Annotated in this window: 60 protein-coding genes, 1 tRNA gene and 1 pseudogene (2 of these 62 cut by a window edge); 24 read left to right on the top strand and 38 right to left on the bottom strand. The window is 58.5% G+C overall.

Annotated features, from left to right (window positions below):
* The 5 genes from dnaN to mutM form a co-directional block, all read right to left on the bottom strand.
* Positions 1–81, bottom strand: the beginning of a protein-coding gene (gene dnaN, locus ACR0JF_RS12690) for a DNA polymerase III subunit beta (protein WP_170351930.1). Its footprint begins 1,041 nt before the window's first position; the window shows 81 of its 1,122 coding nt (coding positions 1–81); its start codon is at positions 79–81; the stop codon falls past the left edge of the window.
* 225 nt (positions 82–306) lie between these two features.
* Positions 307–1,683: a chromosomal replication initiator protein DnaA gene (gene dnaA / locus ACR0JF_RS12695; RefSeq protein ID WP_480669425.1), complete on the bottom strand. Its 1,377-nt coding sequence runs from the start codon at positions 1,681–1,683 to the stop codon at positions 307–309.
* Between the two features lie 530 nt (positions 1,684–2,213).
* Positions 2,214–2,477, bottom strand: coding sequence for a 30S ribosomal protein S20 (rpsT, locus tag ACR0JF_RS12700; protein WP_142638226.1), 264 nt, complete (start codon positions 2,475–2,477; stop codon positions 2,214–2,216).
* Between the two features lie 227 nt (positions 2,478–2,704).
* Positions 2,705–3,481, bottom strand: a complete 777-nt coding sequence (locus ACR0JF_RS12705) for an enoyl-CoA hydratase (protein WP_170660826.1) — start codon at positions 3,479–3,481, stop codon at positions 2,705–2,707.
* A 66-nt stretch (positions 3,482–3,547) separates the two neighbouring features.
* On the bottom strand, positions 3,548–4,399 hold the full coding sequence (gene mutM / locus ACR0JF_RS12710; protein WP_170660827.1) for a bifunctional DNA-formamidopyrimidine glycosylase/DNA-(apurinic or apyrimidinic site) lyase: 852 nt from the start codon (positions 4,397–4,399) through the stop codon (positions 3,548–3,550).
* 86 nt (positions 4,400–4,485) lie between these two features.
* On the opposite strand from mutM, the gene ubiE reads away from it, so the two are divergent.
* Both ubiE and ubiB read left to right on the top strand, forming a co-directional pair.
* Positions 4,486–5,238 (top strand): bifunctional demethylmenaquinone methyltransferase/2-methoxy-6-polyprenyl-1,4-benzoquinol methylase UbiE, encoded by a 753-nt coding sequence (gene ubiE / locus ACR0JF_RS12715; protein ID WP_170660828.1) that lies wholly within the window; start codon positions 4,486–4,488, stop codon positions 5,236–5,238.
* Positions 5,239–6,768, top strand: a complete 1,530-nt coding sequence (ubiB, locus tag ACR0JF_RS12720) for a 2-polyprenylphenol 6-hydroxylase (protein WP_170660829.1) — start codon at positions 5,239–5,241, stop codon at positions 6,766–6,768.
* A gap of 98 nt (positions 6,769–6,866) precedes the next feature.
* Here ubiB and ACR0JF_RS12725 read toward each other — a convergent pair whose 3' ends face one another.
* Positions 6,867–8,042: an acetyl-CoA C-acyltransferase family protein gene (locus tag ACR0JF_RS12725; protein WP_170660830.1), complete on the bottom strand. Its 1,176-nt coding sequence runs from the start codon at positions 8,040–8,042 to the stop codon at positions 6,867–6,869.
* A gap of 118 nt (positions 8,043–8,160) precedes the next feature.
* On the opposite strand from ACR0JF_RS12725, the gene ACR0JF_RS12730 reads away from it, so the two are divergent.
* The 6 genes from ACR0JF_RS12730 (at position 8,161) to ACR0JF_RS12755 (ending at position 13,786) form a co-directional block, all read left to right on the top strand.
* Complete coding sequence (locus ACR0JF_RS12730) at positions 8,161–8,724, top strand: XRE family transcriptional regulator (RefSeq protein ID WP_170379979.1); 564 nt, start codon at positions 8,161–8,163, stop codon at positions 8,722–8,724.
* Between the two features lie 100 nt (positions 8,725–8,824).
* Positions 8,825–10,012, top strand: coding sequence for a glycine C-acetyltransferase (locus ACR0JF_RS12735; RefSeq protein WP_170660831.1), 1,188 nt, complete (start codon positions 8,825–8,827; stop codon positions 10,010–10,012).
* A complete protein-coding gene (locus ACR0JF_RS12740; protein WP_170660832.1) occupies positions 10,009–10,959 on the top strand; it encodes a cysteine synthase family protein in 951 nt (316 codons plus the stop codon). Before ACR0JF_RS12735 ends, ACR0JF_RS12740 begins: the two co-directional genes overlap by 4 nt.
* A 19-nt stretch (positions 10,960–10,978) precedes the next feature.
* The gene (gene tdh / locus ACR0JF_RS12745; RefSeq protein ID WP_170661067.1) at positions 10,979–12,007 is read left to right on the top strand and encodes an L-threonine 3-dehydrogenase; all 1,029 of its coding nucleotides are present in this window, start codon (positions 10,979–10,981) and stop codon (positions 12,005–12,007) included.
* Between the two features lie 64 nt (positions 12,008–12,071).
* Entirely contained in the window at positions 12,072–12,947 is an 876-nt protein-coding gene (locus ACR0JF_RS12750) for a tryptophan 2,3-dioxygenase (protein WP_170660833.1), read from the top strand.
* Positions 12,944–13,786 carry an alpha/beta hydrolase gene (locus tag ACR0JF_RS12755; RefSeq protein ID WP_480669430.1) on the top strand — a complete coding sequence of 281 codons (843 nt, stop codon included), beginning with the start codon at positions 12,944–12,946 and terminating at the stop codon, positions 13,784–13,786. The genes ACR0JF_RS12750 and ACR0JF_RS12755 overlap by 4 nt, the downstream gene beginning before the upstream one ends.
* A 28-nt stretch (positions 13,787–13,814) precedes the next feature.
* Here ACR0JF_RS12755 and ACR0JF_RS12760 read toward each other — a convergent pair whose 3' ends face one another.
* The 7 genes from ACR0JF_RS12760 to pip form a co-directional block, all read right to left on the bottom strand.
* Positions 13,815–14,579, bottom strand: coding sequence for a caspase family protein (locus ACR0JF_RS12760; RefSeq protein WP_170660834.1), 765 nt, complete (start codon positions 14,577–14,579; stop codon positions 13,815–13,817).
* Positions 14,580–14,839: 260 nt separating this feature from the next.
* Positions 14,840–17,314: a translation initiation factor IF-2 gene (gene infB, locus ACR0JF_RS12765; RefSeq protein ID WP_170470980.1), complete on the bottom strand. Its 2,475-nt coding sequence runs from the start codon at positions 17,312–17,314 to the stop codon at positions 14,840–14,842.
* Positions 17,315–17,322: 8 nt separating this feature from the next.
* Complete coding sequence (locus tag ACR0JF_RS12770) at positions 17,323–17,946, bottom strand: RNA-binding protein (RefSeq protein ID WP_170660835.1); 624 nt, start codon at positions 17,944–17,946, stop codon at positions 17,323–17,325.
* A gap of 23 nt (positions 17,947–17,969) precedes the next feature.
* Positions 17,970–19,580, bottom strand: a complete 1,611-nt coding sequence (gene nusA, locus ACR0JF_RS12775) for a transcription termination factor NusA (protein WP_170660836.1) — start codon at positions 19,578–19,580, stop codon at positions 17,970–17,972.
* Positions 19,580–20,170 (bottom strand): ribosome maturation factor RimP, encoded by a 591-nt coding sequence (gene rimP / locus ACR0JF_RS12780; protein ID WP_170379971.1) that lies wholly within the window; start codon positions 20,168–20,170, stop codon positions 19,580–19,582. The genes nusA and rimP overlap by 1 nt, the downstream gene beginning before the upstream one ends.
* A 160-nt stretch (positions 20,171–20,330) precedes the next feature.
* Entirely contained in the window at positions 20,331–21,149 is an 819-nt protein-coding gene (locus ACR0JF_RS12785) for an ABC transporter substrate-binding protein (protein WP_170660837.1), read from the bottom strand.
* Entirely contained in the window at positions 21,146–22,123 is a 978-nt protein-coding gene (pip, locus tag ACR0JF_RS12790; RefSeq protein WP_170660838.1) for a prolyl aminopeptidase, read from the bottom strand. Before pip ends, ACR0JF_RS12785 begins: the two co-directional genes overlap by 4 nt.
* A gap of 49 nt (positions 22,124–22,172) precedes the next feature.
* On the opposite strand from pip, the gene ubiG reads away from it, so the two are divergent.
* Positions 22,173–22,919: a bifunctional 2-polyprenyl-6-hydroxyphenol methylase/3-demethylubiquinol 3-O-methyltransferase UbiG gene (gene ubiG / locus ACR0JF_RS12795; protein WP_170660839.1), complete on the top strand. Its 747-nt coding sequence runs from the start codon at positions 22,173–22,175 to the stop codon at positions 22,917–22,919.
* Positions 22,920–23,316: 397 nt separating this feature from the next.
* On the opposite strand, the gene ACR0JF_RS12800 is transcribed toward ubiG, so the two are convergent.
* From ACR0JF_RS12800 to ACR0JF_RS12815, 4 genes are read right to left on the bottom strand one after another with little or no spacing between them, the layout of a single operon-like run.
* Complete coding sequence (locus ACR0JF_RS12800; RefSeq protein ID WP_170379967.1) at positions 23,317–23,757, bottom strand: MarR family winged helix-turn-helix transcriptional regulator; 441 nt, start codon at positions 23,755–23,757, stop codon at positions 23,317–23,319.
* A 14-nt stretch (positions 23,758–23,771) separates the two neighbouring features.
* Positions 23,772–24,602 carry a carbon-nitrogen hydrolase family protein gene (locus ACR0JF_RS12805; RefSeq protein WP_170660840.1) on the bottom strand — a complete coding sequence of 277 codons (831 nt, stop codon included), beginning with the start codon at positions 24,600–24,602 and terminating at the stop codon, positions 23,772–23,774.
* On the bottom strand, positions 24,602–24,859 hold the full coding sequence (gene grxC / locus ACR0JF_RS12810) for a glutaredoxin 3 (RefSeq protein ID WP_170379965.1): 258 nt from the start codon (positions 24,857–24,859) through the stop codon (positions 24,602–24,604). Before grxC ends, ACR0JF_RS12805 begins: the two co-directional genes overlap by 1 nt.
* A 38-nt stretch (positions 24,860–24,897) precedes the next feature.
* Positions 24,898–25,662, bottom strand: coding sequence for a double zinc ribbon domain-containing protein (locus ACR0JF_RS12815; RefSeq protein WP_480524070.1), 765 nt, complete (start codon positions 25,660–25,662; stop codon positions 24,898–24,900).
* Between ACR0JF_RS12815 and ACR0JF_RS12820 the strand changes: the two genes are divergently transcribed.
* Positions 25,643–26,473 carry a methyltransferase domain-containing protein gene (locus ACR0JF_RS12820; RefSeq protein WP_170641876.1) on the top strand — a complete coding sequence of 277 codons (831 nt, stop codon included), beginning with the start codon at positions 25,643–25,645 and terminating at the stop codon, positions 26,471–26,473. The genes ACR0JF_RS12815 and ACR0JF_RS12820 overlap by 20 nt on opposite strands.
* Positions 26,474–26,529: 56 nt before the next feature.
* The gene (gene hemH, locus ACR0JF_RS12825) at positions 26,530–27,579 is read left to right on the top strand and encodes a ferrochelatase (protein WP_170660842.1); all 1,050 of its coding nucleotides are present in this window, start codon (positions 26,530–26,532) and stop codon (positions 27,577–27,579) included.
* A 75-nt stretch (positions 27,580–27,654) separates the two neighbouring features.
* Here the strand turns inward: hemH and ACR0JF_RS12830 are convergent, their stop codons facing one another.
* Both ACR0JF_RS12830 and ACR0JF_RS12835 read right to left on the bottom strand, forming a co-directional pair.
* A complete protein-coding gene (locus ACR0JF_RS12830) occupies positions 27,655–27,837 on the bottom strand; it encodes a hypothetical protein (RefSeq protein ID WP_170379961.1) in 183 nt (60 codons plus the stop codon).
* A gap of 140 nt (positions 27,838–27,977) precedes the next feature.
* Positions 27,978–28,577, bottom strand: coding sequence for a L,D-transpeptidase (locus ACR0JF_RS12835; protein ID WP_170470964.1), 600 nt, complete (start codon positions 28,575–28,577; stop codon positions 27,978–27,980).
* 169 nt (positions 28,578–28,746) lie between these two features.
* Between ACR0JF_RS12835 and dalA the strand changes: the two genes are divergently transcribed.
* Complete coding sequence (dalA, locus tag ACR0JF_RS12840; RefSeq protein WP_170660843.1) at positions 28,747–29,262, top strand: divisome-associated lipoprotein DalA; 516 nt, start codon at positions 28,747–28,749, stop codon at positions 29,260–29,262.
* 63 nt (positions 29,263–29,325) lie between these two features.
* Here the strand turns inward: dalA and ACR0JF_RS12845 are convergent, their stop codons facing one another.
* The 7 genes from ACR0JF_RS12845 to ACR0JF_RS12875 all read right to left on the bottom strand — a co-directional run bounded on the left by ACR0JF_RS12845 (position 29,326) and on the right by ACR0JF_RS12875 (position 34,104).
* Positions 29,326–29,790: a PTS sugar transporter subunit IIA gene (locus tag ACR0JF_RS12845; RefSeq protein ID WP_170379958.1), complete on the bottom strand. Its 465-nt coding sequence runs from the start codon at positions 29,788–29,790 to the stop codon at positions 29,326–29,328.
* A gap of 57 nt (positions 29,791–29,847) precedes the next feature.
* Positions 29,848–30,411, bottom strand: coding sequence for a ribosome hibernation-promoting factor, HPF/YfiA family (hpf, locus tag ACR0JF_RS12850; protein ID WP_170660844.1), 564 nt, complete (start codon positions 30,409–30,411; stop codon positions 29,848–29,850).
* A gap of 252 nt (positions 30,412–30,663) precedes the next feature.
* Positions 30,664–31,422 (bottom strand): LPS export ABC transporter ATP-binding protein, encoded by a 759-nt coding sequence (gene lptB, locus ACR0JF_RS12855; RefSeq protein ID WP_170660845.1) that lies wholly within the window; start codon positions 31,420–31,422, stop codon positions 30,664–30,666.
* Positions 31,422–31,874, bottom strand: a complete 453-nt coding sequence (locus ACR0JF_RS12860) for an LptA/OstA family protein (RefSeq protein ID WP_480669437.1) — start codon at positions 31,872–31,874, stop codon at positions 31,422–31,424. Before ACR0JF_RS12860 ends, lptB begins: the two co-directional genes overlap by 1 nt.
* A 45-nt stretch (positions 31,875–31,919) precedes the next feature.
* Positions 31,920–32,519 carry an LPS export ABC transporter periplasmic protein LptC gene (locus ACR0JF_RS12865; protein WP_170379954.1) on the bottom strand — a complete coding sequence of 200 codons (600 nt, stop codon included), beginning with the start codon at positions 32,517–32,519 and terminating at the stop codon, positions 31,920–31,922.
* Between the two features lie 11 nt (positions 32,520–32,530).
* A complete protein-coding gene (locus ACR0JF_RS12870; RefSeq protein ID WP_170660847.1) occupies positions 32,531–33,493 on the bottom strand; it encodes a KpsF/GutQ family sugar-phosphate isomerase in 963 nt (320 codons plus the stop codon).
* A complete protein-coding gene (locus ACR0JF_RS12875; protein WP_170641863.1) occupies positions 33,490–34,104 on the bottom strand; it encodes a ribonuclease D in 615 nt (204 codons plus the stop codon). Before ACR0JF_RS12875 ends, ACR0JF_RS12870 begins: the two co-directional genes overlap by 4 nt.
* Positions 34,105–34,237: 133 nt before the next feature.
* Here ACR0JF_RS12875 and ACR0JF_RS12880 point away from each other — a divergent pair, with 133 nt between their 5' ends.
* The 7 genes and pseudogenes from ACR0JF_RS12880 to ACR0JF_RS12910 all read left to right on the top strand — a co-directional run.
* On the top strand, positions 34,238–34,492 hold the full coding sequence (locus tag ACR0JF_RS12880) for a metal-sensing transcriptional repressor (protein ID WP_170379951.1): 255 nt from the start codon (positions 34,238–34,240) through the stop codon (positions 34,490–34,492).
* Between the two features lie 3 nt (positions 34,493–34,495).
* On the top strand, positions 34,496–35,710 hold the full coding sequence (locus ACR0JF_RS12885; protein WP_170660848.1) for an MFS transporter: 1,215 nt from the start codon (positions 34,496–34,498) through the stop codon (positions 35,708–35,710).
* A gap of 49 nt (positions 35,711–35,759) precedes the next feature.
* Entirely contained in the window at positions 35,760–36,188 is a 429-nt protein-coding gene (locus tag ACR0JF_RS12890; RefSeq protein WP_170641848.1) for an Lrp/AsnC family transcriptional regulator, read from the top strand.
* A 73-nt stretch (positions 36,189–36,261) separates the two neighbouring features.
* On the top strand, positions 36,262–36,960 hold the full coding sequence (locus ACR0JF_RS12895) for a lytic transglycosylase domain-containing protein (protein WP_480669440.1): 699 nt from the start codon (positions 36,262–36,264) through the stop codon (positions 36,958–36,960).
* A 69-nt stretch (positions 36,961–37,029) separates the two neighbouring features.
* A complete protein-coding gene (gene flhA, locus ACR0JF_RS12900) occupies positions 37,030–39,057 on the top strand; it encodes a flagellar biosynthesis protein FlhA (RefSeq protein WP_480669510.1) in 2,028 nt (675 codons plus the stop codon).
* The gene (locus ACR0JF_RS12905; RefSeq protein ID WP_170660850.1) at positions 39,054–39,413 is read left to right on the top strand and encodes a flagellar biosynthetic protein FliR; all 360 of its coding nucleotides are present in this window, start codon (positions 39,054–39,056) and stop codon (positions 39,411–39,413) included. The genes flhA and ACR0JF_RS12905 overlap by 4 nt, the downstream gene beginning before the upstream one ends.
* Positions 39,400–39,891, top strand: a pseudogene (locus ACR0JF_RS12910) (flagellar basal body P-ring protein FlgI); the annotation flags it as partial. The gene ACR0JF_RS12905 and the pseudogene ACR0JF_RS12910, both read left to right, overlap by 14 nt.
* Before the next feature lie 24 nt (positions 39,892–39,915).
* Here the strand turns inward: ACR0JF_RS12910 and ACR0JF_RS12915 are convergent.
* The 9 genes from ACR0JF_RS12915 to ACR0JF_RS12955 are packed head-to-tail and all read right to left on the bottom strand — an operon-like array spanning position 39,916 to position 47,445.
* The gene (locus ACR0JF_RS12915; RefSeq protein ID WP_170470914.1) at positions 39,916–40,560 is read right to left on the bottom strand and encodes a DUF1523 family protein; all 645 of its coding nucleotides are present in this window, start codon (positions 40,558–40,560) and stop codon (positions 39,916–39,918) included.
* A gap of 10 nt (positions 40,561–40,570) precedes the next feature.
* Entirely contained in the window at positions 40,571–40,837 is a 267-nt protein-coding gene (locus ACR0JF_RS12920) for a hypothetical protein (protein WP_170379920.1), read from the bottom strand.
* Position 40,838: 1 nt separating this feature from the next.
* A complete protein-coding gene (locus tag ACR0JF_RS12925) occupies positions 40,839–42,176 on the bottom strand; it encodes a DUF6638 family protein (RefSeq protein ID WP_170660851.1) in 1,338 nt (445 codons plus the stop codon).
* Positions 42,173–42,508: a hypothetical protein gene (locus ACR0JF_RS12930; RefSeq protein WP_170660852.1), complete on the bottom strand. Its 336-nt coding sequence runs from the start codon at positions 42,506–42,508 to the stop codon at positions 42,173–42,175. The genes ACR0JF_RS12925 and ACR0JF_RS12930 overlap by 4 nt, the downstream gene beginning before the upstream one ends.
* A 39-nt stretch (positions 42,509–42,547) precedes the next feature.
* Complete coding sequence (locus tag ACR0JF_RS12935; RefSeq protein WP_170660853.1) at positions 42,548–42,841, bottom strand: hypothetical protein; 294 nt, start codon at positions 42,839–42,841, stop codon at positions 42,548–42,550.
* A complete protein-coding gene (locus ACR0JF_RS12940; RefSeq protein ID WP_170660854.1) occupies positions 42,841–44,772 on the bottom strand; it encodes an ATP-binding protein in 1,932 nt (643 codons plus the stop codon). The genes ACR0JF_RS12935 and ACR0JF_RS12940 overlap by 1 nt, the downstream gene beginning before the upstream one ends.
* A 57-nt stretch (positions 44,773–44,829) precedes the next feature.
* Positions 44,830–45,948, bottom strand: a complete 1,119-nt coding sequence (locus ACR0JF_RS12945; RefSeq protein ID WP_170660855.1) for a hypothetical protein — start codon at positions 45,946–45,948, stop codon at positions 44,830–44,832.
* A complete protein-coding gene (locus ACR0JF_RS12950) occupies positions 45,941–46,360 on the bottom strand; it encodes a hypothetical protein (RefSeq protein ID WP_170660856.1) in 420 nt (139 codons plus the stop codon). The genes ACR0JF_RS12945 and ACR0JF_RS12950 overlap by 8 nt, the downstream gene beginning before the upstream one ends.
* Before the next feature lie 5 nt (positions 46,361–46,365).
* Positions 46,366–47,445: a coiled-coil domain-containing protein gene (locus ACR0JF_RS12955; RefSeq protein WP_170660857.1), complete on the bottom strand. Its 1,080-nt coding sequence runs from the start codon at positions 47,443–47,445 to the stop codon at positions 46,366–46,368.
* Between the two features lie 261 nt (positions 47,446–47,706).
* Between ACR0JF_RS12955 and ACR0JF_RS12960 the strand changes: the two genes are divergently transcribed.
* Positions 47,707–49,182 (top strand): NAD-dependent succinate-semialdehyde dehydrogenase, encoded by a 1,476-nt coding sequence (locus ACR0JF_RS12960; RefSeq protein ID WP_170660858.1) that lies wholly within the window; start codon positions 47,707–47,709, stop codon positions 49,180–49,182.
* A gap of 413 nt (positions 49,183–49,595) precedes the next feature.
* Here the strand turns inward: ACR0JF_RS12960 and ACR0JF_RS12965 are convergent, their stop codons facing one another.
* Positions 49,596–49,889 (bottom strand): CAP domain-containing protein, encoded by a 294-nt coding sequence (locus tag ACR0JF_RS12965; protein ID WP_480669445.1) that lies wholly within the window; start codon positions 49,887–49,889, stop codon positions 49,596–49,598.
* Positions 49,890–51,173: 1,284 nt separating this feature from the next.
* Between ACR0JF_RS12965 and ACR0JF_RS12970 the strand changes: the two genes are divergently transcribed.
* Positions 51,174–51,641: an SH3 domain-containing protein gene (locus tag ACR0JF_RS12970; RefSeq protein WP_480669512.1), complete on the top strand. Its 468-nt coding sequence runs from the start codon at positions 51,174–51,176 to the stop codon at positions 51,639–51,641.
* Positions 51,642–51,848: 207 nt separating this feature from the next.
* Here ACR0JF_RS12970 and ACR0JF_RS12975 read toward each other — a convergent pair whose 3' ends face one another.
* Positions 51,849–52,091, bottom strand: coding sequence for a glycine zipper 2TM domain-containing protein (locus ACR0JF_RS12975; protein WP_170660860.1), 243 nt, complete (start codon positions 52,089–52,091; stop codon positions 51,849–51,851).
* A 412-nt stretch (positions 52,092–52,503) separates the two neighbouring features.
* A tRNA-Thr gene (locus tag ACR0JF_RS12980) sits at positions 52,504–52,579 on the bottom strand.
* A gap of 165 nt (positions 52,580–52,744) precedes the next feature.
* Between ACR0JF_RS12980 and ACR0JF_RS12985 the strand changes: the two genes are divergently transcribed.
* The 3 genes in view from ACR0JF_RS12985 to arsJ are tightly spaced (at most 1 nt apart) and all read left to right on the top strand, a layout consistent with a single transcriptional unit that may run on beyond the window.
* The gene (locus ACR0JF_RS12985) at positions 52,745–53,572 is read left to right on the top strand and encodes an arsenate reductase/protein-tyrosine-phosphatase family protein (RefSeq protein ID WP_170660861.1); all 828 of its coding nucleotides are present in this window, start codon (positions 52,745–52,747) and stop codon (positions 53,570–53,572) included.
* Position 53,573: 1 nt separating this feature from the next.
* The gene (locus tag ACR0JF_RS12990) at positions 53,574–54,572 is read left to right on the top strand and encodes an ArsJ-associated glyceraldehyde-3-phosphate dehydrogenase (protein WP_170660862.1); all 999 of its coding nucleotides are present in this window, start codon (positions 53,574–53,576) and stop codon (positions 54,570–54,572) included.
* A protein-coding gene (gene arsJ, locus ACR0JF_RS12995) for an organoarsenical effux MFS transporter ArsJ (protein WP_170660863.1) crosses the window boundary here: on the top strand, positions 54,569–55,311 show its 5' portion. 523 nt of this gene lie beyond the right edge of the window; only the first 743 of its 1,266 coding nucleotides appear in the window; the start codon lies at positions 54,569–54,571; its stop codon lies off the right edge, out of view. The genes ACR0JF_RS12990 and arsJ overlap by 4 nt, the downstream gene beginning before the upstream one ends.

Consider the following 55,311-nt stretch of genomic DNA (forward strand, 5'->3'; position numbering starts at 1 on the left):
GATCGTGTTGCGACGTTCCACAACGGATTGGGCCTGGGAAACGGCCTTGAGAAGGGTGCCGCGTTCGATGCTGATCTTCATACCCTCTGTTCCTCTGACTTGCGTGCCGAAAATGGGCGGGACTGGCACGTTAGCGTCTCAGCCCTGAGGCACAAGGATTTTTTACCGATTTCTGGGTGGGAATACCCCGGTGGTCAAGAGGCACGCGTGCGAAACGCGTCCATTCCTCCGCAACCGTGGAGATTAGCGCACAAGAAAACGCCCCGGACGCACTGGCGCGGGGCATTTACTGACAATGGGTGCGGCTCAGGCCTCTAGCGAGCGGCGCAGCATTTCCACGTCTTCTGCGATCTGACCATCAGTTGTCTTCAGCTCTTCGATGCGCTTGACCCCATGCATGACGGTTGTATGGTCGCGCCCTCCGAAACGGCGACCGATCTCAGGCAGAGAGCGGCTGGTCAGTTGCTTGCACAGATACATGGCCACCTGTCGCGGACGGGCATAAGACCGCAGGCGCTTGGGGCCGATAATGTCGGACAGTCGAATGTTGTAGTAATCCGACACTTTGCGCTGGATTTCCTCGACGGTGATCTTGCGCTCGGATGCGCGCAGCACGTCCGCGAGACAGTCCTGCGTCAGCTCCATGTCGATCTCACGCCCCACCAGTGATGCAAAGGCGAACAGACGGGTCAGAGCGCCTTCGAGAACGCGCACATTGGTCGAGATGCGATGCGCCAGGAACTCCAGCACGCCATCGGCGATAACAAGATCGGGATAGGTGGCGATGTGCTGCTGGACCTTGTTCTGCAAAATGCCCAGACGCAATTCGTAGTCGGTGGGATGCAGATCGACGACCAGACCGCATTGCAGGCGCGATTTCACGCGGTCTTCCAGATCCTTGATCTCACCCGGTGCGCGGTCGGCCGAGATGATGATCTGTTTGTTCTGGTCCACAAGCGCATTGAAGGTGTGAAAGAACTCTTCCTGGGTCGAGTCCTTGCCCGCAATGAATTGCACATCATCGACCATCAGCACATCGACCGAGCGGAACAGATGTTTGAAATCCATCATCCGGCGTTCGCGCAGAGCCTGAACAAAGCGGTACATGAACTGTTCCGCCGACAGATAGAGCACGTTCAGCTCAGGGCTTTTGGTCTTCAGCTCCCATGCGATCGCATGCATCAGGTGGGTTTTACCCAGCCCAACACCGCCATAGAGAACCAGCGGATTGAACGTGACCGGGCCACCTTCGGCTACGCGGCGCGCGGCAGCATGGGCCAGTTCGTTGGGTTTGCCGACAACAAAGCTGTCGAAGGTAAAACGCGTATCCAAGGGTGCGGCCTGCAGATCCTCAAGCGCCGCATTGGCAGATTCCGCAACAGGTGCCGCAGCTGCGGCCAACTTAGACTCACCCGTGACAGAGGCCGGGCGAGTGGTTGAATTGGCAGCTGCCTTAAACGCAAGACGTTGCACCGTCTCACCGGCGGTATTCAGTTCATACAGAATCAAATCTGCGAAATTCTGGCTGACGTAATTCCCCATGAAGTTGGTCGGCACCGAGAACACGGCGACACCATCCTGCAGCTCCTGAAATTCCAGAGGCTCAATCCAGGTGGTGAAGTTGTTCTTGCCAACGGCCTTCAGTAGTTTGCTACGCAGTTGTCCCCATTTCTCTTGTGTCATCAAGCGCCTCACGCATCCCATTTTTTTTGACCTGTCGGTCTTATCAATCGTCGCCGGTTTCCCGGTCATTGACGTTCACACACAAGGGTACCCTGCGCCGGACTGTCCCATCCGGCGGGTAAATGAACACTCAGCATGCACAAATCGTATCCCGCAGCAGGATCCCGGAAAACCGGGGCACGCGTCGTAACCCAATTGTTTGACAGGGCTGAGATCTTCGGAAAACCCGAGACCCAGAGCAGATCGTTTCACCGGCCAAGGCCGGTTTTCGAACGCTGGTTCCTGATGTCTGACTGATGCCCGTCAGTCAGATGTCTGGAACAGCCTGTCCCCCCAAGCGAGTGAATCGCTGAATCAGTGGTAGCAAGATGTTGCCTGTCGCAGCAACGAAACTCTGATATTGACTCGGGGTTCAGGGCGAAAGAATCTCTCGACTTCGTGAGGTCGCGACTTTCTGGCAACAAAGAAGAAAGGCGCCGCAATGCGCGACGCCTTTACGTAGGAAAACGCTTGACGCGTCCTAGCGGGAATCAACCCAGCGCTTTTACGCGTGCCGACAGGCGCGACATTTTACGCGATGCGGTGTTCTTGTGGAAAACGCCTTTGGTGACGCCGCGCATCAGTTCAGGCTGAGCTGCCCGCAGAGCTGCGGTTGCAGCGTCTTTGTCGCCGGAAGCGATCGCTTCTTCAACTTTGCGCAGGTAGGTGCGGATGCGCGAACGGCGTGCTTTGTTTACGGCGAAACGCTTTTCGTTCTGACGGGCGCGTTTCTTTGCCTGGGGCGAATTTGCCATGTGTCTCTGACCTTTGTTCGGTACGGTTATCTAGGGTTGCGCGCCACGGAGTTATCCGCACCGGATCAGAAATCACGAGTGTGAGTCGGGCCAAGCGGGCCGCACGCGCATGTATGACGGCGGTCTTTACCCAAGTTTTACGGGTTTGCCAAGCCGATTCTTTCCTCGTACGCCCAACAAAAAAAGGCAGGCCATAGCCTGCCCTTCCGGAATTCTTTGTCGCGAACCTACTTGTCGCGGAATTGAGCAGCGCGTTTTTCCAGAAACGCCGCCATGCCCTCTTTCTGGTCTTCGGTCGCGAACATCGAATGAAAGACGCGACGCTCGAACAGAAGACCTTCGCTAAGCGGTAGTTCATAGCTGCGATTCACCGCTTCTTTCGCGGCTGCGGCCGTCAGCAAAGATTTCTCAGCAATCTTATGGGCTGCACCCACAGCTTCCTCGATCAGTTTCTTCGCAGGAACCACGCGGCTGACAAGACCCGCGCGCTCGGCTTCTTCTGCGTCCATGAAGCGACCGGTCAGGTTCATATCCATCGCCTTCGACTTGCCAACAAAGCGCGTCAGGCGCTGGGTGCCGCCGATACCCGCGATAACGCCCAGATTGATCTCGGGCTGGCCGAACTTGGCCGTGTCTGCCGCAATGATGAAATCGCACATCATGGCGACTTCGCAGCCGCCGCCCAGCGCGTAACCCGCGACCGCCGCGATGATCGGCTTGCGAATGGCCGAGACACGCTCGTTGACCGACGCAAACAGGTCGGTGCTGAAAACGTCGACAAAGCTCATCTCGGACATTTCCTTGATGTCCGCACCTGCGGCAAACGCCTTTTCCGAGCCGGTCAGCACGATGCAGCGCACCTTGTCGTTCTGATCCGCCTCTTCCAACGCATCGCAAAGCTCACCCACCAATTGGGTGTTCAGCGCATTCATCGCATCTGGTCTGTCGAGTTTGATAAGGGCGACGTGGTCTTCGATTTCGACGATGATCGTCTCAAAAGCCATGAGGTATAAGCTTCCGGTTGTTCCGTTCAGGTACGATTCCTTAACACGCGATTTCGCTGGATCAAGCTATCTTTGACATTGCGCACAATAGAAGGATGAGCGACCGGACTGGGTGATTCTCTTGATTTCGGCACCGCAGCCCTGGGTTCGGCAGGGTTTTCCTTCGCGGCCATAGACATCAAAGCTGTGCTGAAAATATCCAAGTTCTCCATCGACTTGACGGAAATCTTTCAGTGACGATCCCCCTGCCTCGATCGCGTCCTGCAACACCTGCCGGATGATCGGTACAAGGGCTGCGACACGCGCCGCAGAAATCTGTCCGGCCTTGCGACGTGGCGACACCTTGCCGCGATAAAGCGCCTCGCAAACGTAAATATTCCCCAACCCGGCAACGATTCCCTGATCCAGAAGCGCCGATTTGACCGGCGTGTTCTTGCCCTTGAACGCGTCAATCAAGTGCTGTTCGTGAAAATCATTGCCCAATGGCTCCGGCCCCAGAACGGACAGTAGTTTGTGGTCTTCTGCGGTTGCGGTTGGCAGCAAATCCATGGCGCCGAACCGGCGCGGATCATTGAACGTCACGCGGGCACCATTGGTCATGTGGAACACGACATGGTCATGCTTTTCGGGCATTGGATGGTCATGGACGAACTGCCCCAACGGGTCACCTGATACCGTCATACGCCCCGACATACCCAAGTGAATCAACAGTGTCTCGCCACTGCTGAGATCTGCCAGAATGTATTTTGAGCGCCGTCTTAGCCGATCCACCCGCTGACCCGTCAACCGCTCAGCCATACGCTCCGGAAAAGGCCAGCGCAAATCTTGGCGGTTCACATCTGCACGCTCGATCACCACCCCCTCCATCGCAGGGGTTAGGCCGCGTCTTGCTGTCTCGACCTCGGGCAATTCGGGCATTAGATGGCTCCTATTCCAAAGGGCCGCATTGTGCCCGCCTCTGATGGCCCTATAACAGAGGCGAAATTCGACAAACGGCAAGGCAAATGTCCGACAACAGCGACAAGACCACTCATTTCGGGTTCGAAACCGTCCGCGAGGCTGACAAGGCCGGGCGCGTACAGGGCGTTTTCAACTCGGTGGCCTCGAAATACGACGTGATGAATGATGTCATGTCGATGGGCATCCATCGGGTCTGGAAAGACGCGATGATGGACTGGCTTGCCCCGCGCCCCGGTCAGCGTCTGTTGGACGTCGCCGGCGGCACCGGAGACATCTCGTTCCGCTTTCTCAAACGCGCGGGCTATGGTCACGCCACCGTCCTGGACCTGACCGAGCCGATGCTGGTCGAGGGCCGCCAACGGGCTGAGGCCGACCAAATGTCAGAGAGCCTGAACTGGGTCGTCGGCGATGCGATGTCTCTACCGTTCGAGGACAACACCTTCGACGTCTACACGATCTCCTTCGGCATTCGGAACGTCACTCGCCCGCAAGAGGCGCTGAACGAGGCCTACCGCGTGTTGAAACCCGGCGGCCGCCTGATGGTGCTGGAGTTCAGCCAGTTGCCCAATGACGGTCTGCAAAAGCTCTATGATCTCTATAGCTTCAACGTCATCCCACGCATGGGCAAACTAATCGCCAATGACTACGACAGCTATCAGTACCTCGTGGAATCGATCCGCAAGTTCCCTGATCAAGAGACGTTTCTGGGCATGGTTCGCGCCGCCGGTTTTGAGAACGCCAAGTACCGCAACCTGAGTATGGGAATCGCCGCGCTGCATTCCGGCTGGAAGATCTAAATGCGTGGCCCTCACAACATCATACGCCTGATCCGAACAGGCGCCACGCTAGAGCGCACGGGCGCGATGAATGTCGTGCTGGACGCGTTCGAAGCCCCCCGCGCGGTCCGTATCTTGGCCCATACGCTCGGCAAACCGTTTCAATGGCTTGGGTACAATGGCGACCCTGAGATGCCCCCTGCCACACGCGCCCTGACCGCACTGGGTCCGGCGTACATCAAATTCGGACAGGTCCTTTCGACCCGCCCAGACGTGGTCGGCAACGAGCTGGCCGAACAACTGCGCGTATTGCAGGACAAGCTACCCCCGTTCCCGAAGGCCGAGGCCATGGCTGAGGTCGAGAAGGAGCTGGGCCAGCCAATCTCGGAAATGTTCAGCGAGTTCAGCGAACCGATCGCTGCGGCCTCGATCGCTCAGGTTCACAAGGCCAAGCTGACCAGCACAGGCGAGGACGTCGCTGTAAAAGTCCTGCGCCCAGGCATCGAGCGCGCCTTCCGCAAGGATGTCGACGCGTTCTATTTCGCCGCCCGCATGGTACAGCTCTGTGCCCCAGGCGCGCGCCGCCTCCGTCCTATGGAAGTAATCGAACACTTCGACGGCGTGGTGCGCGGCGAGCTGGATCTGCGTCTGGAAAGCTCAGCAGCCTCGGAATACGCCGCCAACACCAAGGATGATGCCGGGTTCTGGTTGCCTCCGGTCGTGTGGTCCCTGTCCGCGCGCCGGGTGATGACGCTCAGCTGGGCGGATGGCATCCCGCTTGGCGACAACGACGCTCTAGACGCCGCGGGCCATAACCGCCGCGATCTGGGTGAGCGTGTCCTACGCCTGTTCCTGCTGCACGCCCTGCGCGATGGCTACTTCCACGCTGACATGCACCAGGGCAACCTCAAGGTCGCCGCCAACAGCGATATCATCGCCTATGACTACGGCATCATGGGCCATATCGACGAATACACCCGCCGGGTCTATGCTGAGATTCTGTTCGGCTTCATCCGTCGCGACTATAAACGCGTGGCCGAGGTGCATTTCGAAGCCGGATATGTCCCCGCCAATCAAGACGTCGACGAATTCGCCCGCGCCCTGCGCGCTGTGGGCGAGCCCATCTTCGGCATGGACGCCACCCATATCTCTATGGGTCGCTTGCTGAATTACCTGTTCGAAGTCACCGAACGCTTCGGCATGGAAACCCGGACCGAACTGATCCTGCTGCAGCGCACCATGGTTGTGGTTGAAGGCGTCGCCCGCTCACTCGATCCGCATATCAATATATGGGAGGTCGCTCGTCCGGTCGTCGAGGATTACATCAAGAAATCCATCGGTCCCCGCGCGGCGCTCCGCGACTTTGGCAAAACCGCTTTGGTTCTGGCTCGGTTCGGCCCACGCCTACCCGCGCTGGTGGAAGACGCCCTGATCGCGCAAACGCAAAAAGACGATCAGACCAACTCCCGCCTGTGGTCCAAAGCCCTTCCCGCCACGCTCGGAGCCGTGGCAGGCGCTGCTTTGGTCCTGTTGCTAACAGCGCTCAGCTAGGCGCAATCCGCCTGCTTCATCTGGCTGAAAATATCCTAGGGGGGAATCGCGCCCAACGGCGCGATGGGGGGCAGACAGCCCCCCGCCAACATCTGCAATCAGAGAAGCTCAAAGGCAATGGCGATTCCCTGGCCGCCACCGATACACATGGTCACCAGACCTTTAGAGCCGCCGGTGCGTTCAAGCTCATACAAAGCCTTCAACGTGATGATCGCTCCGGTTGCACCAACAGGGTGGCCCAGCGCGATGGCACCGCCATTCGGGTTCACCTTGGCCGCGTCCAGACCCAGCTCCTTGTTCACGGCCAGCGCCTGCGAGGCAAACGCCTCGTTGCTTTCAATCACGTCGAAATCTTCAACCGACAGACCAGTGCGCGCCAGCAGGTTCTGGACCGCCGGAACCGGACCAATACCCATCACCTCGGGGCGGACACCGGCGTGGCCGTAACCCAGAATACGCGCTTTCGGCTTCAGACCAGCCTTCTCGGCCGCGTCTGCCGTGGCCAGAACAATCGCCGCCGCACCATCATTGATGCCAGAGGCGTTGCCCGCCGTCACCCGGCCGTCCTTCTTGAACGCCGGACGCAGACCCGCCAGCGCCTCAATCGAGGTCGCCTTGGGATGCTCATCGACCATGAAATCAACCATGTCGCGCTTGACCTTGACCTGAACCGGCGTGATCTGGCTTTGGAAATATCCGGCCTCAATGGCCGCAGCGGCGCGGGTCTGGCTGGTAAGAGCGAACTCATCCATCTGCTCGCGCGTGACCTGATGCTCATCGGCGACATTTTCAGCCGTCACACCCATATGGCCAGTACCAAAGGGGCAGTTCAACGCGCCCAGCATCATGTCGAGCGACTTGATATCGCCCATCTTGGCACCCCAGCGCGCCTGCTGCAGGATGTAGGGGCTGCGCGACATGCTCTCAGCCCCACCAGCCACAGCAAATTCGGCATCACCCAGCATCAGAGATTGTACCGCGGACACAATCGCCTGCGCCCCCGATCCACACAGGCGGTTCACGTTCATAGCGGGAGTTTCGACCGGGATACCTGCCTGTTTGGCCGCCGCACGCGACAGATACATGTCGCGCGGTTCGGTGTTGATCACATGGCCAAACACAACATTGCCAATCTGGCCGCCTTCGACGCCCGATTTCTCCATCGCGGCTTCGGTTACAACGGTCGCCAGATCAATCGGTGCGGTCGAGGCCAGAGCGCCCCCAAACGTTCCAACAGCCGTACGGGCCCCATCCAGAATGACGATATCTTTCATGTCTCTACTCCTCTTGGATTTGGCGGCACTATTACGCCCAGTTGGCGCGTTGTCCTATACGACGTACCGTCACAAGCAGAATTGACAACCCACCGTGAAAAGCGCACTAGATTCCGTCATGACGGAAAACACAGACGATATCCTGACCCTTTTGCCCGCCCGCCTGAAAGAGGCGCGTCGCGCCAAGGGCCTGTCGCTGGAAGCTGTTGCCAATCTTAGCGGCGTATCTCGTTCCATGGTCAGTCAGATAGAACGGGGCGAAAGCAGCCCGACCATCTCGACCCTGTGGAACCTGACGCGGGCCTTACAGGTGGATTTCGCAGGGCTGCTGGAAGAGACCAAGACCTCGGACCAGATCGAGGTTCTGCGTCAGGCCGAAGTGCCCAGCATCGACAACATGGGCACGAACTGCCGCATCCGTATCCTGTCGCCCCCGGAAGAGGCCGGAGGGCATGAGGTCTACGACATCCGCTTTGACCACGACGGCACACTGAACAGTCAGCCGCATGCCCGCGGCACACGCGAACAGTTGACGGTTTTGGAAGGTGCGGTGCGCGTCACCTCGGGCACTGCGATGTCTGAGATGCAACAGGGCGACACCGCCCGATATGCAGCTGATGTGACCCATTCCATTGCTTCGAAAGGCCCCGCGCGGGTCTTTCTGATCGTCAAAAACGCCTAAATTCCGCCTTCACGGAAATTTTTCCCGTATAGTGTAATTCTCCTATTTGGGAATTGTATCCGCTATGTTAGACACTCGACTCAGATGAACGGAGGTCGCCATGGCAGATGCATTCCTGTCCCATATCACGGACACCCTCGCGCAGATCGAATCCGAAGGTCTGTATAAACGCGAACGCATGATTACATCGCCTCAGGGCGGCGAAATCACGGTGGGTGACAAACAGGTCATCAATCTGTGCGCCAACAACTACCTTGGTCTTGCCGATCATCCCGCGCTGATCGACGCAGCCACAACAGCGATGGGGCCCAAAGGGTTCGGGATGGCCTCGGTCCGATTTATCTGCGGCACGCAGGACATTCACCGCGAGCTGGAACAGAAGCTGGCCGAGTTCCTGAACAAGGATGACTCGATCCTGTTCGCCGCCTGTTTCGACGCGAACGGGGGGCTATTCGAACCCCTTCTCGGCCCCGAAGACGCCATTATCTCGGACAGTCTGAACCACGCCTCGATCATTGACGGGGTTCGGTTGTGCAAGGCCAAGCGCTATCGCTATCTGAACAACGACATGAACGACCTCGAAGCCTGGCTGAAGCAGGCGCGCGAGGATGGGGCGCGGCATATCATGATCGCGACCGATGGCGTGTTCTCGATGGATGGCTATCTGGCCAACCTGCCGAAGATCCGTGAGCTGGCCGATAAGTATGACGCCATCGTCATGGTCGATGATTGCCACGCTACCGGGTTTATGGGACCGAACGGCGCGGGCACGCCGGATCATTTCGGTGTCGATGTCGACATCCTGACGGGAACCTTGGGAAAAGCACTTGGGGGGGCAATCGGCGGTTATATCGCCGGGCCGCAGCCAGTGATCGACCTGCTGCGGCAGCGGGCGCGGCCCTATCTGTTCTCGAACTCGCTGCCGCCCTCCATCGTCGCCGCCGGGATTGAGGCCATCCGTCTGGTCCAACAAGGCGACATGCTGCGCGCGCAGCTGTTCGGCAATGCCAAATACTGGCGGGCGGGGCTGGAGAAGCTGGGTTTTGACCTTCTGCCCGGTGAGCACCCGATCATTCCGGTCATGCTGGGAGACGCAACTTTGGCGCAGGATATGGCGGCCCGGTTGTTTGATGAAGGTGTCTATGTATCGGGCTTCTTCTTCCCTGTGGTCCCGCGCGGGCAGGCCCGGATCAGAACCCAGATGAACGCCGCATTGACGCGGCAGGAGCTTGACCAGGCGCTTGCCGCTTTTGAGAAAGTCGGCAAAGAGCTTGGGGTCATCAAATGACCCTTGCCTCTGTCATCGACGCCATCGGCAATACCCCTTTGGTGGACCTGTCGCGAATCTGCCAGCAGCTTCAGCTGGACGGTCGCATTCTGGCCAAGCTTGACTATCTGTTGCCCGGATTCTCGAAAAAGGACCGCGCGGCAAAATCCATCATCGAAATGGCCCGCGCTGACGGAACGCTTGCGCCTGGGCAAACTGTGGTCGAACTGACCTCGGGCAATATGGGAACCGGTCTGGCGATTGTCTGCGGAATAATGGGCCATCCCTTTGTCGCAGTGATGAGCGCCGGGAACTCGGTCGAGCGTGCGCGCATGATGCGGGCGCTGGGGGCTGAGGTGATTATCGTGCCTCAGGCCCCGGGCAGCAAACCCGGTGAGGTTTCGGGCGCTGATCTGGCGCTGGTGGATGAGGCGGCGCAGAAAGTTACAGCAGAACGCGGCGCGTTTCGCGCAGATCAGTTTGGTCATTCTGGCAACCCCAAAGCGCATGTAACCGGGACCGGGCCGGAAATCTGGGAACAGTCTGGCGGCGCTGTCACGGCCTTCTGCGACTTCGCCGGATCAGGTGGCACCCTGGCCGGAGCAGCAGCATTCTTCGCCCCGCATGGCGTGCGGTGCTATGCCATCGAACCCGAAGGCGCACGGGCCTTGGCCGGTGAAGTCGTCGACACGCCCGATCACCCTATACAGGGCGGCGGCTATGCCATGGCTGACCTGACCCATATGAACGGCGTTCCCCTTGCTGGGCACCTTTCGGTGTCAGGTAGCGCGGCCCGAGACTGCGCCCGGCTGCTCGCGCGCAGCGAAGGGATCTTTGCCGGATACTCAGCCGGTGCGAACCTTGCTGGTGCGATCGATCTGCTGCGCGGCCCGGAGCGTGGCGGCTGCGTCGCGATCGTCATTTGCGACAGTGGCCTGAAATACCTGTCCACCGATTTATGGGAGTAGCGCAATGCGTCCCAATACAATGAGAGCGCTGGAAAAATCCGAACCCAAGGAAGGCCTGTGGATGATCCAAGCCCCGGTGCCCGAGATCGGCCCGGATGAAGTTCTGATCCGGGTCAACAAGACCGGCATCTGCGGGACCGACATTCATATTTGGAACTGGGATGATTGGGCCGCGGCAACCGTTCCCGTTCCGATGATCACCGGCCATGAATTCGCCGGTGAGATCGTTGAGGTCGGCCGAAACGTAACCGGGCTTGAGATCGGGCAGCGCTGCTCGGGCGAGGGGCACCTGATCGGAACAGACAGCCGTCAGAGCCGCGCGGGTAAGTTCCACCTCGACCCCGGCACGCGCGGCATAGGCGTCAACGAACAAGGCGCGTTTGCGCAATATCTGAAATTGCCTGCCTTTAACGTCATCCCCCTGCCCGACGACGTGCCGGACGAAATCGGAGCCATTCTCGACCCTCTGGGAAACGCCGTTCACACCGCCCTCAGCTTTGATCTGCTGGGGGAGGATGTGCTGATTACAGGCGCTGGGCCGATTGGCATCATGGCCGCCGCCGTCGCCCGCCACGCAGGTGCCCGCAATGTGGTCATCACTGACATTAACCCTGACCGCCTGAAACTGGCCGAACATGTGGTGCCAACGGTCCGCGCAGTCGATGTCTCCAAAGATGACCTACAGGATGTCATCGCCGAGCTGGGATTGAAGGAAGGTTTCGATGTGGGGCTGGAAATGTCTGGCTCGCAAATCGCGCTGGACCAGATGGTCGAGGCGCTGGTTATGGGCGGCAAGATCGCTCTGCTGGGTATTCCGCCAGGAAAATCCCCTGTCGATTGGTCCCGCATCGTGTTCAAGGCCATCACCATCAAGGGCGTCTACGGGCGTGAGATGTTCGAGACCTGGTACAAGATGATCGCCATGCTGCAAAACGGTCTCGATGTCAGCCGTGTGATCACCCATCAGATGAAAGTCGACGATTTTGCCGAAGGGTTTGCGGCCATGAAATCCGGCCAATCCGGCAAGGTGGTTCTCGACTGGACCTGACCCTCTGGCGCTGCGCGGGCTGACCCCTTACACATCGGGGAACCTCAGGCGTTTGGAGGAGCAAATGAGCGACACTGACAGGTATCTGGAACGCGGGATCGAAGACTCTCTGGTCACCGATTTCACCGAGACCCATCGCAAAAGCTATGGCGATTTTCTGCAACTCAAGACCCTGCTGAACCTGCAGAAGACCTTTCAGGACCCCGCCCAGCCCGATGAGATGTTGTTCATCATCATCCATCAGGTCAGCGAGCTGTGGCTGAAACTGATGCACCATCAACTGGTCGAGGTGCGCCGCTTCCTGCAGCAGGACGCGTTTGGTCCAGCGATGAAAAACCTCGACCGTATCAAAGCCATCCAACATCAGTTGATTGCGGCTTGGGAAACTCTGCTGACTATGACGCCCGCCGACTACATGACCTTCCGCAACGCTTTGGGCAGTTCCTCCGGGTTCCAAAGCTATGGCTACCGCCAGATCGAGTTCATTTTGGGCAACAAGGACCCCTCGACCCTGAAGGTTCACGCCCATGATCCTGAAGTGATGGAAATGCTGAACGCAGCACTTACCAAGCCGTCGCTCTATGACGAGGTGCTGCATATGCTGGCCCGTCAGGGCTTCGACGTGCCTCAGGACCTCCTGGAACGGGACTATGCGCAACCCTACTCCGGCGATCCTCGGGTGGTGAAAATCTGGGTTGAAGTCTTTCGCGACACCGAAAAACACTGGGAGCTTTACGCGCTGGCGGAGAAGCTGATGGATGTGGAATGCCTGTTCCAACGGTGGCGGTTCGATCACGCGACCGCCGTTGAACGTGTCATCGGGATGCAGCCGGGAACAGGAGGCTCCAGTGGCGTCGGCTTCTTACGCAAAGCATTGGAATTGCGCTTCTTCCACGATTTGTATGATATGCGCACAGAACTGATTTATGCGGGGGAATGATGCTGTATCGCGGGTTTTCACAGGCTGAACTGGAACAGGAATATTCGCCAAGATCAATGATCGGCGGTGATCTGACGCCTTACATTGCCAGCTATAGTGCCCTCAGCGCTCAGGCGCGGGGCAGTTTGACGGTTCAGGAAAATCTGACCTATGGTGCAGGCCCCACACAGGTTCTGGATTATTTCCCAGCGGCCGAGGCAGGCGCGCCGCTGCATGTGTTTATCCATGGCGGCTACTGGCAGGCCCTTAGCCAGCGCGAATCTGCTATGATGGCACCGGCGCTGATCAAGGCGGGCCAGGCTTTTGCGACACTGAACTATACGCTGGCCCCTGATGCCCGCATCGCGGACATTATCGAAGAGTGCCGCGATGCGTTGCTCTGGTTGGCGACGCAGGTTGAGTCCCTGGAGTTTGATCCGACCCGGATTACCTTGTCAGGGCACAGCGCCGGTGCGCAATTGGCCAGCATGGTTATGGCGCAATCTGCGAACGCTCTGGCCCGCGCCGGGTTGCGGGTGCGCGACGTGATCCTGATCAGCGGGGTTTACGATCTGGAACCGATCAGCCTGACCTCGGTCAACGATCCGCTGCAACTGACCCCGGTTGAGGTCAACGACCTTTCCCCTATCCGTCACGTGCCACTACCAGGACCGCGCTATCACGTGACCGTGGCCGAAAGGGACACACCCGAATTCATCCGCCAAAGCCGCGACTACGCCGAGCACCTGCGCAAGGCCGGACACTCTGTCAGCTTCGATCTGAAAAAGGGGATGCAGCATTTCGACATCATCATGCATCCCGGGACGTTCACAGCTTCAAAGCAGTCGGGAACGTCCTAGCCTTCGCGATGCGCAGGGCTGGCCTCTGTCAATTCAAACTCGGGTCCTTGATGCCAATCCGTATGTTCAGGGATGACCGGGCCCAAGGGGATTGCACTCCGTCCGTTTCGCCAATCACATCCGTGCGCACCTGATCAAACATCTGCTCAAGGGTGAGACCTCGGGTTCCGATCGCGCGCGCAATGGCTGCTGTGTAAGGGCTGTTGGTCCCAGTCCCATCCAGTGCGACGTCGCCGGGTCCGGTGGCATAGGCGATCAGGTTGTTGGTTCGAGCCGTCATACGCGCAAGCCCGTCGCCGACATCCAGTGCACCGTCCATTTCACTACCAAAAGGATTGTCGCGGCAAGCGTCCAGAATCATGACGCTGACTGCCTGAGGCGTGTGAATGCGATCCAGAACCCACTCGGCCGGGACAGCCTGGTCCGCAATATCGGCCTCGGACTGAATGTTCACACCCAGCGGAAGAAGGTAGTTGAACTCATCACTGCGCACGCCGTGCCCGGCAAAATAGAACACTGCAAGGGCCTCGGACCCCGCTGCACGCACGGTGCTGGCAAAAGCTTCAACCTCCTGCTCCATCTCAGCGCGGCTTGCATCCGTCAGAGTCGTGACCGTAAATCCCGCACCGCGCAGCTCTTCGCTCATCAAGCGCGCGTCGTTCACTGGGTTGTCGAGGGCCGGGACAGTTGTGTACCCAGCATTCCCGATCACGAGGGCAAACCGTTCATGTGCCAATGCGGGCCCGGCGATCAGGGTGATGACAAAGCAGAGTGCTGTAAAAATACGTGTCAAATCTATCTCCAAATCCTGTCGAACGAGAGAAGTAGGTCTCTTCCTTTGGCCCTTAAGTGCTGGAAGTCCGTTCAATCACGACCAATAGTAAATCAAGACCGGGCCTCGAAAGTCCATATACGAACTTGTTACAGCCCCCTGCAGAGCTTGAATGTAACGAGGAACACGTTGAACAAAAAAATAGACGTAGATCACGATGTGCCCAAAAAAACAGCGGCCCAAGTCGAGCCGCTGTTTTCAAACTTACTTGTGTAACCGGATCAGTCCAGCGTGCGGGTGACTTCTTCGCGCTCGAAGATTTCGATCACGTCGCCTGCGCGGATATCGTCGTAGTTCTCGAACGCCATACCGCATTCCTGACCCGACTGAACCTCGGCCACTTCGTCCTTGAAGCGCTTCAGCGTCTTCAGCGTGCCTTCGTGGATCACCACGTTGTCGCGCAGCAGGCGGACGCCTGCGGAGCGGCGGGCAACGCCTTCGGTGACCAGACAGCCAGCAACTTTGCCCACACCAGTGACCTTGAAGACTTCGCGGATCTCGGCGTAACCGATGAACTTCTCGCGGATTTCTGCGCTCAGCAGGCCGGAAGCGGCGGCTTTCACGTCATCCACGAGGTCATAAATCACCGAGTAATAGCGGATCTCGACACCTTTCTGGTTCGCAGTGTTCCGCGCCGATGCGTTGGCACGGACGTTGAACCCGAAGATCGGTGCACCAGAGGCTTCTGCCAGACCGACATCCGTCTCGGTGATCGCACCCACGCCCGAGTGTAGAACGCGCACGCGCACTTCGTCGTTGCCGATCTTTTCCATCGCCTGAACGATGGCTTCGGCCGAACCTTGTACGTCCGCTTTCATCAGAATCGGCAGCTCGGTGACGTTTTCGTCTTCCTTGGCCTTCTGCATCAGCTGCTCAAGGGTGGTCGCGGCACCGGCGGCGGCGCGTTTGTCCTTGGCGGCTTGCTCACGATAGGCAGCAATCTCACGCGCCTGCGCTTCGGTCTCGGTCACGTTCAGAACGTCGCCCGCTTCGGGCGTACCGTTGAGCCCCAGAACCTCGACCGGAACCGAGGGGCCGGCTTCCTTGACGCGGTCGCCCTTGTCGTTGATCAACGCACGGACCTTACCGTATTGCTCACCCACGACGAAGATATCGCCTTGGCGCAGCGTGCCGTTCTGAACCAGAACGGTGGCTACGGGACCACGGCCCACATCCAGCTGCGCCTCGATCACGGCGCCTTGGGCGGCGCGGTCGGGGTTGGCTTTCAGCTCCAGAATTTCGGCCTGCAGCGCGATGGCTTCCAGCAGTTCGTCCAGACCCTGACCGGTGATAGCAGAGACTTCAACGTCCTGAACATCACCCGACATTTTCTCGACGATCACTTCATGCTGCAGCAGATCGGTCCGCACCTTGTCCGGGTTTGCATCGGGCTTGTCGACCTTGTTGATCGCTACGATCATCGGCACTCCGGCCGCTTTGGCGTGGTTGATCGCCTCGATGGTCTGCGGCATCACGGCGTCGTCAGCCGCAACAACCAGAACCACGATATCCGTGACCTGAGCACCGCGCGAACGCATCGAAGTAAACGCCGCGTGGCCCGGGGTATCCAGGAAGGTCAGCGTGGTGCCGCCATCGGTTTTCACCTGATAGGCGCCGATGTGCTGGGTGATGCCACCGGCCTCACCTGCCACAACGCGCGCGTCGCGGATTGCATCCAGCAGCGAAGTCTTACCGTGGTCAACGTGACCCATGATGGTGATGACCGGCGGACGCGGCTGCAGATCGTCTTCGCTGTCTTCGACTTCTTTGATGACGTCTTCAACATCCGAATCGGAGACACGAGTGACCTTGTGGCCAAACTCTTCGATGATCAGTTCCGCAGTGTCAGCGTCGATGGTCTGGTTCTGAGTAACCATCATGCCCATCTGCATTAGCGATTTGACAACGTCGGCCACACGCTCGGCCATACGGTTGGCGAGCTCAGAGACCATGATGGCCTCGGGCAGCTGAACGTCACGGATGACCTTTTCGCGTTCGACCGAACCGCCCATGGCTTTCTGACGCGCACGCTCTTGCTTACGCTTCATCGCGGCCATCGAACGTTGGCGGTTGCCTTCGCCACCGGTGGCCTGACCCAGTGTCAGCTTGCCCGAACGGCGGTTGTCGTCACGGCCTTTGCCACGACCGCGCTGTTCACGCTCACGATCCTGTTTGCGCGGAGCAGCCGCAGGCGCAGGCTTGCTGGCCGGGCTACGGGCCGCTTTGGGCTCTTCCGGGGCCGGGGCGGCAGCAGCGCGTTTGGCAGCTTCTTCTGCCTCTTGGCGCTTGCGCTCTTCCTCTTCGGCCTTGGCCCGGGCTTTCTCTTCGGCCTCACGCTGTTCGCGTTCCTTGGCCTCTTGTTCCGCACGGCGACGGGCACGTTCTTCTTCACGCGCCTTTTCAGCTGCCTCACGGGCGGCGGCCTCTTCGACCTCGCGCGCTTTGGCGGCCTGCAATGCCTTCATCCGGCGGGCCATTTCCGCGTCGGAGATCCCGGCAGGACGGCGCGACGGATCACCCGAGGGCGTTGCTCCGCCACCCGGCTTTCCGGCACCCGGCTTGGGGACCACCACGCGTTTGCGTTTGGTTTCCACCACGACATTCTTGGTGCGTCCGTGGCTGAAACTCTGTTTCACATTTCCGGGGCGTGCCCCGCCACGAAGACCCAATGTCTTTTTGCCGTCATTATCGCTCATAAAGCTTCTTACCCTTCCGCGCGGCCCCTGCCGCCGTCATCCGTTTCGCGCAAGCCACGCAGGCGCTGCGCTTCCTCTACAACACGTTTGGCGAGTCCGCCAGAGGTCAGCGCCGCATGAATCACGGTTTGGCGCCCAAATGCCGCCCCTAACTCGTCCGCCGTGAGCCATCCGATGTATTTTCCGAAGTGCGGCGTGCTGAGTTTCGACTTGCCGCGCCCCGATCCATCGCTGGCCTGAATCAGTACCTGAGCCTCTTCCCGGTCCAGCCACGTCTTGACCTTTTCATATCCGGCGACCGCATCGCCAGACTTGCGCGCCAGGCTGAGAAGCTCAACCACACGACGCGCGACTTGTTTTTCGACCTCATCGGCCAGGTCCGCTTGGGCCGAGACCTGCGCCTTGAACCCGCGCGAGAACAGCTTTTTGCTGACCGCCTTGTCCAAGGCTGCGCGATCTGCCGCCACATAGACCCCGCGTCCCGGCAATTTCGCCGCGACATCGGGGTAGACCTGACCATCCGGCCCCGTCACAAAGCGGATCAGCCCGTATTTGGGCTGAACCTCGCCCGTGGCGATGCACTTGCGCTCAGGTCCCTCGGACCGATCCTTATGGACGCCACCGCGACCCATCTCAGCCACCCGAGGCCCTGAGATCAGGCCTCGGCCTCCTCTTCGGCATCAACGTTTTCTTCTGCCTGCTCCAGCTCGGCCGGATCAACCCAACCCAACATGATACGGGCAGTCATGACCATATCCTGCGCCTCTTCCAGCGTTACGCCGAACGGCTCAAGCACACCGTCATCCTTGATACGCTCACCATCGACAGTGGTCCAACCACCGGCCAGTTCCCAGTCAGCACAGGTTGCGAAGTCTTCGAGCGTCTTCACATCATCCTTGGCCAGCGCTTCTACCATCTGGGGTGTCAGGCCTTCGAATTCAATAAGGCTGTCCTCGGCACCCAATGCGCGTGCGGCATCCAGCGCGGCCTTGGCCTGCGCCTCAAGGAAATCGCGGGCACGGGCCTGCAGTTCCTGCGCGGTGCCTTCGTCAACGCCGTCGATGACCAGCAGTTCGTCCAGCTCAACATAGGCAACCTCTTCGAGGTTGGTGAAGCCTTCTGAAACCAGCAGCTGCGCAAAGAACTCGTCCAAATCCAGGCTGTCCATGAACAGCTGGGTGCGGGCTTCGAATTCTTTTTGACGACGCGCCGACTCCTCGGCTTCGGTCATGATGTCGATGTCCAGGTTGGTCAGCTGGCTGGCCAGACGCACGTTCTGACCTCGGCGACCGATGGCGAGCGACAGCTGTTCTTCAGGAACAACAACTTCGATCTTGCCTGCTTCTTCGTCCAGAACCACCTTGGAAACCTCGGCAGGCTGCAGCGCGTTCACCAGGAAAGTCGGCTGATCTTCGTTCCACGGAATGATGTCGATCTTTTCGCCCTGCAGCTCGTTCACAACGGCCTGCACGCGGCTACCGCGCATACCAACGCAGGCACCGACGGGGTCGATCGAGCCGTCATACGAGATCACAGCAATCTTGGCGCGCGAGCCGGGGTCACGGGCCACGGCCTTGACCTCAATGATGCCGTCATAGATTTCCGGCACTTCCATTTTGAATAGCTCGGCCATGAATTCCGGCGCGGTGCGCGACAGGAAAATCTGGTGGCCACGAACCTCGCGGCGAACTTCTTTGATGTAAGCACGCACACGGTCATTCGGGCGATAGCTTTCGCGGCCGATCTTGTCATTGCGGCGCAGAACGGCCTCGGCACCGCCCAGATCGACGATGACGTTGCCGAATTCTTCACGCTTGACCGCACCGTTGATGATAGTGCCCGCACGATCCTTGAATTCCTCGTACTGACGGTCACGCTCGGCTTCGCGGACCTTCTGCAGGATCACCTGCTTGGCGGACTGAGCCGCGATACGGCCCATTTCAACCGGCGGAACCTCTTCAACGAACACGTCGCCAACCTCAGGCGATTCCATGTACTGACGCGCCTGCTCGACGGTCATCTCCGCCTGGTAGTTTTCCAGTTCCTCTTCCTCGACCACGGTGCGGACGCGGGTAAAGGTCGCCTTGCCGGTCTTGCGGTCGATCGACACGCGGATGTCCATTTCGGCGCCGTAACGGCTCTTGGCGGCACGGGCGAGCGATTCTTCCATCGCTTCGACAACCAGACCGGGGTCGATCATCTTTTCGCGGGCCACGGCCTCGGCGGTCTGCAGCAGCTCCAGCTGGTTGGCTGAGGTGATTGCCATCAGTTCGTCTCCTCTTCGGACCCTTCGGTCTCAATCTCGTCGAAAGCGTTTTCGTTCAGGGCACCGGCGTCTTTGCGCTGGCGCAGCATTTCCTTGATCAGGTCATCGGTCAGGACCAGCTTGGCGTCGCTCAGCCAGTCGAATTGCAGACCGATAGTGATCGTCTCAGACCCCTCGGGGATGTTGATCAGAACCTCATCCCCTTCGATCCCGGCCAATTCACCCTTGAATCGGCGGCGACCGTCGATCAGCTCGGCAGTTTCGATCTTGGCCTCATACCCTTCGAAATTCTCAAAGTCCTTGAGACGGGTCAGAGGGCGGTCAATACCGGGGCTGGAGACCTCAAGCGTATAGGCGTCAAGGATCGGGTCCTCGACATCCAGCGTGGCGCTGACGGCGTTTGAAATCTCAGCGCAGTCATCCACTTCGATACCGCCATCGGGCTTGTCGGCCATGATCTGCAGCGTGGTTTGCTTGCCGCTCATCAAACGGACGCGGACGAGTTCATACCCCAGATCCTCAATCACGGGGGTGATGATCTCGGCAAGTCGCCGGTCAATGGCCGCTTTGGCTATCAGGTCGTTTGTCATCAGGTTCTCTACCCTATCGATCGGGCACAAAAAAACGGGCGCGCGGCCCGTCGAATTTTCCGGTGGAGCCTTGGACCAGAAGTCCAACGCGCCGCTGTTGCAACTGCATATACGCAGGAGTTCCCGAGTCTGCAACCCCCGGCGCAATTCGTGATCGGATTTACGCCAACCACCACCGTTCAGCGATGCGGCCATCATCCAGCGTCGCTTTGCCGATCTGCCTCGGCATTCCCACCTGAGCCGCCACCGCCAGCGCCATATTCGATTCGCTTGGGTAGTAGCGCAGCCCCCGCTGGGATTTCAGATCGCCCCTCTTGGGCAGGACGGCAATGTCCACATATCCGTCACGCAAGGCTTCGGCGCGGACGCGTGCGTCAGGGATCACGATGATTTCCACTGTATCGGCCCAACCGGCCTGACCGTCCTTGTAATGCCCGGCAACTTTGCGGCCCAGGAAATGACGCCCATCCTCGGCCCGCTCGACCCGGTAGCATCCGGTCCCGTTGGCCGCGTGCAGAGGTGTCACCGCCTGCCCATCGCGGGCTACGACAAACCGGCTGTCGGCCAGCAGGAAGGGAAGACCGGGATTGGCCTCGGCCAGTTCCAGCCGCACGTGATCAGCGGCCAGGGCCTCGGCCTGACCAAGTTCCGCCAGCACGGCCACAACATCATCGGCGTGCAACGCCGTTCCATCGTGGAACGAGACGTCTTGGCGCAGATCAAACCGCCAGATGCGCGCGTTGTCTTCCGTCTGCCATCCTGTCGCCACCTCCCCTCGCAATGTGCCATCCGGTGCGATCTCGGTCAGGGTATCGAACACGGCCCCACGGGCCAACTGCTCCAAACTGTCATCACGCGGAACTGCCAGCCGCAGCGCGCCACCTTTCTTCGGAGTATCGGCCAGAGACGCCCCGGTGGCCGCCAGCAACGCAGCGGCGGCACCCGATGCAAACAGAGCACGGCGGTCCATCCGGGTCATGCGACCCCCTCGGCCACGCGGTCCATAATGCGGACCAGCTCGGCACTTATTCCGGGTTCCGACAGGGCGTGGCCTGCATGGCGAACCATCTTTAGCTCGACATTGGGCCAACGCTCGGCCAAAGACCACGCCGCCTGAGGCGGGCAGATCATGTCATAGCGCCCCTGCACGATATGTCCGGGGATATGCGCGATGCGATCCATCTGATCCAGAATCTGCCCATCCTTCTGCAGAAAGGCGTTGTTGATGAAATAGTGATTCTCGAGCCGCGCGAAGGCCCGCGCGTATTCACCGGGGCTTTCGCCGGTCGATCCGTTCGAATGGATCGACGCCAAGGCGTTCTCCCACGCTGACCAAGCGCGCCCGTACAGGACCTCGGTTGCCCGGTCGCCCGAGAACAGGCGCTTGTTGTAGGCCGCAATCGTATCCGACAGCTCTTCCTCGGACAGCAAGGCGGTGAATTTTGCCCACTGCTCGGGCCAGAACTTGCCCGCGCCGCCGCCGTAGAACCAATCCAGCTCGGCCTGCGTGGCCAGAAACACCCCGCGCAGAACCAGACGGCTGACCCGATCGGGATGCGCCTGCGCATAGATCAACGCCAGAGTCGCCCCCCAGCTGCCGCCAAACACGATCCATTCGTCGATATCCAGCAGCGATCGAAGCCGCTCGATATCCTCAACCAGATGCCATGTCGTGTTGTCCTCGACCGAGGCATGGGGCCGCGATTTCCCGCACCCGCGCTGATCAAAGAGAATCACCCGGAAGACGCGCGGATCAAAGTAGCGCCGCATCGCGGGGCTGCAGCCACCGCCCGGACCACCATGCAGCACAACAACCGGCACCCCGTCGGGATTGCCGCTTTGCTCCATATAAATCTGGTGCCCATCGCCCACACTGACCAACCGCTGATCGAAAGGATCAACCGGCGGATAGAGATATTGCACTGCGCGCTTTTGGTCCGGGTACTTGTCCATTATGGCCCTATATAGTCCTTAAGACGTAAAAGAGCATACGGAGACAGGAATGCAAGCGCATCCGAACACGGTCGACCCATCCGAGATCGCTAAATTCGAGGCGATGGCAGCGGAATGGTGGGACCCGCATGGGAAATTCAAACCTCTGCACATGCTGAATCCGTGTCGTCTGGACTATATCACACAGCAAATCGCGGGTGAGTTTGACCGCGACCTGACCGCGCCGACACCGTTCGAGGGCCTGCGCCTTCTGGATATCGGATGCGGCGGAGGGCTGCTGAGCGAACCTATGGCCCGCCTTGGCGCCACAGTGGTCGGAGCCGACGCCGCTGCGGGCAACCTGCCCGTCGCCCGCATCCATGCCGAACAATCGGGGCTTGAGATCGACTACCGCCACACCACCGCCGAGGACATGGCCGCCGCGGGCGAGCAATTCGACGTCGTGCTGAACATGGAAGTGGTCGAACATGTCGCCGACCCGCTGAGCTACCTGACCGCCACGAGACAATTGCTGAAACCCGGCGGGTTGGAGATTTGCTCGACCATCAACCGCAACCCGAAATCCTATGCCATGGCCATCTTCGGGGCCGAGGTTGTCATGCGCTGGCTGCCACGCGGCACACATGAGTGGAACAAGTTCATCACCCCCGATGAGCTTTTCGACCTGCTGCGCCAAGCCGGGCTGGAGCCAGTTGACCGCAAGGGGTTCGTGTTCAATCCAATCCTGTGGAGCTGGTCGATCTCAGACCGCGACCTCAGTGTGAATTATGTGACGGCGAGTGTGAAACCAGGGTAGATTCAGCACAAATATGCGACCGATCAGCAACTGGACAATTGGGTGGTTCCTTCCGCTCTATGATCGAAATCCGCTTGTAGGAAGCGTGTTGGGCTTAGCGTGCATATTTTTTGCGCTCATTGCGATTGGTGTGTTCATGCTTGCGATCAAAGAGAACGCCGGAACTCCGATTCCGACAACCGGGCTGGTATAGGCGCCTATTGTCATCATGCTGTTGAAACCTTTGTCGATGGTCATATGCCTAGCGTGCGAATTCCTATGACGGAATTTTGGCGTAAATTCTCTTCTGAGAGTTAAAGGTTGCCCCATTCGCGGAAGATGTGAACCTGCAGACTTGAGCAAGGTCCTCTCGCGCCCTAAAGAATCCATCACTGGTGCAGAGTAGCATTTCTCACCGCTACTCCCCCTCCAACTGCAACCGCAAATCCCTCAATACGGGCAGCGTGCTGCGGACGCGCTCCAACCCCAGCTCTCCAACCACGCGGTTGATCAGCGGGGCAATCGAGGAAATCGCCTGATCGCGCGCGCGGCGGCCAGCGGGGCTGATCGCGACCATCTTGCGGCGGGCGTCGTCCCAGTCTGGGCGGATGTGGATGTACCCGGCCCATTCCAGCTTGGCCAAAGTGTTGGTCATCGCCCCTCGGGTCACATGGAAGGTGCTGGCGAGTTGGGCGGGCGTCCGTTCTCCTCCGGCATAGGCCAGATGGTTCAGCACCGAGAAGTGTGAGATTTCCATGCCCTTGGGCAGCACCCGGCTCAGCCGGTTGCGCAATAGCTGGTCGGCGGTCAGGATCTCGCTGAAAAGCGTGACCGCAAGGGCATTGGTGTCGTCTGTCATGGTCCGGTTCTGGTTCAGGGGCCGTCAAAAGCCCGCACATGGGTCAATGAGGGCACGCGACGGCGCGCCTCGGACACAGAACTATCATTCAATTCGAAAAAGTGAATGCCCGGATCGGTCCCTGCGTCGATCAGAACCTCTCCCCAAGGGGCGACGACCATGCTGTGACCGTGAGTGTGGCGGGTTTTGCCCCGCGTTTTGGAATGCGTGCCGGTTTGCGCGGGGGCCAGAACCCAGCAGCCGGTCTCAATCGCGCGGGCGCGCAATAGCGATTCCCAATGCGCGGCCCCTGTGACAGGCGAAAACGCCGCCGGAACCGTCAAAATCCGCGCCCCGGCTTGCGCCAGCGCAGCATGCAGATGCGGAAATCGGATATCATAGCAGATGGTCAGGCCGATCTTGCCGAACTCCGTCTCGGCGATGACGGCCTTGTCACCGGGGCGGTAATTGGCCGATTCGCGGAAAGTCTCGGTCTCGGTCACTTGCACATCGAACATGTGGATTTTGTCATAGCGCGCCACGATCTGACCTTTGGGGTCGATCATGAAGCACCGGTTGGCAAAGCGGCCATCCGCATCATGGGTCTTGATCCCCAACGAGCCGATCAGCAGCCACACACCCAGCCCGGCCGCCTGCGCCCGCAAACCGGCCAGCGTGGTGTCGTCTTCCTCATGCTGCAACACCTCGCGCTGCCGGGTGGTGCTGTTAGACACGCAATTCGTGACCTCGGGGGTCAGGATGAACTGCGCGCCCTGCTCGGCGGCCTCGGCCATCATGGCGCGCACCATTTGCAGATTCGCAGCCGGATCGTCCGACGAGGTGATTTGCAGCAGAGCAGTCTTCATCACGCCGCCAGAAGACGGTCCAGCTTGCCCTGACGATCGAGCTCATAGAGGTCATCACAGCCGCCCACGTGATCGGGGCCGATGAATATCTGAGGCACAGTGCGTTTGCCGCCGGCACGTTTTATCATCTCGGGCTTGCGCTTGGGGTGCATCAGCACATCGATTTCCTTGAACTCGACCCCCTTTTGCTTCAGCAGGCGCTTGGCCGCGTGGCAGAAGCCGCACAGAGGCGATGTGTAGATTTCAACAGGTTTCATAAATCCGTCCCTTCGGGTTTCACACAATCTTGTGCGAATTAGGCATCCTTGGCAACGCGCGCCAGCACCAACACGAAAATATGATTTGCCCCAACGGCAAGGCATGCCCGCGTACAGGCTGCCAGCGTGGCACCCGAAGTCATCACGTCATCCACCAACAGGATATCGCGCCCCGCGATACGCTTAGACCGTTTGGGATGAGGCGCAATGACCCCATCTAATGCCTCAACACGTTGGGCAGCCGTTTTCCCGTCCAGAACCGGCGTGCGCGCCGTTCGCACCAGCAGGTCCGGGCAGACCTCCAACCCGGTCTCGCGCCCGAGATGCTGGGCCAGAAGCGCCGATTGGTTATACCGCCGTTTCACCAGACGGGACCAGTGCAGCGGAACCGGCGCGATCAACATGTCGGGCCTCAGAACCTCTCGGCCCGCCTGCGCCATCCAGCGCGCGGCGGGTTTGGCCAGCTCGGGGCGGTCGCCATGTTTCAACGCCAGGATCAGGGATTTCGCCCGCCCCTTGTACAGCAACGCCGCGCGCCCGTCCTTCCAAGGGCGTGGCGTTTTTCTGCAATCGTCACAGTCGATCCGAAAGCCGTCCCGTTCTCCGGGGACGCGCATGCCGCAACTGTCGCAGACCGTGCCGCCGATGAACGGCGTGTCCCGCCAACATGTGGCACACAGGCCAAAGTCGGATTCGGTCAGCTCTCCGCAGCTCATACATCGCGGGGGATAGATCAGGTGCAACGCTGTTTGAACTCGGGGCCAAATGCGATACCTGCGGGGTATGAAAATGCCTGCGTCCAATGCACCCTCTCTGTTCGACCGAGCCACCCTGCGCCACCGCCGCGCGCGGGCTAAGGATGAGGCCCTGTTCCTGCACCGCGCCGCTGTCGACGAGGTGCAGGATCGGCTGAGCATGGTTAACAGAACCTTTACAGCGCCCGCGATTGTGACCCCGTTTGCGCATATCTGGCAGGATGCCCTGCCCAGCGCGACACTCGTGGCGGATGAGGAAACGCTGGCGCTTAAGCCCGGCACGCATGATCTGGTGGTTCATGCGATGGCCCTGCATTGGGCCAATGACCCTGTCGGCCAGCTGATCCAATGTCACCGCGCCTTACGCCCGGACGGGTTGCTTCTGACCGTCTGTCTGGGCGGAGAGACCCTGCATCAGCTGCGTGCGGCCCTCGGGCAGGCCGAGATTGAGGTGACTGGTGGCCTCAGCCCCCGAATCGCTCCAATGGGAGAGCTGCGGGATCTAGGCGCTCTGCTGCAACGCACGGGGTTGGCGCTGCCAGTGGCGGATGCGGTGCCTGTGACGGCGGAATATCGAGACTTGAGCCATCTGATGCAGGACCTGCGCGCGATGGCCGAGACCAACGTGCTGACCAACCGATTGAAATCCCCGACCCGCCGCAAGGTGTTCGAACGCGCGCAGAGCATCTACGCAGAACACTTCGCGACGCCTCAAGGCCGCCTGCCCGCCACGTTCGAGCTGATCTGCCTAACCGGCTGGTCGCCCGACGACAGCCAACCCAAACCGCTGCGCCCCGGATCCGCCCGGATGCGCCTTGCCGAAGCCCTTGGTACCGATGAAGGCAAACTGTCCGATTGACGACCGGACATTTCCCCTTATCTCAGGCCAGACCTAGAAAATGCAGGAAGACCCAAATGTTTGACGCGACACGCCCAGTGCATGCACCAGCCGACCACCCCAAGGTTAAAATGGGGCGCGTGGGCATCCTGCTGGCCAATTTGGGCACGCCCGATCACTACAGCTATTGGCCAATGCGCCGCTATTTGAACGAGTTCCTCTCGGACCGCCGTGTGATCGACTACCCGGCGTGGAAGTGGCAGCCGATTCTGCAGGCGATCATCCTGACAAAGCGCCCCTTTAGCTCGGGCGAGGCCTACAAGTCGATCTGGAATCACGACAAGGGTGAAAGCCCGCTGATGACGATCACCAAGGACCAGACCGCCAAGCTGCGCGATGCGATGCAGGCCCGCTATGGCGATCAGGTGATGGTCGATTTCTGCATGCGCTACGGCAATCCGTCTACCAAATCCAAGGTCCGGAATATGGTGGCGGAAGGCTGCGACCGTATCTTATTCTTCCCGCTCTACCCACACTATGCCGGTGCCACGACGGCAACCGCCAATGACCAGTTCTTCCGTTGCCTGATGGAGGAACCGTGGCAACCTGCCAGCCGTACGGTGCCCGCTTATTACGACGAACCCACCTATATCGAGGCTTTGGCCCAGTCCGTCGAACGCGCCTATGCCACGATGAAGACCAAGCCGGATGTGCTGGTCTGTTCCTACCACGGGATGCCTGAACGCTATCTGCAACAGGGCGATCCCTATCACTGCCAATGCGTCAAGACCTCACGATTGTTGAAAGAGCGGCTCGGCTGGTCGGATGATCAGCTGGTTTCAACCTTCCAGTCACGCTTTGGACCTGAGGAATGGTTGAAACCCTATACAGTCGACCACGTGGCCGATCTGGCGAAACAGGGCAAAAAGAACATCGCAGTAATTGCGCCTGCGTTCTCGGCCGATTGCATCGAGACGCTGGAAGAGATCAACGAAGAGATCAAGGAAAGCTTTGAAGAGGCCGGCGGTGAACACTTCACCTATATCCCCTGCCTCAATGACGATGATTCGCATATCGCCGCTTTGGGCAAGATCATCGAAGACAATCTGAACGGCTGGCTGGACTAACCAGCCCCGACAACTGGACATGAAAAAAGGCGGTGGAAAGCTCCACCGCCTTTTCTCTGGATATTGCTCGTCGAATTAGCTTGCTGCAACAGCTGCGGCAACTACAACCAGCAGGATCAGCGGCAGGATGATGCCCTGCGATGTGCCCTGGGTTTCTTCAACAACAACAGGTGCCTCAACAACCGGCTCTTCCAGGTTACCGGCATAAGCGGTCGAAGCAGCAGCGGTCAGTGCAGCGGCGAGAACGAGTTTTTTCATATTAACCTCCAGAATCTGCACGGCTCCAGTCCGCGGAACCGCACATCTAAGACTTACCTCGTGATATTTTTCTAATCAGCAAAGCGGTTGGAATGCAATTGCAACTTGCCGATTCATCGAGTCGGTGAGCGAAAATGTCGTCAAATTAGCAACACTTGCGTGCCGACCTTCGCCATTGAGAAAAGCTCGGCAATGTCTTCGTTGAACAGGCCGATGCAGCCATTCGAAGATTTCCGCCCGATCTTGCGCGTGTCATGTGTACCGTGGATGCGGTAATACTTCCATCCCAGGTACAAAGCGTGCGTTCCCAATGGGTTATCGGGGCCGGGCGGGATGTAATCGGGCCATTCGGGGTTTCGTCTCTTCATCGACGGCGTCGGAGACCAGCTTGGCCCCTCAACCTTGCGAATGACGCTGGTGCGCCCGCGACGGGTCATCTCCTCGGTCAACGGAACCGAAGAGGGGTAGAGTTTGTATACAGATTGATCATTTGACCAATAATGCAGCGCTCGCGACGTGGTATCGACCAGAATGGCCCCGTTTCTGGTGTTCGAGAAATAAGGCCGCCAGTCCTGAGCGCGGAATCCTGAGACATTGCGCCGGACCGGTGCTTCGGGTTCAGGTGCAGGTCGCAGCGGGTCGCCCGGGATGTACTGCGCGATCGCAGGCGCGGCCAGCAGAGACGAGGCTCCGGCCAGAAACCCCCGGCGGGTCGAAAGAGGGATGTGCTTTTTAACCATGACAAAAGGTCCTTCGTTATGGCGAAATGGAAAATCTGGCCCATTTTATTGCCAGAATGCTTCAGTCGCAAACCAAACCGGCAGAATCATGCAGGGTATGGTCATTGTGCGTTTGCTCAAGACAGCCTAGCGCGTTATGCCCGTTGGCGACACAATAATCAGGTCGATCATGACGCGTATCTTTTCTTTTCTGTTGATTTGCCTTGTCGCCTTGGCGGCATGTACCGACACGAGCACCACGGCGCTGGGTGCCGATGGACGCCCCTTGCCCTCAGTCTATAAAATCCGTGGCAACCCCGAGAAGCTGCAGTTCCGTATGCTCGATTCGGTGAATGCACTGCGGCAGGCGCAGGGCTTGCAGGCCGTGCAACTGAATTCTCAGTTGAACGCGGCGGCCGCGACGCATTCCAAGGATATGGCCCGACAGAATCGCCCCTGGCATTTCGGATCGGATGGCTCTTCCCCGATCGACCGCGCGGCGCGCGTTGGCTATTTCGGGACATTCCTGGGCGAGGCGATCTCGGAGACCTATGAAACGGAAACCGAGACACTGGCCGCCTGGATGCAGGAACCCGGACCCCGTTCTGTTATCCTGGACCCCCAGGCCACCCAGATGGGATTTGCTTGGCATCAGGAAAACGGCGGTAAGATCTGGTGGACGCTAGAAATGGGAACCGGAGGCTAACAACCCGCCCCTTCCCAAAAAAGCCCGCGATTTTCGCGGGCTTTTTTGTAATTTCACAAAGATTTAAGCAGCTTGCATAGACTGTGCTTCGGTCAAGATCGCGTATAGCTTGACCGGATCCGGGTTCGCCCGCAGCTTGGCGCAAACAGCGCTGTCACGCAGGGTACGCGACACCAGTGCCAAAGCCTTGAGGTGATCCACACCCGCCTCTTCAGGTGCAAACAGCGCAAAGGCGATATCCACCGGCTGGCGGTCAACCGCGCTAAAGTCGATCGGCTTTTCAAGCATTACAAAAACGCCCGAGACCGACTCGATCCCGCCCAGCCGCGCATGTGGCAATGCCACGCCATGACCCACACCCGTGGGGCCAAGGCTTTCGCGTTCCAGCAGACAATCCACGACGACCTGGGTATCCAGGTCCAAAGCACCGGCAGCGACGTCGCCGATTTCCTGAAACAGCCGCTTCTTGCTAGACGCGGCAGATAACACACGTACTGCTTCGGGCTTGAGAATGCTCGAAAGCTCCATGATCATGCTCCATAGCGACCCTAGCGTGCGAGGGCCAATCTCTCTCAACTTGCCTGTTTAAGGATCGATCCAGCCAATATTGCCGTCATCGCGGCGATACACGACATTCAACCCATCCTTGTTCTCATTCCTGAACACCAACACCGGCGCACCGGCAAGTTCCATTTGCATTACGGCCTCACCAACGCTGAGAGATGGAATCTTTGTTTCCATCTCAGCCACAATCATGGGCTGTAGCGATTCGGGTTCATCTGCCGTGTTCGATTCGTCAGAGGCGAGGATATAAGAGGACGCCCCAAAGAGTTCAACAGGCTCAGAACGATCCTTGTGATGGTCCTTCAGGCGGCGCTTGTAGCGGCGCAACTGTGTTTCCATCTTGTCACAGCATGCCTCGAACGCTGCATAGATCTCGGTTGCGTGGGCCTTGGCCTGAGCGGTCAGGCCGGTGGATAAATGTATTGTAGTTTCGCATACATATTCATGCGCCGAACGGGAAAAGACGACATTGGCGTCGGTCGGGCGCTGGGCATATTTGCCAACAACTTCGCCCAGTTCGGTCTGCACATGGGTCTGCAGGGCCGCACCGATGTCGATCTGTTTTCCGCTGATTTGGTAACGCATGTGATCTCCTTCACAATTCACACCCATTCTGACGTTGCGTCACGCAACATGCTTGTTTTTATCGGGTGGGGGATATCGACATTTTGATCGGTTGCTGCCGTCCCAGCCCTTCAGCGAAGGGGTATCGAGATCCAGACTGGAACCGAATGAATGCCATACCCCAATTGAGACAAGAGGCGGCGGAAGAGTCAATCAAAACAGAGGTGTATATACGCGATTTCCGCAAAGCGTTCGGCGAAAAATCGTCCAACCCTATGAAATACGGAAGTTTTCGCCCAGGTAAACCCGGCGCACGTTTTCGTTCTCGACCACCTCGTCGGGTGTACCTGACATCAGAACCTGCCCGTCATGCAGAATATAGGCGCGATCCACGATCTCGAGCGTTTCACGCACGTTGTGATCGGTGATCAACACGCCGATCCCGCGTTTCTTCAAATCTGCCACCAGATGGCGGATGTCACCCACGCTGATCGGGTCAACGCCCGCAAAGGGTTCATCAAGCAACAGATATTTCGGATCGGCGGCCAGACAGCGCGCGATCTCAACCCGACGCCGTTCACCGCCCGATAGGGCAAGCGCGGGCGCGCGGCGCAGGTGTTCGATCGAGAAATCGGACAGCAGCTCCTCCAACCGCTCTTTCCGTCGATGGGCATGCTTTACGGTGATATCCAGAACCGAGGCGATATTGTCCTCGACGCTCATGCCGCGGAAAATCGACATCTCCTGCGGCAGATAGCCGATCCCAAGACGCGCGCGCCGATACATCGGCAGCGTTGTGACGTTCTGTCCGTCTATCGTGACTTTTCCTGCTTCAGGAAAGACCAGCCCGGCGACCGAGTAAAAAGTCGTCGTCTTGCCCGACCCGTTTGGACCCAGCAGTGCAACAACCTCGGACCGGTCGAGCGTCATGGACACATCCCGGATCACGGTCTTTTTCCGATAGGATTTGCGCAGTTTCTCGATGCGCAGGCCAGCGTTACCTTCCGCGACAGACAAGGTTGGGGCAGCCATCAGTTTCCGCCACCCTGTTGCAGGATGGTTTTGACGCGCCCTGTCATCGTTGCAGTGCCCGAGGTTAGGTTCGCGACCATCTGGTCGCCGCTGATCGTGCTGGGACCTTGCGTCAGCAGCACGTTGCCTTTCATCACGATCACACCGGTGTCGATGGTGTATTCCGCCTGATCCCCTTCGGCGGCATCCGGAGGGCTGACCAGAACGACATTCTCGGTCGCTTCCATCCGTTCGATGGATGAGCGATCCTGACTGTAGATCACCAGAACCCGCTCAGCCGATAGTCGCATTTCCCCCTGAATCACGATCACATTGCCGAGAAACTCGGCCGATCCATCCTCTTGATTGACGTTCAGTGAGTCCGAGGTCACCTCGACCGGCAGGCTGGGGTCGGCCTTGACCGAACCGAATGCAACCTGCGCTTCCTGTGCGATGGCAGAAACCGGGCTCATCAACAGAGCCATGCAAACAAAGAGAAATCGAAAATAGATCACAGGTTATCTTTCTGCTTTTGTTGGCTCATATACCAACTTCACGCCGTCTGTAAAAAGAATATGGACCGGACCGTCCTTTTTTTCAGTGCCAAATTGCATACGACCGGCAGAGAATGTTCCGATGACGCCGGTGCCATCGACCTGACCGGGAGTGTCGCCACGTATTTCTTCCAGCGATGTATTCAGCAGATCGGTCGTGACCTGAATGCCGTCCGAGGTGGTAATCACCACATCACCAACAAAAGTCGCCGTCCCCTTGTCGGGCCGGATCAGGCCCGAGTTGGAATCCAACTTGATCTCACCGCCGTTCAGCATCCCGAAACGCCCACGAAACTGCGATGCCGTCGGCTCTTCGCCCTCGGACCCTTGGACCACCCTGGTCGACTCAATCTGGACCTCTTCGCCTTTTTTGGTAGTGCCGCGGTAGTTGGGTTGCGTAATAACCTGCCCAGCCAAGCGATCTTCGATATCCTCCTGCGAGAAGGGCACCGAGACATCAGTCTCGATGCTGCGCGACAGAAGGAAAACGGTGGACAGCAAGACAATCGCCGTCAGAGGCAACAGCACCTTGAGGAACTGAACCATGCGGGAATAGCGATCCACCGTTTCACTCCCTAACCCAGACCGACGCGCAGGCAATCGTGGATATGCAGCAGACCCTGCGCCTGCCCGTCCGCGTCAGGATCAACCACAAAAAGCGATGTGATCTTGCGGTCGTTCATGATGCCCACGGCCTCTTCCGCCATGGCGTTGGGTGCGATGGTCAGAGGATCGCGGGTCATGACCTCATCCGTGGTCTTGTTTAAAAGCCCGTCCATATTGCGGCGCAAATCGCCATCGGTGACGATGCCCAAAAGGCGATCCGCATCATCTGTCACACCCACCACGCCAAAGCTCTTCTGGCTCATGACCAGCAGCGCCTCGCTCATGGATGTGCCGGACCGTACCACGGGCAGATCGGCATGCATGAGGTCGCGCACGGTGGAAAGCTGCGCGCCCAGTTTGCCGCCTGGGTGGAAGGCGCGGAAGTCCTCGGGCTTGAAATCACGGTGCTTCATCAGCGCGATCGCCAGCGCATCGCCCATGGCCAACGTCAGCGTGGTCGAGATCGAGGGCACCATACCGAACCCGCAGGCCTCACCCATGGACGGGATCAGAAGATGCACGTCTGCCTGCTTCATCAGCGTGCTTTCCGGCTTGCTAGACAGACCAATCAGCGGAATGCCAAAGCGCCGCGTAAAGGCCAGAAGGTTGGCCAGCTCCGGCGCTTCTCCGGAGTTCGAGATCGCCAAAACCACATCATCCTTTGACACCATGCCCAGATCACCGTGGCTCGCCTCGGCAGGGTGGACGAAATACGCGGGCGTGCCGGTCGAGGCCAATGTGGCCGCGATCTTGTGGCCGATATGGCCCGACTTGCCGATGCCGCTGATGATAATGCGACCGGTGGCCTGCAGGATCAGTTGCACCGCTTCGGCAAAATCCTCGTTCAGGCTTTCGGCCAGCGAGTCCAGCGCGCGGGCCTCATCGGTAACAACCTGACGGGCGGTTTTCAGGAATGCTTCAGTATCGGTCATGAGTGCGCAAAAATATCAGTTTCGGGCCAGCCTGCGAGGTCGAGTTTCGCACGCATCGGCAGGAAGTCAAAACAGGCCTGCGCCATCTCGGTCCGGCCTTCGCGGGCCAGCCGTTTGTTCAGCTCATCCCGCAGACGGTGCAGGTACAACACGTCCGAAGCCGCGTATTCCAGCTGGGCTTCAGACAGAGTCTCGGCGCCCCAATCGCTCATCTGTTGTTGCTTCGAGATATCGACGCCGATCAGCTCCTGACACAGGTTCTTTAGCCCGTGGCGGTCGGTATAGGTGCGCACAAGGCGGCTCGCGATCTTGGTACAATAGACCGGTGCGGCCAGTGCCCCAAAGGCGTGGTACATCGCTGCGATATCGAAACGCCCGAAATGGAACAGTTTCAGCACGTCTGCATCTTCCAGCATCGCGCAAAGGTTCGGAGCCTCGGTCTGCCCCTTTTCAACCTGAACGATATGGCTGTTGCCGTCGCCGCCGGACATCTGGATCACGCACAAGCGATCCCGATGCGGATTCAGCCCCATGGTTTCACAGTCGATGGCCACGATCGGCCCAAGGTCCAGCCCGTCGGGCAGGTCGTTTTTATACAGGTGGTTTGCCACAGAGGTTTCCTTTGTGCGGTCTCGACCCCGAGATAGGCGGTTTATCCGGCAAACTCAACGCTGAGCCTGTCGCCGGGCATTCTGTCGCTGGATGGGCTTGATATTATCCCCATGGGGGGGATATGGATACATCATGACCAATCACACGCATGAATCGCACCCGCAAATCACCGCCCGCCTGAAACGGGCGCATGGGCATCTGGCGAAAGTCATTGCCATGCTCGAAGATCACGCGCCCTGCTCCGACGTTGCCCAGCAGCTTTTTGCGGTCGAGAAAGCAATCACCAATGCCAAGCGGGTTCTGATCCACGATCATATCGACCATTGCCTGACATCCGAGGACGGATCGGCCATCGAAGATTTCAAAACCATAACAAAGTACCTCTGACCAATGCTCGGCATCCTGCAAAACCGCACCTATCGCCACCTTTTGGCTGCTCAGGTCGTTGCGTTGACGGGGACCGGGCTGGCGACGATCGCGTTGGGCCTGCTGGCCTATGATCTCGCAGGCGAGGCTGCGGGGATGGTTTTGGGCACGGCTCTGACCATCAAGATGGTCGCCTATGTGGGGATCGCCCCACTGGCGGCGGCGTTTGCGGAACAGCTCGACCGGCGCAGGATGCTGGTGGTGCTGGATCTGATACGGGCTGCGGTCGCACTGTGTCTGCCCTTCGTATCCGAGGTCTGGCAGGTCTATGTACTGATTTTCGTCCTGCAATCGGCCTCGGCCGGGTTCACCCCCGCGTTTCAGGCTACGATTCCCGACGTCCTGACGGATGAGCAGGACTACACGCGCGCGCTGTCCTTGTCGCGCCTTGCCTATGATCTGGAAAGCCTGCTCAGCCCAATGCTGGCGGCTGCGTTGTTGGTCTTTGTCAGCTTTGACACGCTGTTTTGGGGGACCGGAGCTGGGTTTGTTGCCTCGGCGCTGCTGGTGGTGTCCGTTGTTCTGCCCTCGCCCAAACCCGCAGAGCGACGCGGAATATACGACCGGACAACGCGCGGCATTCGCATCTATTTGTCGACAACACGTTTGCGCGGCCTTCTGGCACTCAGCTGGTCTGCAGCCGCGCTCAGCTCCATGGTGATCGTTAATACGGTGGTCCTTGTGCGCGCGGACCTCGGCCTGTCCGAAAGCGCGGTGGCGATTGCTCTGGCTGGGTTCGGAGGCGGCTCGATGATCGCGGCCTTCGTACTTCCCTCTCTGCTGGATCGGTTCAAGGACCGCCGGGTCATGCTGACCGGGGCGACACTTGGCGCGCTGGCAATGGCCGGAGCAGCCATGACATCCGGAGCACTCTCCCTACCGCTGCTCACGGCCTTCTGGGCCTGCGTGGGCTTCGGCTACTCGATGACCCTGACCCCCTCGGGCCGCCTATTGACCCGCTCGGCCCGGCCCGAAGACCGACCCGCCGTATTTGCCGCCCAGTTCACCCTATCCCATGCCTGTTGGCTGGTCCTCTATCCGCTATCGGGATGGCTGATGACCCGTTTCGGCGCAACCGTGGTCATGACCACCACAACCTGCGTTTCTGCCTTAGGCATCGCTGCTGCACTGATCATCTGGCCGCGATCCGACAAAGCCCCCTCAGCGCAGAAGCCTTGAGCCTCCGGGCGCTTCTGCCGTAAACCAGAGCGACCCTGCCGGAGGCCCCATGGATCAGCTCGACCGCCACATCATCACCGCACTGCAGCACAATGCCCGTGAATCGACCACGAATATCGCGGCCAGGCTGGGCGTGGCCCGCACCACCGTGCATGAGCGGATCAAGCGCATGGAAGAGCGTGGCGTGATTGCGGGCTATTCCGTTCAATTGCACGCCACCGACGATACCCCGCGCGTGCAGGTGATCGTGATGCTTGAGGTCCAGCAAAAGGAAACCACCCGCATCATCAAACGGCTTGAGGCCTATCCCGAGGTCAAACGCTGCCTGTCGATCAATGGCGAGTTTGACCTGTTGCTGTCCGCAGAGGCCCCCCGGATCGAGGATCTGGATATTCTGGTCGATGAACTGGCCAAAATCCCCGGCGTTCTGCGCACCAATACCAGCGTCGTATTCGGGCGTAGGATCGACCGAAAATGATGGGGCGATAACCCTCTGTAAACCGATGACTGGCTAGCTTGGCCCGGAATGACCCGAATCCCGGACCGGCAGAATGCCCCATCGTTTCGTCTCGATTATCGTTGTGCTGACGCTTGCGCTGATTGCGCAGGCCGGGCGTGCCATGCCGGATGCCCGAGCGGGTGATATCTGCGATCAGGCCGCACGCCGCGCGGCACTGTCCGAAGGCGTACCACTGGACGTCCTGCGCGCCATATCGCGGGTCGAGACGGGGCGCACCCAAGACGGACTGCTACAACCCTGGCCCTGGACCATCAATGTCGAAGGGCAGGGCTATTGGTTCACCTCCGAGGTTGAGGCAAAAACCTATGTTTTCCGGATTTTCAAAGCCGGCAAGCGCAGCTTTGACATCGGGTGTTTTCAGATCAACTACCGCTGGCACGGCAAGGCCTTCCGGTCGATCGACGCGATGTTCGATCCGCAGGAGAACGCCACCTACGCCGCAAGGTTTCTCAAAGACCTCTATGCCGAGCTTGGATCCTGGCCCGCCGCCGCCGGGGCCTATCACTCGCGCACGCCCGCCTTGGCCGAGGCCTATCGCGGTCGGTTCCAGACCGTTCTGGCGCAGCTCGACGGGTCCGTTCTACCCCATACCCATGTGGCTTGGCGGGACCCTTTCACAGGGGCAGCCGCCCCGCTGATCCCGGTACAACCAGTTGAATCCAATGGTGGGTCTCTGGGGTCTCTGGTTCCGGCGGCGGATGCTGCCACCGCCTTCATCGCATTCAACTAGGAGGTCAGCGTGCCCACCATAAACGCCCGATCCCTGTTCTCGCCCACCGTCCTGTTGGCACTGGCGCTGATGACCGTCATCGTGATGATGATCCTGCCGATGCCCGCCTGGGTGTTGGATGTAGGGCTGGCCGCCTCCTTTGCGCTGGCTATTCTGATTTTCACCCTGACCCTGTTCATCGAACGCCCGCTGGATTTCTCATCCTTCCCAACGATCCTACTGGCCTCGCCGATGCTGAGGCTGTCGCTGAACGTCTCATCGACCAAACTGATCATCGGTCAGGGCCATACCGGGCCAAATGCGGCGGGCAACGTGATCGAAGGCTTCGCCAATTTCGTGATGGGCGGCAGCATCTTTCTGGGCCTCGTTGTGTTCTGCGTGTTGTTGATCGTGAATTTCATGGTGATCACCAAAGGCGCTGCACGAATGGCCGAGGTCGGCGCGCGCTTTGCTCTGGACGGGATGCCGGGTAAACAGCTGGCCATCGACAGCGACATGTCCGCCGGGGCCATCGATCACCAGCAAGCCAGGGAGCGGCGCGAACGCGAACAGCAGGAGACGACCTTCTTCGGCTCACTCGACGGTGCGTCTAAATTCGTCAAAGGCGATGCGGTTGCCGGACTGTTGATCACGCTGTTGAACCTTGTGATGGGGCTGGTCATGGGCGTGATCGTGCATGGCATGCCGGTCACATCCGCCTTTGAAACCTACGCTATTCTGACCGTGGGCGATGGTCTGGTCTCGCAAATCCCGGCGGTGATCATCTCTATCGCCTCGGCTCTTTTGCTGGCGCGCGGCGGTACGCAGGGCGCGACCGACAACGCCATCTTCTCGCAACTGGGCAAGCACCCGGCCGCGCTGGGCACGGTGGCTGTGTTGATGGTTCTTTTCGCGCTCGTCCCCGGCCTGCCCTTCCTGCCCTTCATTCTGGGCGCTGGCGTGTTGGGATACGCGGCCTACAGGGTCCATCAAAAGCAAAAGGCCGAGGCGCTTCAAGGCCGGACCCCAGCCCCCGAAGCGGAAACCCCTGTTTCGCAAGCAATCGGAGATATCCTGGATCTGGACGACGTACATTTGGAGTTCGCGCCCGACCTTGTCAGCATGGTGCTGAACCCCGGAACCGGGCTGGACGCGCGCATTGCGAATATGCGGACCTATGTGGCCTCGACCTTTGGCCTCATCCTGCCCGAGATTCGCCTGACCGACCGCGCTGATCTGCCCACCGGCACCTATGTCATCAAGGTGCAAGGCGTCGAACAGGCGCGCGGCGTTCTGAACCCTGATCTGGTGTTGGCGCTGGTGCAGGACGGGCATGAGTTTCTGCCCGACGGCAATGACGTGACCGAGCCTGTCTACGGCGCCCCTGCTCGTTGGATTCTGCCGAAAGATCAAGAGGATGCCGCCCTGAACGGGGCCACCATCGTCTCACCGCCCGAGATTCTGGCGACCCATCTTCTGGAGATCATCAAGCAGAACTTCTCACGCCTGCTGACATTGAAATCCCTGCGACGTCTGTTGTCCGAAATGACCCGCCTCAGCGACCCCGTCCGAGCCGAGGCGAACCGCAAGCTGCTGGATGAGCTGATCCCCGACAAGGTGCCGATCGACACGCTGCACGCGGTTCTGAGGTTGCTGCTGGATGAGCGTGTCTCGATCCGCAACATGGCCCTGATCCTTGAAAGCGTGGCCGAAGCGCGCCTGACCACCACCCAGCCCGAAGGCATTTGCGAACTGGTCCGCCAGCGGCTGGGCTTTCAGCTGGTGGCCGAGATGAAGCGTGAGGATGGCTCAATCCCGCTGATCCAACTGGCCCCCGAATGGGAAGATACGTTTGGCAGCTACCAGATCGACGGCCCCGCCGCCGGGCTGGACGTTGCGTTGCCCCCCAATCTGTTCAACAAGCTGGCCGACGGTGTGGTGGACAGCGTCGCACAATCCGCCGATCACGGGTTGTTTCCAGCCGTTGTGACCTCAACCCGCCGGCGTCGCCTGTTGCGCTCGATCATGCAGGCGCGCGGGGTGTCCAATCCGGTTCTCTCCTTCGAAGAAATCGGGCTCGAGGCACGCCCCGCCCTGGTCGGAACCGTACCCGCATGATCGCCCTGCCGCCCGAGCTGTTGGGGCAACTCAGCACGGGGCTGTGGCATGTTTTTGCCGTTTTTTTGAGGGTGTCCGCGTTGGTCACCCTCTTGCCCGCTTTTGGCGAACGCAGCATCCCGGTCCGGGTCAAGCTTGCGGTCGCTGTGGCCTTTACCTTGATCGTGCTGCCAGCAGTGCCCTCCCCGCAATCCAATCCGGGCCTGCTGCCGATGGCGCGCCTGGTCGGCACCGAGGTTCTGGTCGGCATGGTTCTGGGCATGGGGCTGCGCCTGTTCGTGCTGGCCCTGCAGACCGCCGGATCCATCGCGGCGCAATCGACATCGCCGTCTCAGCTTTTCGGCCATCAACCGTGAATTCAATCGCGCCGTGGCCATCATGCGCGATTCTGGAACCGTTGAGCTGAACATCGCGGCCACTCAGTCCGTATCGACAGCGCACGCTATCGGTCGGATCGAAAACATTCTGGTTGAGCCTGAAACCAAGGCCCGCGTTGTGGTCGATCAGCGCTCGGGTAAGATTGTCATGGGGCAAGAGGTTCGGATCTCTCGGGTCGCGGTGTCGTAAGGCAACCTGACTCTGACAGTAGAAGAGGCTCCGATAGCCGTACAACCCAACCCGTTCGCTGACGGAGAGACCGTCGTGGTGCCTAGAACCTTCGCCAGCATCGAAGAAGAGGAAGGCACCGGTCTGGCCGAAATCCCCGAAGCCACCACCCCGTCTGAGGTCGTGGCCGCGCTGAACGCCCTGGGGGTTTCGCCGCGCGACATGATCGACATTTTGAAAACGATCAAAGCCGCAGGGGCCCTGCATGCTGAATTCATCGTGCGATAGACGCACCCTTCACGGGCCGGGTCCCTATTTTGATTTCCAACTATCCAACCAACGGCGGAACCGACCGCGCCGTTCATCGATGGCGTCGCCCGCCGCATAGATTCCATCTTCCATCGACTCGAGCATCGGGTCGATCCGGGCCTGACGGAACCGGCGCCAGCGCACCCAAAGCGCCCAGACAATGGCAGCAAAGACAGTCAGGAAGACAATGTTGAACCACGGGATGATCCGCACGTCCGGCCCCTCGACCGGTTTGATAAAAACAGCGTTGGGGAAGATCGACATGAACTCATTGCGCCAGCCATAATGGGTTACAACCACCCAGTCTGGATTGTTCTTGTCCGAGATCGCGTCATTAGCCTCGGTATACAGGTTGGCAGTGTCGAACTTGAAATAGAACGGCCAGCCCCAGCCGGTATCCTCGTTCCGGTAGACGATAGGCTTCCCGTTGGCACGAACGGCCTGGATAAACTGCACGTCTCGGTTCGACAGGCTGGCGGATTGATCTTCAGGCTCGGACCAGAAAATACGTGTCCAGTCGTTCAGGTCTTGCCGCTCTTCATAGGTGTTGACGATGCGCACGACGTCATGCTGCGGCAACGAGTATTGCAGGATCACAGCGACGGTGCCCCAGAAGATGATAATGAATGCCCATTTCACATAGGCCATGCCGTAACCCTCACATATAATTCACGATGTAGATCAATGCGCCGATTGCCACCCAAGGGACAATATACACCGCCAGGATCAGTTTGCGTCGGAACGAATTGTCATAGACATGCAGCCCGCGTTCCACAAAGGCTTCTTTATTTCCCTGTTTGCCCTTCTCGTCCCACCACGTCTCAAGCTTGCGACGGCGGACGCCGCGCGAATAGAGCGACAGCGCGAAATAGGCAATTGTCTGCAGAACCAGCAGTACCAGAAACAGGCGCATCGCTCCGAACATATCAACTCCTCCCGACTGCGCCCCAGGGGCCGACCCGCGCGATGATTGTATCGCTGACACGATCTTCTCCGCTCATATCCGGTTCATGACCGAATAGTGCGGCACGCGCACCGGATTTATCCACTTGATACTCGCGGGCCAGAAACTCGGCAACATAGGCCTTCTTGGCCTCGGGCCATGTGGCATAGGTTTTGTAGAACAGCTCTTTGTGGCAGATAAACATCTGGCGCGGATCAAGCGGAGCCAGTTCGGACAGCAACATATTCACCAAGTCGCGGTACGGCGTACCCGTAGCGCGCAACGTGTAGAAATACGCCGGATGGTCCGAGGTGATCCGTGGCCAAGGTCCCCCATCCGTCGCCCAGCGCAACAATTTGGCGAGACCGTGATATGCGTCGGGCAGGCGATCCGAGTGGTTTCGCGCCAACCGCCTCATATCGCGGCGATCCAGCCCCATCAGATCAACATCAGCATCTGCGGCGGCGGCAACGGTCAGGAAGTCCATCTTTTGCTGAAGGATCGCCGCCGCATCCACGCCGCGCGCCTTCACGATGGGTTCGACCAAATCGTTATAGTCGAGGAATTTGGCAATCTGGTTCCGTTGCGACGGGTCAAACGTGTACTTGATTTTCAGATCGTCCGGCTTTTCGCCCATGCAAATCGCCGCCGGGTGATCCATGTCCGGGAACAGGTACAGCCCGCCGAAATGCGCCGTCCAGAAGTTGCGCTGCTCAAACGCCGTGTGGCGGAGGTGGACCGGGTTGCGGGTTACATCGCCGGTTTCTTTCGCCGTTTCGATCATCCTGGCGATCAGCACATCGTCGAACCATGCATCCTCGGCGGTTTTGAACTGTTCGACCATGCCCGCCAGCTGCTCGGCCTTACGCAGGGTGCCGCCTGCGGTATCGGCCTCAATCTCAATCTTGCGCAGGTTCAGCAGATCATTGGGCGTGGTGAGTTTGAAGACCGAGTTCACCAACTCTCCGGCCACCGCATCGGTGGCGGTCAGGGCAAACACCTGCGCCTCGTTCATCTCGATAAACTCGCGCAGAATATCGCGCGAGGTCGAGAATTTGACGTTCAGCAAAGGCGCGCGTTTCTGCTCCGTCGTCAGCAGGATGAACTGCCGGTTGACCCCGTTGGGGTTGAGGTAGAGCTCGTCCTCCAACTCACTCCCCACCTCCGGCGAATAGCCAGAGATATCGACATGGAAATCCGTCAACCCCGTGGTCTTGCCCGCCAGATGTTGCAGCGCGCGGTTATACCGCTCGACCAGAGCCGGGCTGGAGATGTGGACGAGGTTGCCGAACATCAGGCCTTTTTCGATGAGGCGGATCATTCCGAAAGCCTATGGGTAACTTGTATGCCTATCCCTTTGATCAAACCAACCCAATAGGGTGCAGACAAGATGAGACTTCCGATAAGCACAATAGAAGGGTCTAGCCTTTCACCCAGTTCCCAGACATCAAAAACCAAAATACCAGATGCGGTAACGAACCCAACAAAAACAAAGACAGCGGCAAACAAACTGGCAGTCCACCAAAAGAAGAACCTCAGCCACATGAACCCGCCTAAGGGAACAGGTAAACTGCGGCGGATCACCCAAAGGACAAATTTGGTACCCGCATAAGCCAATAGAGCGCAAGCTATCAGGAATAGTATATCAAGCACTCAGTCGGTCCTTCTCTTCGGTTCGAGATAGTGATCCATTCAGTTTATTCTCCCGCTAAATCGACCAACAACCACAACCGCCAACACCAACAACGGCAATGCAAACGCACGCCCTGTGATCTGCAAGTTGAACCCCAGGTAAGACACCACGCTGCCCTCAAACAGGATCAGGGACTCTCCCCATGAGGTGCCCTCGAAGCCGCTGCTCGCGTTCACGCCGAACTGGGTCAGGAACAGCAGCGCCACGGCGCCCAAAAATCCGATCACACCCCAGCGCAGAGGCAGGATCAGGCCCAATACAAGCGCAAAACCGGAAATCGCGTAGACGAGCACTATACCTTCCCCTCCAGATACCGCCGCTTGGCCTCTTCCATCCGACCCATCTCACGGACGGCGTTTTCGATGGCGACCTCGTCGCTCTTGTCGGCATAGCGGAACTCGCTGTCGGCATAGCGGTTGATTTCCTGCATCACCATCTCGACCGTGATCGGCTGGCGCAGATCCTCGATCATGGCCTTCTTGTTGTCGTAGTCGCGGAACAGGAACAGGTCGGGGTTTTCCATCCATTCGTCAGGCAGTTCGAAATCCATCGCGCGGACCTTGACCGCGTCGGTGATGTTCTTGATCGCGCGGCCGGTGAAACGCTCATCCGCCTGCTGGATCGCCTTGAGGTAGGTGCCCAGCTTGGCGATCGTGTCCATCTGGCCGATCTCGCCTGAGACCCGGTCATAGACCTGCATCAAAGCGTCCTCATGCGGGCGGGCGTGGCTTTCGAAACTGGCGGCAACGGCCTTTTTGATCTCCTGCGCGGCATAGGCATCGTGTTCACCCAGCGGGATTTCATGGTTGCGGCCCATCAGCAGGTGCAGGATGTCTATGTAATCCTCGCGTGTCTGCGGCCCGTCCACCAGGAACCGCGCACCGGCCCGCTGACGCAGGGCGTCGTCCACATTCTCGGGGTAGTTCGAGAACATGCCAAAGGTGCAGTTGCCGCGGACAACAGTGTTGGCGCCGGCAAAGCTTTCCATCAGCACGGCGGTGATTTCCAGCTGCCCGGCTGAAGACTGCCGGTCGCCGCGTTTGCCTGCCAGTTGGTCGATATCGTCGATGGTACCGAACCCGATGACCGAGGGGTCGATGATCGTGTTGATAAACGCCTTGGCGTTCTGGCCGGATTTACCCTGATAGCTGTCGATATTGTCGGTGCTGAGGTTCTGATAGCGGAACGGATAGCCCGCGTTCTGGCAATAATCGTTGATCAGCCCGGCCATCATCTGGATCAGGGTAGTCTTGCCGGTGCCCGGTTTGCCGTCGCCCATGAAGGTAAAGATAAACCCGCCAAGCTCCGCAAACGGGTTCAGGCAGCGGTCAAAGTCATAGGCCATCAGCATCTTGGCCAGCTTCATCGCCTGATACTTGGCGATATGATTGCCCACCACCTCGTTCGGTTTCTTGAACGTCATGGTCAGGGTGGTGGACTTGGCCTTGGATGCTGGCTCAAACCCCCGGATCGTCAGATCATCAGCTTCAACATGCCAGGCCACGTTCTGGAACGGGGCCAGATGGCCCGCCGATTGGGCGCGCAGGGCAGCCTTGTCCATCAGTTGCTCGGCATAGGCGCTGGTCGCTGCAATCAGATGCGCATCGTCGGGGGCATGTTTGGCGAGGGTCTGGTCCAGCTCCCACAGCGCGCCGTGCAGGGCGAGCTGGCCGTTGTCGGTCAGAACCTCATGGATCTCACCCAGATCAACCGTGGTTTCACTCAGATGGGACGACATCAGATACGCCAGCGCATTGCCCAGCACATGAGAGGTAATCAGCGCCTCAGCCGTCAGCAATTCCGAAAATTCGGTCTTTCGCGCGAGAGGCAAATCCCCCGCCAGATTGGCCCGCTTCAAATCCGCCAACGGAGTCTGCTCCGCATAAGCCTCGGCCACGGCCAGAGCGATGGCAATTGCGCGCCGAATGGCCTGCTGCGCGGTGGCCTGAGGGGGCGAGACCAGCGTATCACCATCATCCGACGCCTCGATCCGCTCAACCAGATGCACCCCATCCGCCCGCACAGTGCGCCGCGTCACCAATCCCGGCGTAGTGGATCGAAACCGCCGCCCCGTCGACACGCCCGGGGACCGCTCGACCGCCACGTCAACCGGTTTCGCAATGCGCGGCGCGTGTTCGAACCCGTTCAGCAGGGCCGTCGCCGCTGGGTAATGCTTGCGAATATCGTCTTCCCGTAATTCCATCTGATCTGACGTCAAACTCATCTCAAAAACCGCCCATTCTTCTTCTGTTCAAAAATACCTCCGCCGGAGGCAAAAAATCTAAAAGCGCAACACCTGCCCCGTCTTGCTGACCACGAATTTCCGCACATCGGCAAAGCCAGGAGGGTTTCGCTCTGCCAGAACCTGAAACGGACGCTGAGGCAGAATGATCGAGCGCTGCGTGCGCGTCGCCCCGGTCTCGGCGCCCTGCCCACCGAACGGATCCAGCGCAAACACCTCACGCTCGACGGTTGAGAACCACCCGGCGCGTTCCTCGATCACCTCTTCGCTTTCCAGCTCCTCAGTCGTCCAGGCCAACGCCCAGTCCTGACCTTGCGGAGCTTGCGCGTCCTCCAGCACCTGCCGCAAAGGCCCGGATTGTTCCGTGAAGGCCGAGGAATACATCGGCCCCACGTGAATGCGGCGCAGGTGTTTGGGATGCAGGTCGTCGAAATCCTGATCGAAGCCTTTGGCGATGGTCACCAGTTTCAGCCCGCCTAAGGATTGCGCCATCAGATGCGCCTGCACCTCAGGCCAGCGGCGTTGATCCTTGGGCAGCGCCGTCTTGCCGCTATCCTCCAACTGCATCAGGTAGATGACCGGCAGATTGATCTGGCTGTCATAGACCGCCCAATGGATCATGAACTTGCGCCGTTCACCCTCATTCCCGATCCAGTGGCATTCCGGATCATTGCGGGCCCAGAACAGGTGACCTTTCAGCAATTCCTCGTAATAGAGCCTTTGGGACAGAGCGAATTGCAGCTTGGTCGGGATTTCCTGATCGCCAATAATGGTGCGGACCATGTCGGTTTTCAGATCATCTTCCGAGGGCATGTTCGCCAGATGCACCTGCGCCTGCTGGGCGTCATTGGCCATCGTCAGCAATTCAGCCGCAACCGGAAATCCGCTGTCGCGCTTGTCCATAGCGAGGCTGCCAAAAAACCGCCCAGTATCGCGACCGACCAGCAGGTATTTCATGCTGAGCGCCCGGAAGGTGTAGAGCAGCCCCGAAAGGTAACGCGACACGATCCGAACCTCTTGCTTACTGATCGCGCCTTCTGCCTCCATCGTCGCGGCCACGCGCAGGAGGTGGACGGTGATCACCTCGAACTTGCGAAAATAGCGGCGCGAGGCGAAGGTGTCGGTCAGGCCGACATGGTCTTGCGAGGGGTCAGTCATTGGCGGCTTCTGGGCACTCGACTCTAATTCTGCAGTCTTCCAAAGCTGCAAGAAAAACAAACAAATAAACCCCTAAGACTCCGCTCCACGGCAGTCCCAAATCGAATGGCAATGAAATTCCAAGCAGCATGCAGAAAAAAATGATCAGCCATTTCTTTAAAAAAAAAGCTCTCCAAAGGACCCTTGTGCGGATTGCTTCCCAAAAACTCATTTGGCGATCTAGCTCAATAAACTCTCCCCATTTCGGCTTCATGACGAAAACCACATAGAGCATAGTTGCTATGCTCGTCCAAATTGCGAGAACGCTCAGAGCAGGTTGTGCGGTACCCAATCCGACAAAAACTGCGATAATGAACAGAACATAGACAACTGCTGGAACAACGGTAAGTAGTTCGCTTGTCGAGTAGCGCAACGGCTTTAACCCCCATACAAATTCTTATCATGCTTCTCGACAATCGAGGCAAAACGGCGGGCAAAGCGTTCATCCGCCTTGGCCTTTTTCTCCAGCACGTCGCGGGCAAAGACCATATGATCCTCATGCGCCTCGAGCATGTCGGCCATCTTCTGGTTGGTCGCGGTGCCGATGGCGGCCATTGCCGTCTGAGCCTCTTGGTCGGTCTGCACGCCGATCTCGTTGATGCGGTGGGCCACGTCCTGCTGCTGCGCGGTTTTCAGCGATTTGGTCAGGGCGTCATACAGCACCACACGCTGTTGCGTGTCTGTCTGCAGCTTGTTGATCAGCACCATCTGCGTCGCCGCCTGGTTCTGCAGAGAGTCGACCCAGGTCTTGCCCTTTTCGATATAGCGCTCCAGCGTCTGAGACTTGGCCAGCTTGACCTGCTCTTCCTGAACCTTGGCGTTGTATTGCTTGTTCAGCTCGGCCAGCTCGGTTTCCAGCTGGGTACGCGCAGCGGCGTCTTGTTCGACGCTGATCTTGTTCTCCAAGGTGATGATCGTCGGATCCATGCCCTGAATCTCCGCCCGAAGCGCCTCGAGTTGTGCAACGGTCGCTTCCCGGTCGTCCAGCGTGACGGTCAGGTTGTCCTCAACCTTGACGCGCTGTTCTTCCAGTACGGACAGTTGCCCCTCCAGCAGTTTGACGATCACGTCGGATTTGGCGATCAGGTCCTGCAGCTTGTCGTCAATATTGGCCGTGCGCATCCGCTCCTGCCGCATCGACTCGGATTTACCTTTCGAGAAGATTCCAACAAACGATTCCCACCCGGTTTTCGAGCGCATCTCGTCGAAATCTTTCGAGAACGCGCTGGTGACGTCGTCCAGCCCCATGATCAGCTCAGCGATATTGGCGTTCATTACCTCGGTATGGGCATGCACGTCCTCAAGCGTGGCATTTTCGATGTCGATATCCGCCTCGGCCGTACCGATTTTGGCGCGTGCGGCCTCGATCCGTGAGGTCAGGCCTTCGATCTGCGATTGCGACTCACGCACCTTGGACTGAGTCTCTTTGATCAATGCCTCAAATTGCTGGTTCGACATCTATGCTATCCCTTTTTCTTTATATTTCTATATAGATAGACAATGTAACGCTCATTTACATCCCCTATCGCTCGGAAATTTCGAAAACTGTCGCAAACTCCCAAGGGAAATGAAAGCCATATGGCACGGACATAGGGCCAAAGTCCTTGCGCGGTGGAAAAGGGGCACAACTGGGTTCATCGCCGCGCGACAATGGACATAGACAAAGCGCATGACACCTGCTTGGGTGCGCGCAATGCAAATACTGCCGGAGGCTGACCCATGCTGGACGCAACGACCGATCTGAAATCCCTGCTCAAGAATCCCGACCTTCTGGTGACCAAAGCCTATATTGGCGGCCAATGGGTGGATGGCGATAACGGCACGTTCGAAGTGACCAACCCCGCACGCGGGGACGTGATTGCCGAAGTTGCCGATGTCAGCCGCGCGCAAGTCGCAGGCGCCATCGCGCAGGCCGAAGCCGCGCAGAAGGAATGGGCCAAGCTGACCGGCAAGGAACGTGCCGCCATCCTGCGCCGCTGGTTCGACCTGATGATGGAAAACGCCGAGGATCTGGGCAAGATCCTGACCGCCGAACAAGGCAAGCCGCTGGCCGAGGCCGTTGGTGAAATCGGCTATGGCGCCTCCTTCATCGAGTTTTTCGGGGAAGAAGCCAAGCGGGTCTATGGCGAGACCATCCCCGGCCATCAGCGCGACAAGCGGATCATGGTGATGAAACAGCCGATCGGCGTTGCTGCTTCGATCACACCGTGGAACTTCCCCAACGCGATGATCACGCGCAAGGCGGGCCCGGCGTTGGCCGCAGGCTGCGCCTTTGTCGCGCGCCCTGCGACAGAGACCCCTCTATCCGCTCTGGTTCTGGCGCTGCTGGCAGAACAGGCGGGCGTACCTGCGGGTGTCTTCAACGTCGTGCCGTCTACTCAGGCCAGCGAGACCGGCAAGGAGTTCTGCGAGAACCCAGGCGTGCGCAAGCTGACCTTTACCGGCTCGACCGAAGTGGGCCGCATCCTGCTACGCCAGGCGGCCGATCAAGTCATGAAATGCTCGATGGAGCTGGGCGGCAACGCGCCCTTCATCGTGTTCGACGATGCCGATCTGGATGCTGCGGTAGAAGGCGCGATGCTGTGCAAATTCCGCAATAACGGCCAGACCTGTGTCTGCGCCAATCGCATTTACGTACAGGCCGGCGTCTACGATTCCTTTGCCGCCAAGCTGAAAGCCGCGGTTGAGGCGCTTGAAGTCGGCGACGGACTGAGTGCTGGCACAACCACCGGCCCCCTGATCAACGACGACGCGGTGGCCAAAGTCGAAGAGCATATCAAGGATGTCACCGACAAAGGCGGCGCGGTTCTCACCGGCGGCTTGCCTCATGATCTGGGCGGCACCTTCTTCCAACCCACCATCGTGACCGGCGTGACTCAGGACATGATGGTGGCGCAGGACGAAACCTTTGGCCCATTGGCGCCCTTGTTCAAGTTTGAGGACGAAGATGACGTCGTCGCCATGGCCAATGATACGATCTTCGGTCTGGCCTCGTATTTCTATGCCAAGGACCTGAGCCGCGTCTACAAAGTGGCTGAAGCGCTGGAGTACGGCATCGTCGGCGTGAACACGGGCATCATCTCGACCGAGTTGGGCCCGTTCGGCGGCGTCAAGCAATCCGGCCTTGGCCGTGAAGGCAGCCACCACGGCATGGAAGACTATATGGAAATGAAATACGTCTGCCTGTCGGTCTGAACTGGAAGACTGCCCCCTCTCCTCGCGTTGAGGGGGGCAACCGATTTGACATGGCCTTGCCTGCCTGATGTCTCTCCAATCCATAGAACAGAACGAAGATACGCGGATTTAGGCGAGCCGCCAGTAAGACGCGCGTCTCAACACTTCGCTAGTCTAGAGTATCGATTTCGGCCATTTTAAATATTGAGAAACAGGTGGTGCCGATGAAGGGCATCTAATTCATGTTTCAGCGTGTTTCATCGCGCGCCTTGACTGCGTAAATACATTTCTTCAATGAGTTAGAGGTTCCACTACAGACTATATACAGAAGTTAGATATAGGGTCCAAAAAATGAACACTTGGAAAGGTCTCAATGTTTTTGACCCTTGGGCCTGAAAGATGTGCCAATGAGAATCCCTGCAGTAGGTGACGCGCTACCGGCACGGGGCCGCTAATACCATCACCCAAGTGCCGCCCGTGCCCTCGAACAACGCGAACTTCTTGGCCTTCCTTGACAGCATATTGTCCCGATGCCCTCGCGACTGCGCGCAAGTCGCCATCACGGCTTCTAAGTCTTGCTGGCCATGGGCAATGTTTTCAGCCACAATACACCAATCGTGGCCTGCCCTGTTCACCCGCTCGCCCACTTTAGAACCGTTCGATCCGGTATGTGAGAAGAAGCCATTCCTTGCCATGTCTTCAGCATGGGACTTGGCAGCTTTCTCCAACTGGAGACTGTAGTTGAGCGCTGGGCGACCCTTGCTTTCGCGGAGTTGTTCACTTCGTTCGTTGCCAATGCGTTTGCCGAGAGAGCCGTAGGGATCAAAAACGCCAAGACTTGCAACAGGCGTAACATCTTAAGTCTGTCTGAATCGGTCTATATTGTTCAGTTCGGAGTTTTTGAAAACCAAAGGATGTGCAATCAAGTCTCGTTGAACCAAGGCTTTAGTATCAGAGATTCAGCGTGCACTGAAAGTAGCTATCTTGGCGGAACGTACGACGCGCCGAACTCGTACCCCCTCATTTACAATCGCAAACCCCATTCAAGACGCGCCGCACTTACCTGCTATCGGATCCGAATGTTTGAATTGTGACAGTTTAATGAAAGAAAGGCGGGAAGTCTTTTTACGTCACGGAGGGCGCTTCATTGGTATCTCTGGTTGCTTGAGGGCTTCGGTGGGTGACACACCGAACCAATTAACCCCCTCAAATCCAGTCGGAAAAACCAGAACGTTCTAAAAAAAACGTGTCACCCACGCCTAGAGGATCGCATTGTGGCAAAACTGTGTCCATGATTCATTGTGAAACTTTCCGTTTCGCATCTGGAAACAAATCGTTTCGCGATGAAACCGGGCAATACGGGGTTTCCCCAATTTTAAACAAACAGCTTTAGTGCCACAGTAAATCACACTATCCACACCTCCACTCAATCACGGGTGAAATAAGGGTTTGGTCCTTACCCCCTCGACCAACCCCTAACACATCAAACATCCCTACAATTTCGAAATAGAGGCGGCTTCAGCGAACACTGGTGTCTTGCCTAGATACGCTTGCTGGATTTGGGGAAAGACCAAGACGTACAGCCTTGTCCAATTTAGGTCTTGTGCGTAGCCTCTGGAGTCATGTGCAACCTCTACTCCAACACCATTTCGGCTGTAGCGATGCGCCAACTGTTCGAGGCGGCCGTTGCGTGTAGCAGGCTCGGGAAAGCTGAGGGCAAGAAACAAAGTTGCGCTGTGGTTGAACTTGCCAAAGAACCACCGCCTGCTCTAGGAATAGACGAATTCCTGACTCGGTCAGAGTTAACACCGACTGGTAGGTCAAATTCTGTCTGCAGTTTGGGGTTTAACTTGATTGAAATAGATGAGGCGATGTAGTTTCGCAAGTTCATTTTGCAATTGGGAAAACCTATGCGATGCTTGTTTCTATGCTTGGTAGTGGCATTTTTTGTACCTTTGGAAGCAATTTCCGCCGTTGCCCAAACACAAGGCTTTACGACCACTTCTGTGCACATGCGAGCCGGTCCAAGCACGAATTATCCAGTCGTCGCCGCGTTGCCGCAAGACGCGACAATCGAAATATACGGTTGCCAGACAGGCTATAGCTGGTGCGATACCGGGTGGAATGGCGCTCGCGGCTGGTTATCGTCAAACTACATTCTCACTGACAGTGATGGCTCGAAGAAAGTCATGAACCCTGTGCTTGCGGCAGCTCTAGGTATAGCGATTTTAGATTTCAGTCAGGCGTATTGGGAGAACCACTACCAAGCCTACCCTTGGTATGCATATTGGAACCGCTACTACCACCCCTACCATCCGGCTCCAGGCCCGTATTGCTACCACGCTCCTCAAGATCCTGAGTGTCAATTCGGCCCATACTACTCGCCTCCGTCTCATCAAGCTGCTCCACATCACCGCTACGACGGCGGTCAAGGGTATCACCACCATCACGGCAACGGCCATGGGCACCATCATCATTGACGGTCTAGAGTAGAACGCCAAAAAAAGGGCGCGCCTAACCGCAAGCGCGCCCTAGTCCAACAGGGAGGAGAAAAACTCGCGTTCTCAAATACACCAACGCTAGTTGTTTAATACGCTAGCTATGGATGGATCTGCCGAAGAGCGCAGTGAAGTTGGTCACGCAAGCCTCAAATTTCTGTAGCGCAGGTCCCCGCTGGTTGGGCGCTGTTAGTTACAAGCTGATTGACCGGCATACATCCCTAGGCCAGCACCGGCTGCTGTTGCTAGCGTCTTGCCTGATCCACCACCAAATCGATTTCCAGCTACCCCGCCAAGGGCCGCGCCACCAAGGACACCCGCCGCGCAGCGAGCGTCATCCTGTGCTTGGGCCTGCGTTGGCGTAGTCGGCGCTCCGCAAGCAGCCACGAGTAGCGAACTGCCAAGCGCACACGCTATCAACATCTTCTTCATCTCGATTGCCTCTCAAATTTCCTGTTTAGTTGTCTGAGTAGGTGGCTCTCAGCTGTCTTTTGTACAAGGTTTCAGCGTTGGTGGGCTTTGAGGTTAACCAAATCTTAACAAAGAGACCCTGAGCTATATTCGCCGACCAACAACCTGCTTTCCTAGGGTTCTAATTCTCATTTTAAGAAGCTGCTCAGGGCGAAACTGACGAGTTGACTTACAATCGTTAGGATTTCTAGGCCGCCGCTTCACTATCGGTCGAGCGGATTTGTTCACTCCATCCAAAAAGACATTTGCAATGGACCAAGGCTAGGCTATGTGAACGCGTCTAGAGTATTCCAAGTCTCGCTCGGAGCGAGTTGTCCTATCGTGATACGCAATAGCTGATTTTCTGAACGAACTTTGGATTTTCTAAGAAACCTGGTGCCGCTGAAGGGACTCGAACCCCCGACCCCATCATTACGAATGACGTGCTCTACCAGCTGAGCTACAGCGGCACCTTTGGTCTTCCGACACTGGATTCGGAAGGATGCGAAGGTTTCCTTAATTCGTCAGGTCTGCGCCTGCAAGCCCAGATCAGCGCGATAAGGCTTCGTGAAAGTTCTGTGACACAACGGGTTTCCCGGTTGACTACCAACATATATTTCCATAATTCATGAAATATGATAGAAGAGATCGCCGATCAGCTGGCCATTCTGGGCCATCCGCAACGCATCACAGTCTTTCGCATGTTAATGCGACGGTTTCCTGACACCGTGCCAGCGGGTGAGCTGGCCTCGGAGCTGGATATCAAACCCAGCACCATGTCGAACTATCTGAATGCGCTGCAAAGGTCCGGGCTGGTGACTCAGGAACGCTCAGGCACGTCTCTGCTTTATTCCGTCGATATGGCAAAGCTGCAGGGAATGCTTGATTTTCTGGTCGTCGATTGCTGCCGGGGTCGCCCCGATATCTGCATGCCTTTCACACAAGGAAATGAAGACATGACTGACCGCAAATTTAACGTCCTGTTTCTATGCGTGGGCAATTCCGCCCGCTCGATCTTTGCCGAAACACTGCTGCGCCAATTGGGTGGCGACAGGTTCACCGTCTATTCCGCCGGAACGCAGCCCGTGTCCGAGTTGAATCCCTTTGCCGTGCAGGTGTTGCAGGACAAGGGTCACGATACTACGGTCCTGCGCTCCAAGCATATGTCGGAATTTGCAACCGACGGGGCGCCGGAGATGGATTTTGTTTTTACCGTTTGCAATCAAGCTGCGAACGAAGACTGCCCGGCCTGGGAAGGCCAACCGATCAGCGGCCATTGGGGCATGGAAGACCCGGTGAAAGCTACCGGAACCGATGCCGAGAAAAGCCTCGCCTTTCAAAACGCCTATGGCGCGCTGAAGCGCCGGATCGAGGCGTTCACCTCCTTGCCGGTCGAAAGCCTTGACCGGATCGCCCTACAATCTGCTGTCGATGACATCGGCAGAACCTCTGTCGGAGACTGAAATGACCACATATGCTGTGAATGGCCTGGGCCGGATAGGAAAACTGGCCCTGAAACCGCTGTTGGAGAAAGGCGCCAAGATCGCCTGGATCAACGACGCGGTCGGAGATGCCGAGATGCACGCGCATCTGTTGGAGTTCGACACGGTTCATGGCCGCTGGGACGCCACTTTCGAGCATGATGAGGACAGCGTCACAATCAACGGCACCCGTCTGCCCTTCATCGGCACCAAGGACCTGAGCGCCCTGCCCTTGGATGGCGTCGATGTGGTGATCGACTGCACCGGTGTCTTCAAGACCGAGGCCAAGCTTGCCCCCTATTTCGAGGCGGGCGTGAAGAAGGTTGTTGTCTCGGCTCCGGTCAAGGACGGCCCGACCGCCAATATCGTGATGGGTGTAAATGACGACATCTACGATCCGGCCGCCCATCAGATCGTGACCGCAGCCTCCTGCACCACGAACTGCCTGGCGCCTGTAGTTAAGGTGATCCACGAGAATCTGGGCATCCGCCACGGCTCGATGACCACGATCCATGACGTGACCAACACGCAGACTATCGTCGACCGTCCCGCCAAGGATTTGCGCCGGGCGCGCTCGGCGTTGAACTCGCTGATCCCGACCACAACCGGCTCGGCCACGGCGATCACGCTGATCTACCCCGAACTCAAAGGGCGTATGAACGGCCATGCGGTGCGCGTGCCGCTACTTAACGCCTCACTGACCGACTGCGTGTTCGAGGTTGAGCGTGAGACCACCGTCGAAGAGGTCAACACCTTCTTCAAAGCCGCCGCCGAAGGTGAATTGAACGGCATTCTGGGCTATGAGACCCGCCCGCTGGTCTCGACCGACTACACCAATGACGAACGCTCTTCGATTGTGGATGCGCCGTCGACCATGGTGGTGAACGGCACGCAGGTGAAAATCTATGCCTGGTATGACAACGAGATGGGCTATGCCCACCGTCTGGTCGATGTGGCGCTGATGGTTGGGGCTTCGCTGTGACCGACCGGCCCGAGGGGCTGTCGGCCTATATCGCGGTCACGGCGGCCTATTGGGCCTTTATGCTGACCGATGGGGCCTTGCGGATGCTGGTGCTGTTGCACTTTCATACGCTGGGCTTCTCGCCGGTGCAACTGGCCTATCTGTTTGTCCTCTATGAATTCGCTGGGATGGTGACGAACCTTGCAGCGGGCTGGATCGCGGCGCGGTTTGGCTTGACCTCGACGCTCTATGCAGGGCTTGGGTTGCAGGTGGTGGCGCTCCTGGCGTTGACGCAACTAGACCCTAATTGGGCGATTGGCGCATCTGTGGCCTTCGTCATGATCGTGCAAGGCGCAAGCGGAGTCGCCAAGGATCTGGCCAAGATGTCCTCGAAATCCGCGGTGAAATTGCTGGCCCCGACCAAGGGCGGCGGGCTGTTTCGCTGGGTGGCGGTGCTGACCGGATCAAAGAACGCCGTCAAAGGGCTAGGCTTCCTGTTGGGTGCGGCGATGCTGGCAAAGCTGGGCTTTCAGGCGGCGATCATCGTGATGGCAGTCGTTCTGGCGGTGATCCTATTCGCCGTCATCCGCTTCATGCCCCCCGGCCTGCCCAAAGGGCGCAAGGGCGCGAAGTTCTCTGAGGTCTTTTCGAAATCTGCCAACGTCAATTGGCTGTCCGCCGCGCGGGTCTTTCTGTTTGGTGCCCGCGACGTGTGGTTCGTGGTCGGCATCCCTATCTATTTCTACGCCGTCCTCTCGGA

This window comes from Ruegeria sp. BG11, from assembly GCF_056538565.1.

Bases quoted from the DNA above. Each gene is read 5' to 3' on its own strand.
- ACR0JF_RS12770 (WP_170660835.1), bottom strand. From the start codon at position 17,946: ATGGGTCGCGGTGGCGTCCATAAGGATCGGTCCGAGGGACCTGAGCGC.
- ACR0JF_RS12800 (WP_170379967.1), bottom strand. From the start codon at position 23,757: ATGACAGACGACACCAATGCCCTTGCGGTCACGCTTTTCAGCGAGATC.
- ACR0JF_RS12960 (WP_170660858.1), top strand. From the start codon at position 47,707: ATGCTGGACGCAACGACCGATCTGAAATCCCTGCTCAAGAATCCCGAC.
- ACR0JF_RS12940 (WP_170660854.1), bottom strand. From the start codon at position 44,772: ATGAGTTTGACGTCAGATCAGATGGAATTACGGGAAGACGATATTCGC.
- nusA (WP_170660836.1), bottom strand. From the start codon at position 19,580: ATGGCAATCACCTCAGCCAACCAGCTGGAGCTGCTGCAGACCGCCGAG.
- dalA (WP_170660843.1), top strand. From the start codon at position 28,747: ATGACGCGTATCTTTTCTTTTCTGTTGATTTGCCTTGTCGCCTTGGCG.
- ACR0JF_RS12955 (WP_170660857.1), bottom strand. From the start codon at position 47,445: ATGTCGAACCAGCAATTTGAGGCATTGATCAAAGAGACTCAGTCCAAG.
- ACR0JF_RS12985 (WP_170660861.1), top strand. From the start codon at position 52,745: ATGATAGAAGAGATCGCCGATCAGCTGGCCATTCTGGGCCATCCGCAA.
- ACR0JF_RS12750 (WP_170660833.1), top strand. From the start codon at position 12,072: ATGAGCGACACTGACAGGTATCTGGAACGCGGGATCGAAGACTCTCTG.
- ACR0JF_RS12730 (WP_170379979.1), top strand. From the start codon at position 8,161: ATGACGGAAAACACAGACGATATCCTGACCCTTTTGCCCGCCCGCCTG.
- ubiB (WP_170660829.1), top strand. From the start codon at position 5,239: ATGCGTGGCCCTCACAACATCATACGCCTGATCCGAACAGGCGCCACG.
- ACR0JF_RS12725 (WP_170660830.1), bottom strand. From the start codon at position 8,042: ATGAAAGATATCGTCATTCTGGATGGGGCCCGTACGGCTGTTGGAACG.
- ACR0JF_RS12970 (WP_480669512.1), top strand. From the start codon at position 51,174: ATGCGAGCCGGTCCAAGCACGAATTATCCAGTCGTCGCCGCGTTGCCG.
- lptB (WP_170660845.1), bottom strand. From the start codon at position 31,422: ATGGCTGCCCCAACCTTGTCTGTCGCGGAAGGTAACGCTGGCCTGCGC.
- ACR0JF_RS12915 (WP_170470914.1), bottom strand. From the start codon at position 40,560: ATGGCCTATGTGAAATGGGCATTCATTATCATCTTCTGGGGCACCGTC.
- ACR0JF_RS12740 (WP_170660832.1), top strand. From the start codon at position 10,009: ATGACCCTTGCCTCTGTCATCGACGCCATCGGCAATACCCCTTTGGTG.
- ACR0JF_RS12755 (WP_480669430.1), top strand. From the start codon at position 12,944: ATGATGCTGTATCGCGGGTTTTCACAGGCTGAACTGGAACAGGAATAT.
- ACR0JF_RS12845 (WP_170379958.1), bottom strand. From the start codon at position 29,790: ATGGAGCTTTCGAGCATTCTCAAGCCCGAAGCAGTACGTGTGTTATCT.
- ubiG (WP_170660839.1), top strand. From the start codon at position 22,173: ATGCAAGCGCATCCGAACACGGTCGACCCATCCGAGATCGCTAAATTC.
- ACR0JF_RS12805 (WP_170660840.1), bottom strand. From the start codon at position 24,602: ATGAAGACTGCTCTGCTGCAAATCACCTCGTCGGACGATCCGGCTGCG.
- ACR0JF_RS12885 (WP_170660848.1), top strand. From the start codon at position 34,496: ATGCTCGGCATCCTGCAAAACCGCACCTATCGCCACCTTTTGGCTGCT.
- ACR0JF_RS12870 (WP_170660847.1), bottom strand. From the start codon at position 33,493: ATGACCGATACTGAAGCATTCCTGAAAACCGCCCGTCAGGTTGTTACC.
- ACR0JF_RS12735 (WP_170660831.1), top strand. From the start codon at position 8,825: ATGGCAGATGCATTCCTGTCCCATATCACGGACACCCTCGCGCAGATC.
- dnaA (WP_480669425.1), bottom strand. From the start codon at position 1,683: ATGACACAAGAGAAATGGGGACAACTGCGTAGCAAACTACTGAAGGCC.
- ACR0JF_RS12830 (WP_170379961.1), bottom strand. From the start codon at position 27,837: ATGAAAAAACTCGTTCTCGCCGCTGCACTGACCGCTGCTGCTTCGACC.
- flhA (WP_480669510.1), top strand. From the start codon at position 37,030: ATGACCGTCATCGTGATGATGATCCTGCCGATGCCCGCCTGGGTGTTG.
- ACR0JF_RS12785 (WP_170660837.1), bottom strand. From the start codon at position 21,149: ATGACCCGGATGGACCGCCGTGCTCTGTTTGCATCGGGTGCCGCCGCT.
- ACR0JF_RS12835 (WP_170470964.1), bottom strand. From the start codon at position 28,577: ATGGTTAAAAAGCACATCCCTCTTTCGACCCGCCGGGGGTTTCTGGCC.
- infB (WP_170470980.1), bottom strand. From the start codon at position 17,314: ATGAGCGATAATGACGGCAAAAAGACATTGGGTCTTCGTGGCGGGGCA.
- rimP (WP_170379971.1), bottom strand. From the start codon at position 20,170: ATGACAAACGACCTGATAGCCAAAGCGGCCATTGACCGGCGACTTGCC.
- tdh (WP_170661067.1), top strand. From the start codon at position 10,979: ATGAGAGCGCTGGAAAAATCCGAACCCAAGGAAGGCCTGTGGATGATC.
- ACR0JF_RS12880 (WP_170379951.1), top strand. From the start codon at position 34,238: ATGACCAATCACACGCATGAATCGCACCCGCAAATCACCGCCCGCCTG.
- ACR0JF_RS12820 (WP_170641876.1), top strand. From the start codon at position 25,643: ATGAAAATGCCTGCGTCCAATGCACCCTCTCTGTTCGACCGAGCCACC.
- hpf (WP_170660844.1), bottom strand. From the start codon at position 30,411: ATGCGTTACCAAATCAGCGGAAAACAGATCGACATCGGTGCGGCCCTG.
- ACR0JF_RS12860 (WP_480669437.1), bottom strand. From the start codon at position 31,874: ATGAGCCCGGTTTCTGCCATCGCACAGGAAGCGCAGGTTGCATTCGGT.
- ACR0JF_RS12945 (WP_170660855.1), bottom strand. From the start codon at position 45,948: ATGACTGACCCCTCGCAAGACCATGTCGGCCTGACCGACACCTTCGCC.
- pip (WP_170660838.1), bottom strand. From the start codon at position 22,123: ATGGACAAGTACCCGGACCAAAAGCGCGCAGTGCAATATCTCTATCCG.
- ACR0JF_RS12920 (WP_170379920.1), bottom strand. From the start codon at position 40,837: ATGTTCGGAGCGATGCGCCTGTTTCTGGTACTGCTGGTTCTGCAGACA.
- ACR0JF_RS12925 (WP_170660851.1), bottom strand. From the start codon at position 42,176: ATGATCCGCCTCATCGAAAAAGGCCTGATGTTCGGCAACCTCGTCCAC.
- ACR0JF_RS12705 (WP_170660826.1), bottom strand. From the start codon at position 3,481: ATGGCTTTTGAGACGATCATCGTCGAAATCGAAGACCACGTCGCCCTT.
- ACR0JF_RS12890 (WP_170641848.1), top strand. From the start codon at position 35,760: ATGGATCAGCTCGACCGCCACATCATCACCGCACTGCAGCACAATGCC.
- grxC (WP_170379965.1), bottom strand. From the start codon at position 24,859: ATGAAACCTGTTGAAATCTACACATCGCCTCTGTGCGGCTTCTGCCAC.
- ACR0JF_RS12905 (WP_170660850.1), top strand. From the start codon at position 39,054: ATGATCGCCCTGCCGCCCGAGCTGTTGGGGCAACTCAGCACGGGGCTG.
- ACR0JF_RS12990 (WP_170660862.1), top strand. From the start codon at position 53,574: ATGACCACATATGCTGTGAATGGCCTGGGCCGGATAGGAAAACTGGCC.
- rpsT (WP_142638226.1), bottom strand. From the start codon at position 2,477: ATGGCAAATTCGCCCCAGGCAAAGAAACGCGCCCGTCAGAACGAAAAG.
- hemH (WP_170660842.1), top strand. From the start codon at position 26,530: ATGTTTGACGCGACACGCCCAGTGCATGCACCAGCCGACCACCCCAAG.
- ubiE (WP_170660828.1), top strand. From the start codon at position 4,486: ATGTCCGACAACAGCGACAAGACCACTCATTTCGGGTTCGAAACCGTC.
- ACR0JF_RS12975 (WP_170660860.1), bottom strand. From the start codon at position 52,091: ATGAAGAAGATGTTGATAGCGTGTGCGCTTGGCAGTTCGCTACTCGTG.
- ACR0JF_RS12895 (WP_480669440.1), top strand. From the start codon at position 36,262: ATGCCCCATCGTTTCGTCTCGATTATCGTTGTGCTGACGCTTGCGCTG.
- mutM (WP_170660827.1), bottom strand. From the start codon at position 4,399: ATGCCCGAATTGCCCGAGGTCGAGACAGCAAGACGCGGCCTAACCCCT.